Raw genomic sequence first — 56169 nt, 5'->3', positions numbered from 1 at the left:
GATTTGCCCTTGGAGAAACCAAACGATGGTCAACCATTGGACTATTCACCAATGAAGGTGCAAAACATATCTGGGAAGGCACTGACCATTTATTGTTTTTGTTGTCACTGCTGTTGCCGGGTTTGATGCTTACTATTCGCAAGCCTGATCTCAATGGCAAATTGCCTGCAAACACCCGTGATGCAGAAAAATTTGCACTCAAGGTGATCACTGCTTTCACCCTCTCGCATTCAATCACTCTCGCGTTTTCAGTTTTCGGCTGGGTTAGCCTGCCAGATAAGTTGATTGAATCCCTGATTGCACTGTCGATCATGATTTCAGCTGCGCTGAATCTACAAACCCGTTTTCACATCAGTCACTGGAAACTGGCATTTCTTTTTGGCTTGATCCACGGCATGGGATTTGCCAATGGTCTGAAAGAGCTAGGCTTATCTTCAATGTACTTTCTGGAGACCTTGTTTGCTTTCAATCTAGGCGTTGAACTCGGCCAACTCTCAGCGGTTATTGTGGTCTCCATACCCGTGCTGTTACTGGCTCGAAAAGCCGAGTCTAAACAACGAGTGTTGAAATACGGGTCTATCGGTGTTTTACTCACATCGATCGTTTGGTTGGGACAAAGATTGATGGCCTGATTTTCAGTAATCACCATTTTTATTCATGGTTCAAAAGATGCCAGTTAAACCGCAGGATTAACTGTCGCCCCACACCTCTTGCGCTGTTTCAATCACCAAACGCAACTTATTGCGCTGGTCTTCCACCGCGATATTGTTGCCGTGCACGGTGCTGGAAAAACCGCATTGTGGCGACAAGGCCAGCTGGGACAGGGGCGCATATTTGGCTGCCTCATCGATGCGCCGCTTCAAGTTGTCCTTGGTTTCCATGGCGCCAAATTTGGTGGTGACCAGACCGAGCACCACCAGTTTGTCTTTCGCCAAAAAACGCAGGGGGCGGAAGTCGCCGCTGCGGTCGTCGTCGTATTCCAGAAAATAGGCATCTATATTCATCTCTGAAAGCAAAGCTTCGGCGACAGGTTCATAGTTGCCTGCGGCGGCGTGCGTGCTTTTGAAATTGCCGCGACACAAGTGCATGGCCAGCGTCATACCTGCTGGCTTTTGTGCAACCACTTTATTGATGAACGTAGCGTAGCGGTGTGGCAATTCATTGGGATCATCGCCGCGTGCACGCGCGGCTTCGCGCATTTTGTCGTCGCACAAATAGGCCAAATTGGTGTCGTCCATTTGTACATAAGTGCAACCTGCGGCGGCGAGTGAACGCAATTCATCACCATAGGCCTTGGCTACGTCATCATAAAAAGACGGATCAAGCTCAGGGTATGCCTCCTTGCTGATACCGGCGCGACCGCCGCGAAAGTGCAGCATGGTGGGTGAAGGAATCGTCACCTTGGGTGTGCTGCCTTTGGCGACCTGTGACTTCAAATAATGGAAGTCGGCGAGTTGAATGTCTTTCACATGCCGTACTTTGTCGATCACGCGGATCACGGGCGGTGCCAATTCTTGGGTACCGTCAGGGCGTTCGATGGTGACGGGTATGTCGGTTTTCACGCCGCCCATTTGCTCCAGAAAATCGATGTGGAAATACGTGCGGCGGAATTCGCCGTCGGTGATGGATTTCAAGCCCACGTCTTCTTGGAACTTGATGACTTCAGTGATCGCTTTGTCCTCCACCAAACGCAGTTGCTCAGGCGTGATCTGTCCCTTGGCCTTTTGTTCGCGGGCTTCCAAAAGATAAGCGGGGCGTAAAAAGCTGCCAACATGGTCGAAGCGGGCGGGAATATGGGGCGTGGTCATGAAGTCTCCTTGAAGTTTCACCATGTTAAAGCCTGACTAAGTATACAGAGACCCCTGTATATTGGGTAAATGGCGGCATATACAGGCTATTTAGGGCTTCAATGTATACAATGCGTATGCATGAATACAGGCAAAACCACTTTCCCCCTGAACGCTTGGTATGCCGCAGCTTATGACGTCGAAATCGGGCGTGAGCTGCTGCCTCGCACCATTTGCAATCAAAAAATCGTTATGTACCGCCGCTTAGACGGGCAAGCTGTGGCGCTGCATGACGCCTGCTGGCACCGTTTGTTGCCGCTGTCGCAAGGCCGATTGCAAGGCGATGAATTGGTTTGCGGTTACCACGGGCTGGTCTATAACCCCGATGGCCAATGCGTGCGCATGCCAAGTTTGCAAACTCTGAACCCTGCCGCTTGTGTGCGAAGTTTTCCGCTGGTGGAGAAGCACCGCTTCATCTGGTTGTGGATGGGCGACCCGGCACTGGCCGATGCTGCACTGGTGCCTGATATGCATTGGAACGACGACCCCGCGTGGGCGGGCGACGGCAAGCTGATCACGGTCCAGTGCGATTACCGGTTGGTCGTCGATAACCTGATGGACCTGACCCACGAAACCTATGTACATGGCTCGAGCATTGGCAATGAAGCGGTGGTCGAGGCGCCATTTCATGTCACACATGACGACAAGCACGTCACCGTTACGCGCTGGATGGAGGGCATAGAAGCCCCGCCGTTTTGGGCGTCGCAAATACAGCACGCCCGTGGCTACAAAGGCGCCGTGGACCGCTGGCAAATCATCCGCTTTGAAGCACCTGCCACAGTGACCATCGATGTAGGTGTGGCACCAACCGGTAGCAGTGCGATACCAAACGATGGCCATCCAGGGGACCGCAGCCTTGGGGTGAATGGCTTTGTACTCAACACCATCACACCGCAAACCGATGGAAGTTGCCATTATTTTTGGGCGTTTGCACGCAATTACTGTCTGGGTGAACAGGCCTTGACGCACCAACTCCGTGAGGGCGTTGCTGGCATATTCCGAGAAGACGAGGCGGTATTGGAGGCGCAGCAGCAAGCCCTGTTGGATCACCCTGACTTGGGTTTTCACAATTTGAATATCGATGCTGGTGCAGTGCGCTCACGCAGGCTGATCGACAAAATGATTGAATCAGAGCAAACACCTCATAGCGTCATTCCTATTAGGGAAGTGGCCTGACCATGCCTACATCCATCCATTCGGCGACCAACGACAACCCGACGAACTCGCAAGCCGTGCGTGCGCAATTGCGATTGAGAGAAATGATTCTGGCGGCAGAACTGCCTGCCGGTGCGCGAATTGCTGAACTCACTTTGGTAGACAAACTGGGTGTCTCTCGCACGCCGATACGCACCGCACTGATGAAGTTGGAGCAAGAAGGCTTGTTGGAGTCCTTGGCCAACGGCGGTTATGCGGTACGCACCTTCACCGAGCGAGATGTCTCTGACGCTATCGAGTTGCGCGGTACGCTAGAAGGCTTGGCGGTGCGTTTGGCCGCTGAACGGGGCTTTGCGCCGGTATTGTTGACCGAGGCGCGCGCCTGTCTGGCACACATCGACCAATTGCTAGCTTCCGACAGCTTGAACGAGGAAGCCTTTGGCAGCTACGTCTCGCACAATGAAAAATTCCATGCCTTGTTGGAAGAAATGGCTGGCAGCGATGTCTTGCGTCGCGAATGGGAACGTGTGATCGGATTGCCGTTTGCCTCGCCCTCTGGCTTTGTGGTCAGTCAGGCCAACAGCCCGCAGGCACGAGACATGTTGATTGTTGCGCAAGACCAGCACCACCAAGTGTTGCAAGCCATTGAGAGACGCGAGGGCGGCAGAGCAGAAGCCATCATGCGTGAGCATTCGCGATTGGCGCAGCGCAATTTGAGCGAGGCCATGCGCAACACCGATCTCGAACAGTTGCCGGGTGTGCGTCTGATTCGTCGACGGCCGTGAATAGCAGACAAATTAAAATTGATTTTTACACATGAAACGGTCATCAGCCCTGCAACAAGGTTCTGCCCGTCACCCACTCGGTTAAGCTTCCCGCTTGTCGTTGCCTTGGAGAATTTGAATGAAAACATTTTTAAATCTGCGTGCCCTGATGTTGACTTTGGGCATGACGGCCTTGGCGGCACAAGCGCAAGAGTCATTCAAAATCGGTTTGATTTTGCCCATGACTGGACAGCAAGCCACCACTGGCAAACAAATTGAAGCTGCTGCGCGTTTGTTCATGGCGCAAAACGGCGATAAGGTGGCCGGTCGCAAGGTGGAGCTCATCATCAAGGACGATGGCGGTATTCCTGACGCGGCCAAGCGCATCGCACAAGAGTTGGTGGTGAACGACAAAGTGGGCGTGCTCGGCGGGTTTGGTTTGACACCTCTGGCACTGGCCACTGCGCCTATTGCCACCCAATCCAAAACTCCCATGGTGGTGATGGCTGCGGCCACTTCCATCATCACCGAAGCGTCGCCTTTTATTGTTCGAACGAGTTTCACTTTGGCGCAGTGTTCTGTGACCATGGGTGACTGGGCGCCTAAAAACGGTATCAAGCGCGTCGTCACGCTGGTCAGCGATTACGGCCCGGGTATTGATGCCGAAAGATTTTTCAAAGAACGCATGTTGCTCAACAGCGGCCAAGTGATTGAGAGTCTGCGTGTGCCTTTGCGCAACCCTGACTTTGCCCCGTTTTTGCAAAAAGTTCGCGATCTCAAACCTGATGCATTGTTTGTATTTGTTCCCTCTGGCGCAGGCGCGGCTGTGATGAAGCAGTTTTTAGAGCGCGGCATGGACAAGGCCGGTATCAAGTTGATCGGCACTGGCGATTTGACAGATGACGATCAACTCAACGACATGGGCGAAGGTGCTTTGGGTGTGGTAACCAGCCACCATTACTCCGCCGTGCATCCCTCGGCAGTGAACAAAAAATTTGTCGACGCATTCAAAAAGGCCAACAATGGCATGCGTCCTAACTTCATGGCCGTTGGAGGTTATGACGGTATGCGCGTCATTTACGAGGCCTTGAAAAACACCAAGGGCGGGCAGGGTGGCGGTGAAGCCTTGCTGGCAGCCATGAAAGGGCAGATTTTTGAAAGCCCACGCGGACAGATATTCATCGATGCGCAAACCCGTGACATTGTTCAAAACATTTACTTGAGGCGTGTCGAGAAAAAAGACGGCGAACTCTATAACGTTGAGTTCGATGTCATCAAGGAAGTCAAAGACCCTGGCAAGACGAAGTAAAGCGTATGCTGACCCTGCTTTTTGACGGCGTCGCCTACGGCATGTTGCTGTTTGTGCTGGCCATTGGTTTGTCCATCACGCTGGGTTTGATGAATTTCATCAACTTGGCGCACGGCGCATTCGCTATGGCCGGCGGCTACACCTTGGTGTTGTTGATGCAAAAAGCTGGTTGGCCTTTTTTGCCTTCTGTATTCATGGCTTTTGCCGTGAGTGCCTTGCTTGGTTTGGTGCTCGAGGTCACGTTGTATCGACGCATGTACCACAAGACACACCTCGAGCAGGTATTGTTTTCTATTGGCTTGACGTTCATGGCTGTGGCGTCAGTGGACTATTTGGTAGGCTCCACCCAGCAACTGGTGCAATTGCCCGAATTTCTCAAAGGCCGAACCGAGCTGTGGGACGGCGCTTTGGGCATGGGACATTACCGTTTAGCCATCATTGTGGTGTGTGCGTTGCTGGCTTGGGGCTTGCAGTGGTTGTTGGTTCACACCCGTTTTGGCGCACAGTTGCGCGCATCCGTGGATGACAGACGCGTTGCTGCTGCCATGGGCATCAATGTGAACACGATTTTCATGGCCACATTTGCGGTGGGCTCTGGGCTGGCCGGATTGGGTGGTGCGCTGGGCGCTGAGGTGCTCGGACTTGATCCGGTGTTTCCACTCAAGTTCATGATTTACTTTCTCATCGTTGTCGCTGTGGGCGGCACCAGTTCGCTGACGGGTCCGCTACTGGCGGCTTTGCTGCTAGGCATTGCCGATGTCGCAGGTAAATACTATGTACCCAAGCTAGGTGCTTTCATTGTGTATACCTTGATGGTCTTGATCCTTATGTGGCGTCCTCAAGGTTTATTCACACGGGGCAACGCATGAGTACCACCAGCATCAGTCTTGGCGCAGGCTCGCGCGCACGCTGGTGGGAATTTGCCGTGTGGATATTGCTTTTGCTTTTGCCTGTGTTGCTGCCCAAGCATTCATTGTTGGTCAGTGAAATCACCATCATTGCCTTGTTTGCCATGTCGCTGGACCTGGTACTCGGCTACAGCGGTATCGTTTCTCTAGGGCATGCCGCATTTTTTGGTACAGGTGCTTATGCGGCAGCATTGTTTGCCAAGCACATCAACCCTGACCCTTTGACCGGCCTCTTGGTTGCCACACTGGTGTCATCTGTTCTGGGTCTGGTATGCAGTCCCGGCATATTGCGCGGTTCCGACCTGACTCGTTTGATGGTGACATTGGGCATCGCCTTGATATTGCAAGAACTCGCTAACAAAATGGACCATATCACTGGCGGTGCAGATGGTTTGCAGGGCGTGCTCATGGGGCCGGTGTTGGGACGCTTTGAATTTGATTTGATGGGCCAAACCGCCGCCTATTACGCCTTAGCCGTCACCCTGCTGGTCTTTTTGCTATTGAGACGTTGGGTGCACTCGCCTTTCGGATTCAGTCTCAAAGCCATTCGCGACAACCGTTTGCGTGCCCAAGCCATTGGCATACCCGTACATACGCGATTGATGGCGGTGTACACACTGGCCGCAGCGATTGCCGGGCTGGCCGGTGGCATGCAAGCGCAGACCACTGGTTTTGCCTCATTGGATGTGTTTGGTTTTGACCGTTCCGCCGATGTGCTGTTGATGCTGGTCATTGGCGGCACGGGCTGGCTGTGGGGAGGTTTGATGGGTGCGGTGTTATTTAAAACGCTGCACAGCTTAGTGTCCGCACTGACACCACAGTACTGGACGTTTTGGATAGGTTTGTTTTTGGTGTTACTGATGCTGGTGGGCCGTGAAAAACTGCTTCGCCCATGGACTTGGGGGCGTCGTTCATGAGCGAAGACACTGTCCTTTCTTGCACTGGTTTGAGCAAAAAATTCGGTGGCATCACGGCCACCGATAACGTTAGCTTGAAATTGCAACGCGGTGCCAGACATGCGCTCATCGGTCCTAACGGGGCAGGTAAAACCACCTTGATCAACCTGTTGACTGGCATGTTGACGCCAACCGCAGGACGTATTGAATTGCTGGGGGTTGACATCAGCCGTTTAGCGCCGCATCAACGTGTGCAACGCGGGCTGGTTCGAACATTTCAAATCAATCAATTGTTTGACGGCCTCACCCCATTGCAAACTTTGGCTATGACGGTTTCTCAACAACTCGGCTTGGGTGCATCCTTGTGGTACCACCTTGGGAATGACCGTCGTGTGGCCGACCGTTGCGAACAATTGCTGAACCAATTCCACTTGAGTGAAGTGATGGACCAGCCGACCACGCAATTGGCATATGGCAAACGGCGCTTGTTGGAAATGGCGATTTCACTGGCTTGCGAACCCCGCGTGTTGTTGTTGGACGAGCCAGTCGCAGGCGTACCAGCTGGTGAGCGCGAAGAGTTGCTTCAAACAGTGGCCAACTTGCCCGCCGATGTGAGCGTGTTGTTGATTGAGCATGACATGGATTTGGTATTTAGCTTTGCCAAGCGCATGACAGTGCTTGTCAATGGCGCGGTGTTGACCGAGGGCAGCCCTGATGAAATTGCAGCAGACCCGCGTGTGCGCGAGGTCTACCTCGGTCATGGAGAAGCGCATGGGTGATATGTTGCAACTCGAAAACGTCACTGCCGGTTACGGTGAGGCTGTGGTATTGAACCAGGTCAGTTTTTCTTTGGCCGCTGGTGAAACCTTGGCACTGCTAGGTCGTAACGGTACAGGCAAGACCACGTTGATCAATACCTTGGCTGGTACGACACGACAACATGCCGGCAGCATCACCCTCAATGGTGTGGCGCTGCACGCATTGGCTTCGCATGCAAGGGCCGCAGCAGGTGTGGGTTGGGTGCCGCAAGAGCGCAATATTTTCAAATCTTTGACGGTGTTGGAAAACCTCACCGCCGTGGCCAGACCCGGCGCCTGGACTCCAACACGTGTGTTTGAGTTGTTCCCCCGATTGGCAGAGCGTCAAACCAATATGGGCAACCAATTGTCCGGCGGTGAACAGCAAATGCTGGCGGTGGGTCGCGCCTTGGTGCTAAACCCCCAAGTGCTTTTGTTGGACGAACCGCTGGAAGGTTTGGCGCCCATCATTGTGGAAGAACTGTTGCGTGCCATCCGTCGTGTCACGCGCGATGAAGGTATGTCAGCCATCATTGTCGAACAACATCCCCAAGCCATCTTAGCTATCAGCCACCAAGCTGTGGTGCTGGACCAAGGCAGGGTGATTCACCAAGGCGATGCCGCTGAATTGCTGCATCAAGCCGAATTGTTGGATCAATTGCTCGGGGTGAAAAGCCATGCTTGATATCAGCGGCTTCACTGAGATGCTTGAGTCCTCGTATTGGATCTGGCCGGCGATAGCTGCGCTGATCGGATTGCAAATCGGCAGTTTCATCAATGTATTGGTTGGGCGTCTTCCACAAATGATGCAGCGTGAATGGGAACAACAAATGGCTGAAACGCAAACGACGTCGGCGCCACCCCAAGTTGTTTTCAATTTAGCGACGCCTTCTTCGCATTGCACTTCTTGCCATACACCACTTCGTGTGCGCGACCTGGTGCCGGTGCTGAGCTTTGTCTGGTTGAAGGGCCGCTGTGCCCACTGTGGCGCCAAAGTCTCGTTGCGATATCCGTTGGTTGAAATGGCAGTGGCTTTGCTTTGGGCCTACTGCGCTTGGCGGTGGCAAGTCAGCGGGACGGCATTGGCATGGGCCTTGTTTGCCACAGTGGCATTGGCTTTGGCTTTGATTGATGCAGACACCATGCTGTTGCCAGACAGTTTGACCTTGCCTTTGATGTGGGCTGGCATGTTGTGCGCTTCGATAGGTTGGATCCATGTGAGCCTTGAGCAAAGTGTCTGGGGGGCAGCGCTTGGCTACGGGGTATTGTGGTGGGTGCAAGCGGTGTTCGGTTGGATCACTGGCAAGCAAGGCATGGGTGCAGGCGATTTCAAATTACTGGCCGCATTGGGTGCTTGGATGGGTTGGATGGCGTTGCCCGTGTTGGTCTTGATGGCTTCTGTCAGTGGCGTGGTGGTTGCTTTGGTGATGCGCGTTATCGATCGTGTGCAAGCGGGTGAACCGCTACCATTCGGACCTCATTTGGTGTTGGCCGCTGGGGTGTGGATGGTGGCGATGTCTGGTGGTTTGGCAAATATTGGGGCAATGTCATTGCAATGACGAACCTGGTGGTGCATAGTCATAAGACGTTGATGTCAAACATGGCATCCGTTGATTCAAGGTGTTGAGAGGAGTTTAAAAAATGAGTTTGATCATTGACTGTCATGGTCACTACACCACTGCGCCCAAAGCCTTAGAGGACTGGCGCAACCGTCAGATTGCAGGCATTAAAGACACGGCGAACATGCCGAAAGCCTCAGAGTTGAGTATCAGTGATGAGGATTTGCGCCACAGCATTGAAGCCAATCAACTGCGGTTGATGAAAGAGCGTGGCAGCGACATTACCTTGTTTTCACCGCGTGCTTCATTCATGGCGCACCACATTGGCGACTTCAACGTGTCCTCCACTTGGGCCGCGATTTGCAATGAACTTTGCTTTCGCGTCTCGACCTTGTTCCCAGAACATTTCGTGCCGGTGGCAATGCTGCCGCAGTCACCCGGCGTGGATCCGGCGACTTGCATTCCCGAGTTGGAAAAATGCGTCAAAGAATACGGCGCAGTCGGCATCAACTTGAACCCCGATCCTTCTGGTGGGCACTGGACCAGTCCGCCTTTGAGCGACAAACACTGGTACCCGATTTACGAAAAAATGGTCGAGCACGACTTGCCTGCCATGATCCACGTGTCCACCAGTTGCAACGCTTGTTTTCACACCACTGGCGCACATTATTTGAATGCCGACACCACGGCTTTCATGCAATGCCTGACCAGCGATTTGTTCAAGGACTTTCCGACCTTGAAATTTTTGATACCTCATGGTGGCGGCGCTGTGCCTTACCACTGGGGCCGTTTTCGCGGGCTGGCGCAAGAGTTGAAAAAGCCTTTATTGGAAGAACACCTGCTCAACAATATTTATTTCGATACCTGTGTTTACCATCAACCCGGTATCGATTTGCTCAACACTGTCATACCGGTGAAGAATGTGTTGTTTGCGTCAGAGATGATAGGCGCGGTGCGCGGTATTGATCCGCAGACTGGCCATTATTACGATGACACCAAGCGCTACATCGCCAACAGCCAACTGCTGTCGGATGCAGACCGTCATCAAATATATGAAGCCAATGCTCGACGCGTTTTTTCACGCTTGGATGCACGCTTAAAACAGAAAGGTATGTGACATGCATTACCCCTTAGGAACCGTCAAACGCCATATCTTGCGTGCGGATAAAAACGCCGCTGAAAAACTGGGACAGTTTGGCGTCGCCACGGTTCATGAAGCCTTGGGTCGACTCGGTCTGATGCACACCATCATGCGCCCCATTTACGCAGGTGCACGCGTCAGTGGAACAGCGGTCACTGTCTTGCTTCACCCAGGTGACAACTGGATGATGCACGTGGTGGCCGAGCAAATTCAACCCGGCGACATTGTGGTGGCAGCTATCACCGCACCGTGTACCGATGGTTATTTCGGTGACTTGTTGGCAACCTCGTTCATGGCACGCGGCGCAAGAGCGTTGATCATCGATGCCGGTGTGCGCGATGTGGCTGAACTCACGCAAATGGGTTTCCCGGTGTGGAGTCGCGCTATCAGCGCCAAAGGCACCATCAAAGCCACCGTGGGGTCAGTCAACATACCGGTGGTCTGCGCAGGTGCTGCTGTCCATCCTGGGGATGTCATCGTCGCAGATGATGATGGTGTCGTCGTTGTGCCGGCTTCTATGGCAATCGCTGTGGCCGATGCCGCTGCTGCGCGTGAAGGCTTAGAAGCGGAGAAACGCGCCAAGCTGGCAGCCGGTGTGTTGGGCTTGGACATGTACAAAATGCGCGAAGGTCTGGAGAAGGCCGGTTTGAAGTACATCGATTGATGCCGAGGCCATTGATGCATAAACCTACCTCCGGCGATTTCACCAAAACCACTGGCTGGATGGATTGGTACGACGGTCCAGCCAAGCCGCGTTTTGTGTTGCCCGCCGGTGCGGTCGACGCGCATTGTCATGTGTTCGGCCCGGGCGCTTCTTTCCCTTATGCGCCTGAGCGCAAGTACACGCCATGCGACGCGTCAGCCGCGCAATTGTTCGCCTTGCGCGACCATTTAGGTGTTGATAAAAACGTCATCGTGCAAGCCACATGCCACGGTGCTGACAACAGCGCCATGGTGGATGCCTTGTTACGCTCACAAGGCCGTGCACGCGGCATAGCCACTGTCCGGCGCAGCATCAGCGATGCAGACATTCAGCGTATGCATGACGCCGGTGTGCGTGGTGTTCGCTTCAACTTCGTTAAACGATTGGTGGACTTCACGCCTAAAGATGAACTCATGGAGATTGCTTCGCGCATCAAAGCCTGGGGCTGGCATGTGGTGATTTATTTTGAAGCCGTTGATTTGCCCGAGTTGTGGGATTTCTTCACCGCCTTACCGACCACGGTGGTGGTAGACCACATGGGCCGACCAGATGTATCCAAACCATTAAATGGTCCTGAGTTCAGCTTGTTCATGACATTCATGCGAGAGCATCCGAATGTGTGGAGCAAAGTGTCTTGTCCCGAGCGACTCAGTATCCATGGCCCACAAGCTTTAGATGGTGAAACTTCACCTTACACCGATGTGGTGCCGTTTGCACGTCATGTGGTCGAGAGTTTTCCTGACAGAGTGTTGTGGGGTACCGATTGGCCGCACCCCAATTTGAAAGACCATATGCCTGATGACGGGTTGCTGGTTGATTTCATCCCGCAGATTGCGGTGACGGCTGAATTGCAGCAAAAGTTGTTGGTCGACAACCCGACCCGTTTGTATTGGCCTGACCTGATTTGAAAGAAACACATGGCACTGGATAAACCTTACCTTGACGTTCCGGGTACGACGGTATTTGACATGGAGCAATCACGCAAAGGCTACGGGCTCAACCAGTTTTGCATGTCGCTGATGAAAGCAGACAACCGCGCCCGTTTCAAAGCAGATGAACGCGCTTACTTGGACGAGTGGGACATGAGTGAGGAACAAAAGCTTGCGGTGTTAGCTCGCGATTTGAACTGGTGCATACGCACTGGCGGCAATATTTATTTCTTGGCCAAGATAGGCGCCACCGATGGCAAAAGTTTTCAGCAAATGGCGGGCAGCATGACCGGTATGAGCGAAGACGAATACAGAAACATGATGATCAGCGGAGGGCGCTCTGTCGAGGGCAACCGCTATATCGGCGAAGACGGTACGGCACAAGCGCACAAACAGCCCCAAGGTAATGCAAGCAACGCAGGAGGCGCATAAACATGGCACGCATTTCTGCATCGGTCTACACCTCGCACGTGCCTGCCATTGGCGCAGCGCTTGACATGGGCAAAACGCAAGAGCCGTATTGGCAACCGGTGTTCGCAGGTTACGAATACTCCAAAGAATGGATGAAACGCAACACACCAGATGTGATTTTTTTGGTGTTCAACGACCACGCCACTGCCTTCAGTCTGGACATGATCCCGACGTTTGCCATAGGTACGGCAGCGCAATACATACCTGCTGACGAAGGCTGGGGCCCGCGCCCGGTGCCTGTGGTGCAAGGCCATCCCGAGCTCGCAGCTCACATTGCGCAGTCTGTGATTCAGCAGGACTTTGACCTGACCATCGTCAACAAAATGGACGTAGACCATGGCTTGACTGTCCCCCTGTCGCTGATGTGCGGTCAGCCGTCAGCATGGCCTTGCCCGGTGATTCCATTTGCAGTCAACGTGGTGCAATATCCCGTGCCCTCGGGACAGCGTTGTTTCAACTTGGGTAAAGCGATTGCAAACGCCGTTAAGAGTTTTGATGCCGATTTGAATGTGCAGATCTGGGGCACAGGTGGCATGAGCCACCAATTGCAAGGGCCTCGTGCGGGGCTGATTAACAAACAATTTGACCATGCGTTTTTAGACCGATTGATCGCCGACCCTCAGGGTCTGGCGCACATGCCGCATATCGACTATGTGCGTGAAGCTGGTAGCGAAGGCATAGAGTTGGTGATGTGGTTGATTGCGCGGGGGGCAATGAGCGATGTGAGTGGCGGTGCAGCGCCGCAGGTGAAGCACCGTTTTTATCACGTGCCTGCCAGTAACACGGCGGTTGGGCATTTGATTTTAGAAAATGCATAGCGTTTGTTTTTTTTAATATGCAAATCAAAACCTTATCGCTCATAGAAAGCTTTGACAGTCAGTTAAGTGTGCGAGCCTAGAAAACCTCTTTAAACTCAATCAATCGAACCAACAATAACTAAGGATTCCCATGACCATCAAAGTTGCCTTGGCCGGTGCCGGCGCATTTGGCATCAAACATTTAGACGGTATCAAGCTGATTGATGGCGTTGAAGTGGTGTCGCTGATTGGCCGTGAACTCGCCAAAACCCAAGAAGTTGCAGATCAATACGGTATTGCCCACGTCACTACCGATTTGAATGAAAGCCTGGCCATCAAAGAAGTGGATGCGGTGATTTTGTGTACGCCCACGCAAATGCACGCCTCGCAGTCCATTGCGTGTTTGAGCGCGGGCAAGCATGTACAAGTGGAAATTCCATTGTGTGATGTCTATAAAGACGGCTCGCAAGTGGTGGCCTTACAGCAGCAAACCGGTTTGGTGGCCATGTGCGGACACACGCGCCGTTTCAACCCCAGCCACCAGTTTGTGCATCAGCAGATTCAGTCGGGTCAATTCAAAATTTACCAGATGGATGTGCAAACCTATTTCTTTCGCCGCACCAACATGAACGCCTTGGGTCAAGCGCGCAGCTGGACCGACCATTTGCTGTGGCACCACGCGGCGCACACCGTGGATTTATTCGCTTACCAAGTCGGCAGTCCGGTCATTAAGGCCAATGCCCTACAAGGGCCTGTACACCCGACGCTTGGCATAGCCATGGACATGAGCATTCAACTGCAAGCGGCCAATGGTGCAATTTGTACGCTGTCACTCAGCTTTAACAACGACGGACCGTTGGGCACGTTCTTTCGCTATATCGGCGACAACGCCACTTACATCGCACGTTATGACGATTTGTTCAACGGCAAAGATGAAAAAATCGATGTGTCTAAAGTGGCCGTGTCAATGAATGGTATCGAGTTGCAGGACAGAGAATTTTTCTCAGCCATACGCGAGGGCCGCGAGCCCAACGGCAGTGTGGCGCAAGTGTTGCCTTGCTATCAAGTGCTGCACGACTTGGAACAGCAGCTAAGCGCTTAGGAAAAGTTCTACTAACCACTCACCACTTTGCCTATGGTTTTTTTCTCGCGCCTGGCGATTTCTTTGGCTGCAAACAGCACGTCGTCGTCTAGGTCTAGGGTGGTGCGCATGCTCGAATCCTCAAGATGTTTGATGATTTTTCATCAAACATCATTTCAATCAAGCTCTAAAATACAACGATGAACACACGTCAAGTAGGCCCTTTCCGCGTCAATCCCATCGGCCTGGGATGCATGAATATTTGCCCCGTATACGGGCCGCCGCCGTCTGAAGCAGATGCGCAAAAACTGCTGCTGGCTGCACTCGATGAAGGCGTGAATTTTTTCGACACTGCTGCTTTGTATGGTTTTGGTGAAAGCGAGCGCATCATCGGCAAGACCTTGTCGGCTAAGCGCAGTCAATTCACATTGGCCAGCAAATGCGGTTTGCATGGTGTTGATAAAAACGGCGATGGCAAAAAAGTACGCGTACTCGATGGCCGTCCTGAGACTCTGCGTGCGACTTGTGAAAACAGTTTGCGTAGCCTCAAAACTGATGTGATCGACTTGTACTATTTGCACAGATGGGATAAACATGTTCCCATTGAAGACAGTGTAGGCATGTTGAGTGATTTGGTGCGGCAAGGAAAAATTCGCACTATCGGCTTATCCGAAGTGTCGACAAGCACCTTACGCAAAGCACATGCGGTTCACCCCATCACAGCGCTGCAAACAGAATACTCATTGTGGACTCGAAATCCTGAGATTGCTGTGCTCGACGCCTGCCGCGAACTAGGCATCAGCTTTGTCTCGTTCAGTCCCTTGGCCAGGAAATTTTTATGCGCAGATTTGAGCGACATAAGCCAACTCTTGCCAACCGATTGGCGACACACATCGCCACGTTTTCATGCTGGCAATTACGCTAACAATTTAAAATTATTGGATGCGTATTTGGACATTGCGCACGATGTAGGTTGTACACCTGCACAACTGGCGCTGGCTTGGGTGTTACATCAAGCGCCGCACATCGTGACGATACCTGGCACTTCGCGCATAGACCACTTGAAGGACAACATGGGTGCGCTGGAAGTGAAACTCTCTGATGAAATGCTTTTGCGTCTTGACAAGGCGATCAATCACAGCAACGTGGCTGGCAACAGGTATAACGAACTTGCCAACAGCGAGGTAGATACCGAGGTGTTTTAATCACACGGTATCGGGATGCACAGGTTGCCGGTTGAGTTTAAGCATCAGCAAGCCTGCGCTGACCAGTATCCACATACCGCACCATGCCAAGAGGTTGGGTACATCTCCCCAAATGACAAAACCAACAATCACAGCTGTCAACAAACCCATATATCTAAAAGGCGCGATCACGCTCATGTCAGCCACCCGTGTCGCTTTGATCAAGAAAAAATAACCGCTACTTAAAAATACCGAAGCACTGGCAACCATCAACCAAGTGAAAGCGCTGAGGTCTACCCATTCGTGCGCCAGTGACCAGATACCAGCCAGTACGGTAGCTGACAGCGCAGTTCCCACAGTGATTACCATCGAAGGAACAGTCGGTGGAATAAATCGAACACTTAAATCGCGTAACGCATGTAAGCAGGTGCCTGCCAAAGCCACCCATGCCCATGCATTAAAGCCCTCGGCCTGAGGTTGAACCACCAGTATTACGCCCACGAAACCCAAGCCGATGATCATCCAATTGCGCAAGCTGATATGCACACCCATCAGCAGACCTGAAAATAAAGCAATCAGCAGCGGGGTAGACATATTGATGGCAGTGGCATTGCCCAGCGGCATATGAAACAGTGCGCTCAAATAAACCAGACTGGCCAAGCCATCTAGCAAGGATCTCGCCAGCACCCAGCGTTGGGTCAGATGTTGTTGCCACTCACGGTTGAATGCCTGCTTGTCTAAAACCTTTGCAAGTAACAGCAAACCCAACACCGCCATGAGGCCGCGTAAAAAAATCAGTTGAGAAGCGGGAAGGCTGTGGCTGACGAACTTGACCAAGGTGTCATTGATGACAAAACACACCATACCCACCGACATGGCGATCACGCCACGCCGGTTATGGTGCTGGGTCACAAAGTGTCAATGAAACTACGCAGTTTGTCCGAGCGGCTGGGGTGCTTGAGTTTGCGTAAAGCCTTGGCCTCTATTTGGCGTATGCGCTCGCGTGTCACATCGAACTGTTTACCGACTTCTTCCAGCGTGTGGTCGTTGTCCATCTCGATGCCGAAACGCATGCGCAGCACTTTGGCTTCGCGCGGCGTTAAACCATCGAGAATTTCTTTGACCACATCGCGTAAACCGGCTTGCATGGCGGCTTCGATAGGTGCGGTGTTTGCGCCGTCTTCAATGAAGTCGCCCAAGTGTGAATCATCATCGTCACCGATAGGCGTTTCCATGGAAATAGGCTCTTTGGCGATCTTCATGATCTTGCGGATTTTGTCTTCCGGCATTTCCATTTTTTCTGCCAGCACAGAGGCATCGGGCTCGAAACCGAATTCCTGTAAATGCTGACGGCTGATTCGGTTCATCTTGTTGATGGTTTCAATCATGTGAACCGGGATACGGATGGTGCGGGCTTGATCGGCGATAGAGCGGGTGATGGCTTGACGTATCCACCAAGTGGCATAGGTGGAGAACTTGTAACCGCGACGGTATTCAAATTTATCGACGGCTTTCATCAAGCCGATGTTGCCTTCTTGAATCAAATCAAGGAATTGCAAACCACGGTTGGTGTACTTTTTGGCGATAGAGATGACAAGACGCAAATTGGCCTCGATCATTTCTTTTTTCGCGTTGCGTGAAGCGCGTTCGCCTTCGTTCATGCGCTTGTTGATGTCTTTGAGTTCAGCCAATGGCACGACGACGCGGTTTTGGATATCCGTCAGTTTGGTTTGCAGTTCCTGAATAGCAGGAATATTGCGGGTCATGGTGACTGACCAGTTTTTACCTGCGGCTGATTGTTTTTCTACCCATTTCAGGTTCAACAAATTGGCAGGAAATTCTTTGATGAACATTTCCTGAGGCATGCCGCAACGGTCGACGATGATGCGTCGCAATTCACGTTCTTTTTTGCGTACATCATCGACTTGCGAGCGCACCAAATCACACAGCTTTTCGATGGTGCGAGCGGTAAAGCGCACGGTCATCATTTCTTCGCTGATGGATTTTTGGATCTTCATGTAGGCCGGTGTGCCGTAACCTTCTTTGTCGAAGCTCTTGCGCAGCTTGTCGAACAACACTTGAATTCGGTCTAAGCGTGTCAGCGCTTCGCTCTTGAGTTCTTCCAGTTTTTTGGTCAGCGCTTTGGAGCCGCCTTTGCCGTCGTCATCGTCCGAGTCGTCGAACTCGTCGAAGTCCTCTTCGGCCACATAGTCATCGGCTTCGTTGGCGTTGGTGAAACCATCGACGATGGTGGAGATGACAACCTTATCCTCACGGATATCGGTAGCCATTCGCAAAATTTCTGCCACCGTGGCGGGAGAAGCGCTGATGGCTTCCATCATGGCCATCAAACCGCCTTCGATGCGCTTGGCGATTTCAATCTCGCCTTCGCGTGTCAGCAACTCCACCGTGCCCATTTCACGCATGTACATGCGTACCGGGTCGGTGGTGCGACCGAATTCGCTGTCCACCGTTGACAAAGCAGCTTCGGCTTCTTCCTCGGCTTCTTCTTCACTGGCCACAGTCGGGCCGGTGTTGTTGATGATCAACATTTCGGCGTCTGGTGTTTGCTCGAACACGGCGACACCCATGTCATTCAACATGGTGATCACCACTTCTAAGGTTTCGGCGTCGACCAGTTTGTCAGGCAGGTGGTCTGATATTTCACCGTGCGTCAGGTAGCCGCGTGTTTTGCCCAACTTGATCAGCGTTTTCAAGCGCGAGCGTCGTTTGGCCAAGTCTTCTTCCGACAACACGGCTTCGTCGAGGCCAAATTCTTTCATCAAGGCACGTTCTTTGGCCTTGCTGATCTTCATTCGTAAAGGTTTGACCTTTTCACCGGTGGCGGTGGATTCTTCGGCGAATTCTGCCTCGAGGTCGACGATATCCTCATCTTCAGCAATGAGTTTTGTGGCGGCTTTGCCCTTGGCTGCAGGTTTGGCTGCGGCTTTGGGTGGTTTGGCGCGTTCGGCCGAAGCGGTGACGGGCTTGGCTGTGGATTTGGTTGCAGGCTTGGCAGCTGATTTAGCAACTGGTTTGGCAGGGGTTTTGGTCGCAGGTTTAGCTGCAGCTTTGGTTGCTGGTTTGGCAGCAGATTTCGCAGCAGGTTTGGCGGTAGCTTTTGTCACAGGTTTGGTCACGGTTTTGGAGGGTGCAGGTTTGGCAGCGGATTTGACAGCTGCAGTTTTGGCAACGGCTTTGGTGGCAGGTTTAGCAGCGGCTTTGGCTGCAGGCTTGGCAGTTTTTTTGGCAGTCATGTCAATCCTCGGGCAACAAAAAGAAAATCACGCGCAGGCGGGCTGAGCGTCAATGTGTATCAAAGAGGGCAAACAAGCTGGAGGGGCGAACATTTGGTATGCAGTCCTTGCGGAATTTGGCGGGTTGCGAGCTGTGTGTCGCGGTTGGCCGGGCCCGGAGGTATTGCTGTCGCGCTTGTGAGAGGCGGATTATACCTGAGAGACTTTTTTCAGGCCTGCTAAGCGCGCATTCAACACTTTGATGTGGGCATAGGCCTGTGTGTCGGTGGCCATGCGGCTTGTCAAATCATCAATTTGTGTGGCGATATGTGCTTTCTCTATTTCAAGCATGATGCTTTGTAATTCACTGGGGTCATGGTCAATGTCTAATGGCATTTTGTCCAGTAAGCCTGCAAGCACCGCCTCATGCTCATGCCCGCGCAAACCCTCGCGCAAAGCGGCCAAAGGCTGCAAACCGTGTTCTTGCCATTGCTGATCCAACCATGTGAACAACCGTCCGTGCGCTGATGTCAAATCCATTAACAAATGTTGCAAGGGCGAGGCCATGACCGACCATTGCTTCATGTCACTGAATAAAATTTGTAACGCCCGATCTTCACGTGAAGCCGGCTTGCTTCGTATGGGGATGGGTCGTCTGGGCTTGGCTGAGGCGGGGTTGGCTAAGCCTTTGCCCGCCAAACGACTGCGCTCTGCTGTGGGACGTTGACCTGCCGCTAGCCAGAGTCTTTGCAATTCGCGTTCACCGATACCGATCAGGTCGGCAAATTCACCCAGCAGTTGGGTTTTTAAAATACCTTCAGGCAGTGCGGTCCACAATGGTTTGGCTTGCGAGGCCAGCAAAGCGCGCCCCTCGGCGGTATCGATATCACAGCCCTCGCGCGAGACCTCGATCATGAACCGACTCAAAGGAGTGGCATCAGACACCATGCGAGCAAACGCTTGACTGCCGTGTTCCCGGATGAAACTGTCTGGGTCGTGTTCGGCTGGCAGAAACAAAAATTTCACATTGCGTACATCGGTCGCAAATGGCAATGCCCCGTCGAGCGCTTTTCGCGCCGCGCGTCGTCCGGCGGCGTCGCCGTCGAAACTGAAGACCACCGCATCGGTGAAGCGAAACATTTTTTGCACATGCTCGGTGGTGCAGGCCGTACCTAAGGTTGCCACGGCGTTGGCAAAACCCAATTGCGCCAAGGCCACCACATCCATATAGCCTTCGGTCACCAGAACATAACCTGCTTCCCTCAGCGCGTTCCTGGCTTCATACAAGCCATACAACTCGCGCCCCTTGCTGAAGACCGGCGTCTCCGGAGAGTTGAGGTATTTGGGTGTGCCCTCACCAAGGATGCGACCGCCAAAACCAATGCATTCCCCCTTGACATTGCGAATCGGAAACATGATGCGGTCGCGGAAACGGTCGTAGCGTTTTTCTTCGCTGGCTTCTTCGTTGTTGCTGATGACCAAGCCGGATTCAACCAGCAAAGCGTCCTGGTAATCGGGAAACACACTGGCCAGACTGCGCCAGCCCTCGGGCGCGTAACCCAGACCGAAGTCCTTGGCAATTTCTCCGGTCAGCCCGCGACCTTTCAAATAGTCCACAGCCTTGCTGCTGGTCTTTAAAGATTTACGGTAAGACTCGGCGGCTTTTCCCAACACTTCAGTCAAGGTGGACTGGCGCTGCCGCTGTTGTTGTGCGCGTTGACGGTCAAGTGGATCAGTGTCGTCTTCAGGTACTTGCATACCAAAGGACTGGGCCAGATCTTTCACAGCTTCGACAAAACTCATGCCGGTGTGTTCCATCAAAAAGCCGATGGCGTTGCCGTTTTTGCCACAACCAAAGCAATGAAAAAACTGCTTGCTTGGACTGACGGTGAATGAGGGTGACTTTTCGCTGTGAAATGGGCACAAGCCCATGAAGTTAGCGCCGCCTTTCTTCAGTTGCACATAACGCCCGACCACGTCAACCACGTCGGCGCGGGCGATCAGTTCCTGTATGAAAGACTGGGGGATGGCCATTGAATCAGTCGCCGCTGACTGAACCTTCTCGGCGTGGATCGGCAGCACCCAACCAACCCTCTGCATCGCGTTGTATGGCATGTAGTCCGCTGTTCAAATCAATTTGCTGCACCGTATGACCCAGGCTGCGTAGGCTGTCCATGGTCTGTGCGCTGAATTGAGATTTTTCCAGCAGCACAGGGCCTTGTGTTTGTGTGATGCCAGAGTGTGGCAGGTTGATGGCATCTTGGGCATTCAAATTGGCATGCAGCATGGCCCACAAGCTTTGGCTGGTGTAGTGAATGATCATGGCGCCGCCGGGGCTGCCCATGTTGATGAGCAAAGGACCGCGTTGTCCTTTTTCATCAAGAGCAAACACCATCAGTGGGTTCATGGAAGAGCGTGGTCGCTTGCCTGCCAATAACTTGTTGGCGACTGCAACGCCATTTTCATCACGCGGCGAAAAGCTGAAATCGGTGAGTTGATTGTTTAGAAAAAAACCACCTCTTTGACCGGTGCTGACCATGATGCGAGCGCCAAAGCCACTTTCTATCGATGTGGTCATGGACACGGCATTGCCCCACCCATCGATGATGCTGATGTGGCTGGTGCCGTACTCCATTTGCGCTGGCATCGGGGCGTGAGAAGTTGCTGAGTTGCCAGGCGAACCCGCGGCAAATTCTGGTGTTCGGTAAGCTTGGATCAGGTTTGCACGTTGTTGAAGATAGGCAGTATCTAACAAACTTTTCCAGTCATTCGCGGGCGCATTCACAAACGCTGGGTCAGCCACATACATCGCGCGGTCTGCAAAAGCCAAGCGAGCGGCTTCGTTGTAATGGTGCAGCCAATCTACGCTGCTGACAGCATTGCTGATTTGCTGTTTTTCAGACAAGACGCCAAAAATTTGTCCCATGGCAATCAAACCCGATGAGGGGGCACCGACACCACAGACCTGAACCGATTGGCTGCTGTTTGTATTGTGAGAAAAGCACAAAGCCTCGCGCACCACGGGCCTGTACTTGAACATGTCTGACATGGTCAGCAAGCCTGGGTTGTTAGGGTGCTGTTGAACTTTATTGACGATGCTTTGTGCAACTTCACCGGTATAAAAAGTTTCAGCCCCTAGGTTGGCTATAGCGCGGTAGACAGTGGCCAGACCGGGATTGGTCAACACATGCCCAACAGGCAATGGTGTGCCATCCGGATTGAAAAAATAAGCCACTGATTGCTGATCTTTGAGCAGGCTTTTTTCTGCCGCGAGCAAGGCGTGCAAACGCGGACTGATGGCAAAACCTTTGTCCGCCAATTCAATCGCAGGTTCAAACAATGCGGCCCAAGGTAAACGCCCGTGTTGTTGATGCGCCATGGCAAGCATTCGCAACAAGCCGGGCACACCGACCGCGCGACCACCCGCTACTACATCGTTAAAAGTCAGGGGCTTGCCGTTCATCATGAACAAGTCATCGGGGGCGAGTACGGGAGCAATTTCACGGCCATCAAACACCTGAAGCTGGCGACCATCGTGGTGTAGCAAAAATCCACCGCCGCCGATGCCGCTGGACTGTGGTTCCACCAAGGTCAACACCAATTGAACTGCAATCGCAGCATCCACCGCAGACCCGCCTGCTTGCAAAATACGGTATCCGGCTTCGCTGGCAAGCGGGTGGGCGGAGGCTACACCGCGCTGCTTGAAGTGCCAACCGGGTTTGGCTTGAAAGCCAGTTGACATTTCAGGTTGCGTCGCAGCTGTGGTTTGTCCTATGGCCAAAGAATGGCCTAGTAACAAAAGGCAGGATGTGTAGATGATGCGACGAATAAGCATGCTGGCAGTCTCAAAAGATAGGTTGGACGGATGGTTTGTCATGTGTTTATTTGGGTGGTAGACGAATCGCGCCGTCCAGGCGGATGACCTCACCATTGAGCATGTCGTTATCCAAAATATGCATCACCAGTTTGGCATAGTCTTGGGGTGTGCCTAAGCGCGAAGGGAAGGGTACGCCAGCAGCCAATGCTTCTTGGACTTCTTTGGGCATAGAAAACATCATCGGAGTGCCAAAAATACCCGGAGCAATCGTCATATTGCGGATACCTAGTTTGGACAGATCGCGTGCAATAGGCAAAGTCATGCCAACAATGCCGCCTTTAGAAGCCGAGTACGCGGCCTGGCCAATTTGTCCGTCATAAGCGGCCACAGACGCCGTAGAAATAAGCACGCCGCGTTCACCCGTATCCTCGGGTGTATTGGTGCTCATGGCTTGCGCCGCCAAGCGAATCATATTGAAGCTGCCAATCAGGTTGATTTGGATCGTTCGCTGAAAACCTGCCAGAACGTGCGGGCCGGATTTGCCAACTGTTCGCTCGGCTGTGGCAATACCAGCGCAGTTGATCAGGCCAGACAATTTGCCCAAGCTTTGTGCCTTGGCAACCACTGCTGCAGCTTGTTCTTCATTGGATACATCACAATGCAAAAAAACACCGCCGAGTTCAGCCGCAATCGCCGTGCCTTTGTCGTCTTGCATGTCGGCGATAACTACCTTTGCGCCGTGTTGGGCCAGCAGTCTTGCTGTACCTTCACCCAAGCCGGATGCGCCGCCGGTGACAATAAAAACATTATTTTTGATTTGCATAAAAGCCTTTCGATGAAAAAAAACGCTGCCTTGGCAGCAATTAGCGGTTTGATTATGGCAGTGAAGTCCTGCCACAATAACCAACTGGACTCTGCGGCAACCGACCATGACATTCATTAACAGATACTTTTCTATCTCTTTGGTACTCTTGCTGGCAGCTTGTGCCAGTGCTCCCCCGCCGGTCAATAAAACTGACGCCCCGCCGCTGGAAATGCCGGCCCCGGCCGCCAAAAAAAATCTCAAACTCGGCTTGGCTTTGGGCGGTGGCGCCGCGCGTGGGTTTGCGCATATCGGTGTTTTGCAAGTGCTGGAAGAAGAAGGCATCAAGCCTCAGATGGTGGTGGGGACTTCTGCTGGCAGTGTGGTGGCGGCTTTTTATGCCAGCGGCAAAACAGGCCAGCAATTGCAATGGCTGGCTGACACCATGGATGAATCGCAATTCACCGATTGGGCCAACCCGTTCACGGGGCGCGGCATGCTGCGTGGTGAGGCCTTGGGCAAATACATCAATAGCCAGTTGAATGGCATGAAAATTGAAGATATGAAATTGCCTTTGGGTATTGTGGCTACCGATTTGCGTACCGGTGACGGCGTGCTTTTCAGGCGGGGCGATGTCGCCACCGCAGTGCGCGCATCCAGTGCCGTGCCTTCAGTTTTTGAGCCGGTACGTATCGCTGGTAAGGACTATGTGGATGGCGGTCTGGTCTCGCCAGTGCCCGTGCGCTACGCCAAACAAATGGGTGCGGATTTGGTGCTGGCGATTGATATTTCCAGCCGACCTGAGGACGCTAAAACCAGCGATATGCTCAAAGTATTGCTGCAAACTTTCAGCATCATGGGCAAAAGTATCAGTCAGTTGGAGTTGGTGCAAGCCGATGTGGTGGTCAGACCTGCTTTACCGGATATTGGAAGCACGGAATTTTCAGCGCGAAAGAAAAGCATAGAGGCTGGACGTGCGGCCATGAAACAAGCTTTGCCGCAGTTAAAGGCTTTGCTGGCGCAGTAAGACATCCAAAGGGGCGGTATTCACTACAGAAGTCTAGCCCCTCAAAAAAACCCGCTTTCTAAAACTAAGCCGAGCAAAAAAAAGGCTCGCCTTGAGAGCGAGCCTTGTAAATGAATCCTAGAACAAGAGTTCGGAAGGATCCAAGGAGACAAATAGTGACAAGCAGATTAACGCTTGCGTGAAGCTGGTTTAGCAGTTGCAGTGCTGACGCTGGTGGTAGCCATTGCCTGCAAATTGGCTTCTGCTGCTTCTGTGGCTTGCTTGACTGCTTTTTGAACGCTTTCGATAGCGGTTTGGCTGGCTGCCATCGCAGTTTTCATCATGGCCATGGCGCTTTCGGAACCGGCGGGTGCATTCTTAGAAACAGAGTCCACCAAGCCATGGACAGACTTTTGGGCTTCAGCAGCTTTGACTTCAACAGCTTCAGCGAAATCCTTGCTGGTTGAAGAAGCGATTTCATAAACGTGGCGGCTAAAAGCAACTGCTTTTTCGCTCAGAGGCTGCAAATAACCGGCTTGCAATGCCATGAGTTCTTGCACATCTTTGACATTCATTGCGGCATGGGTTTGTGACTGGGTATCAGCAATCGCAGCTTTGGCAGCAGCCATATTGAGTTCCACCATTTTTTCAACACCGGCAAACGCTTTTTCGGTCAAGCCGAACAGGGTTTCCAAATTGGCTTTTTGTGCGGCGATCATTTGTTCAGCTGTCATCATGGTCATTTCCTTCAAGGTGATTTAAGAGATTTACACGGGACTGCGAGCTTTCATGTTGCGCCGCAGCATGGTTGGAAGTATAGGGTTTGTACTAGCGTAATCAAGTGATTTTTGTTGCATTGCAACATATTAGAGTTGATTGCCTAAAAGACCAATGCATGAAAATACTTCATAAGTATCAATTTAAGCCATTTTTCAGTCTTCTTTCTATGGCTCAACCCGGCAATCCCACTGTCACCAATAATCGGATATGCATATTTATTTTGCGGCCACGCACATACAGACATTGCCTGAGGGTCACCGTTTCCCAATGGCCAAATACGAGTTGCTGCGACAACGACTGGCTGATGAATTGCCTGATGTGAGATTGCAATTGGCAGAACCGGCCAGCGACGGAGAACTCGCCTTGGTCCATACACCTGCCTACATAGAGGCAGTCACCCATGGCGGCTTGAGTGCTGCGGCCCAGCGCGAGATAGGGTTTCCTTGGTCAGAGGGCATGGTCGAGCGAGCACGACGCTCTGTCGGTGCAACTGTCAGTGCGGCACGAACCGCGATGCAGCAGGGCCTTGCAGCCAATTTGGCCGGAGGCACCCACCATGCATACGCCGACAAAGGCAGCGGTTTTTGTGTGTTCAATGATGTGGCGGTGGCTGCGCGTTTACTGCAAGCAGAAGCTGCGCGGCAAAGGCGCGGGCAGTTGCAAGTGGCAGTGATTGACTTAGACGTACACCAAGGCAATGGCACAGCGAATATTTTTCGCCATGACCCGTCCGTATTTACCTTGTCCATGCATGGCGCCAACAATTTCCCTTTTCGAAAAGAGGAAAGCGATTTGGATGTCGAGTTGCCCGATGGATGTGGTGACGATGACTACATAGCGCAATTAGAACAAGCCTTAAAGCAACTGTCGCTGCGCTGTGAGCCTGAGTTGATTTTCTATCTGGCAGGGGCAGATCCGCATGAGGGTGACCGCTTGGGCCGATTGCACATCAGCTTTGCAGGACTGCAATTGCGCGACGCTATGGTGCTGGATTGGGCATGCAGTCAACGTATTCCTATCGCCATGGTTATGGCAGGCGGTTACGGAAAAGTCATAAGCGATACCGTACAAGTGCAGATAAATACTTTTACTCAGGCTTATTTGTCCTGGCAACACTGGCAAAATCAGTCTCTATGACATCCACTTACTCCCGTCCGCAGGCGCTTGGGCGCAATGCATTCAAAAGTTTCAGAACCATTTCCACCCGTTGGATGGATAACGACGCGTACGGCCATGTCAACAACGTGGTGTACTACCAGTGGTTTGATACCGCGGTGAATGCCCATTTGATTGAAAACGGTGCGCTCGATATCCACCAAGGTGAAACCATAGGCTTGGTGGTGGAGACGCATTGCAATTTTTTCGCCTCACTGGCGTTCCCGCAAAATGTGCATGCTGGTATGCGCGTAGGCCGTATCGGTACTTCCAGCGTACGCTACGAGGTCGGTATTTTTGGCCAAGACGATGAGTGGTGCGCCGCCCACGGTCATTTCATTCATGTCTATGTAGACAAACTCACGCGCAGGCCTGTGTCTGAACTGCCTGCGGCTCTTTTAAACGTTTTAGAAAAATTGACATGAGCATTGCCGCCAACGTTCAACAAGCCATTGACACCCGCATGTCGGCACGTGCCTTCACCGCACAACCAGTTTCGCGCGACATCCTGAGCGAATTGCTGGCGCAGGCTGCGCGGGCGCCCTCGGGCACTAACACGCAACCGTGGAAGGTCTATGTGTTGCAAGGCGCAAGTCGCGATACGCTGGTGGAAAAAGTCTGTGCTGCGCACGATGAGGTCAGGGCGCATCCAGAGAAGGCTGCCGATTACCGAGAGGCTTACGACTACTACCCCGATCAATGGGTCAGCCCTTATATCGACCGGCGGCGTGAAAATGGCTGGAGTTTGTATGGCTTGTTGGGCATCACCAAGGGTGACAAAGACAAAATGCACAAGCAGCACCAACGCAATTACCGTTTTTTTGATGCGCCAGTGGGGTTGATGTTCACCTTGGACAAAGTGATGGGGCGCGGTTCCTTGGTCGATTACGGTATGTTTTTGCAAACATTGATGCTGGCCGCCAGAGGCATGGGTTTGCACACCTGTCCGCAGGCGGCATGGAACGGGTTTGCCAATATCATCTTGCCGCACATAGGCGCAGGTGAGGATGAAATGCTGATTTGCGGTATGGCACTCGGATACGCGGATGACAGCGATATCGTCAATACATTTCGCACGCCGCGCGAGCCTGTGCAATCTTTCACCCGTTGGTTGGATTGATCCAGATACACCCATGATCATTACCAGTTTGCTTGACACGGATTTGTACAAATTCACCATGATGCAAGCAGTGCTGCATCAGTTTCCAGGTGCTCAGGTCTCGTACAAATTCAAATGCCGAACGCCGGGTGTGTTGCTGGCGCCTTATGCGGATGAAATTCGAAGTGAAATCAAATCGCTGTGCCAGTTGAAATTCTCAGAACAAGAACTCGCTTGGATGCGCGCGTTGCGTTTCATTAAAAGCGACTTCGTTGATTTTTTAGGCTTGTTCAGGCTGAACGAAAAATACATCACCGTCAGCCCTTTGCCCGACGGCTCGATTGATATTCAAATCAAGGGACCGTGGCTGCACACCATATTGTTTGAAATACCAGTGTTGGCCATTGTCAACGAAGTGTATTTTCGATCCACCCAACCTGTGCCCGATTACCTCGAAGGGCGCAAGCGACTCGATACCAAAATAGAACAATTGCAAGCCGTTGATTTAGGCGACTTGAAGATTGCCGACTACGGTACGCGCAGACGTTTTTCCAAGTCTTGGCATGAAGAAGTGCTGCGCGTGTTGACTGCCAAACTTGGCGCGGGTCAAGCCGGACGATTTGCGGGCACCAGCAACGCGCTGTTTGCCAAAACTCTGGGGTTGACCCCATTGGGGACGATGGCGCATGAGTATTTGCAAGCATGTCAGGCCCTAGGGCCAAGACTGCGCGACAGCCAAGTCTTCGGTTTTGAAACTTGGGCGCGCGAATACCGTGGCGACTTGGGTATCGCACTGAGTGATGTTTATGGCATTGAGCCTTTTTTGCGTGACTTCGATATGTATTTTTGCAAGCTCTTTGACGGTGCGCGCCACGACAGCGGCGACCCGTTCAGCTGGGGCGAGCGCATGATCGAGCATTACAAACAAAATCGGGTGGACCCCTTGACCAAGACGCTGATATTCAGCGATGGCCTGACCATTCCACGCACCATCGAGCTTTACCAACGCTTTCGAGGTCGTTGTCAACTGGCCTTTGGCATAGGTACCAATCTGACGAATGACCTGGGCTATGAGCCTTTGCAAATCGTCATCAAGATGGTGGAGTGCAACGGTCAGCCTGTGGCCAAGTTGTCTGATACACCGTCGAAAAATATGTGCGAGGACGCCAATTACCTTGCATATTTACGGCAAGTGTTTGGAATTACTACCGCCACTGATGAAAAAAACGCAACGGATACCCACTGAATGAACTACTTGAAATTGATGGCTTTGTTCGCCTTAGCCGCCGGAGTCAATGCGCTGTCTCCTGAGGTGCTGGCCCATATGGACAGCTTCGTGGCCGCAGAAGCCATTCTGGCGCAAACGTTGTGGTGTGTGTCTCTGATACTCGGTTTCGGTTGGGCATGTAGCAAATGGTCATCTGGCACTGTATTTCCTAGTTTCACGCTTCAGTTGTTGATGGGCATTGTGTTGCACGATGCGTTGCTGCCTTTGTCATTGCAATTGGTACTGGCTGTCGTGGTGTGCACTGCGCTGGCAGCCATTATTTTGAAATCTGGCGGCGATGAAATTGACCGACAAGCATTTCTTTCCATCGCATGGCCAACCCTGATGATTGCAGTGGTCGGTTACGGTTTGACTTTCTTTGTGATGTTCCCATTGTTACTGGCTTTAGGTATTGAAGGTCCCCAAGCTGCGTTGTTATCCGCCATCATCGGTTCAACCGATCCAGCCGCCTTGATTCCAACATTGAAGCGCCTGATGTTTAAACATGTGTACCAGCGCGTGGTCAATGTGTCGGTAGCTGAAAGCGCGATCAATGATGCGGTCGGCGCTATCTTTACCGCCGCAATTGCAGAGATGGTGCTCGCCCGCGCTGAAATGAGCAGCGTGGAGTTGCTGTCTAACCAATTGTTCAGTCCTCACAACTTGCTGAACTTAGGCCAACAATTGGTGTTTGGCTGTTTGGCGGGGCTAGTGGGTTGGTTGGTCATGCAAACCTACGGTAAGTTCCGCCAACGTGAACACTTGCGAGGCTTGGTGCATCCTGCTTACGATTTTGCGTTGTTGTTGTTCATTCCGCTGGCTACTTTTTTACTCGCGCAATTACTGCATGGCAATGGTTTTTTGGCTGCTTTTGTAGCTGGTTTACTGGCGAATTTCAATCAACAACAAGACCATTTTCATGCGGCGATCCATCACACCGAAACACATATTGAAAGTTTGGCCAAACCAGTCATCTTCATGATGGTTGGCCCGTTTGTCTCGCTGAGTATGCTGGCCGATACTGCATTGACAGGATTGTTGGTGTCTTTGATATTTATTTTTATCGCACGGCCCGTGGCGGTGTTTGCGTCTATGTTATTGACCAACATCACCTTGAAAGAAAAATTGTTTTTGTGCGTGGTGCGTGAAACCGGTGTTATTCCAGTGGTGTTGGCCGTCATCACTGTCGCGCAATTCCCCACCATGACCTTATTGATGCCCTTGACAGCTTGGGTTGTGATCTGGACGTTGACCTTGCTGCCTGCCATCACCCCATGGTGGGCAGCCAAACTGAAAATGTTGAACGAATGAAACCATCCATCATTGTTTCCAGACCGATCTATCCTGAGGTCATCGAGAAGTTAAACAAGCATTTCAACGTCACAGCGCATCAGACAGATCCTGAATGGACGCCACAGGCTTGGACGCAGGCACTCAGTGCGCATGACGGCGCACTGACCATGGGTATAGAGCCAGTCAATGCTGAAGTGTTGGCCGCATGCCCGCGCTTGCGTATGTGTGCCAATTTATCTGTGGGCTATAACAATTTCGATGTGCCTGCCATGACGCAACACAAGGTGCTGGCCACCAATGCGCCTGATGTGCTGACCGAGACTACCGCGGACTTTGGTTTTGCGTTGTTGATGGCTGCTGCACGGCGTGTCACTGAAAGCGAGCGATACATTCGCGAGGGGCATTGGCAGAAGTGGGCGCTTGAGTCATTTGCTGGTATGGCTGTGCATGGAAGCACGCTAGGCATCATAGGCATGGGTCGCATCGGTCAGGCCATTGCCAAACGTGGCGCACACGGTTTCAATATGCATGTCATCTATCACAACCGCAGCAGGCTTCATCCTTCAACCGAAGCTGAATGCAAAGCCAGTTATGCCAGCAAAAAAGAAGTGCTTGAACAGGCAGACCATGTGGTGTTGGTGCTGCCCTACAGCAAAGAATCGCATCACACCATAGGTGCGGCAGAGCTGGCGATGATGAAATCCACCGCCACATTGGTGAACATAGCGCGTGGCGGTATCGTTGACGATGCGGCTTTGGCCAGAGCTCTTGCCGCAGGGCAGATTGCAGCAGCTGGACTGGATGTGTTTGAAGGTGAACCCAAACTCCATCCTGATTTGTTAAAGCTGTCTAATGTCGTCTTGACCCCACATATTGGCAGCTCTACCCGTGCCACCCGATTGGCTATGGCCCATTTAGCTGCAGACAATTTGATTGCGTTTTTCAGCAACGGCTATGCCTTGACGCCGCTTAACCCAGAGGTATTGCAACTGCCATGAGTAACGATTGGGTACTGTTGATCATGCTCGCCGCCGGTATGGGCGGCGTTGTATTTGTGATGCGCCGTTTGGCGGGAACACCGCCTGCGCAAAACAACCATGCTATTGAGCAATTGGAAGAAAAACTCGAACGCGTCTCGCGTGACATGCGTTTTGAAATCACTGAAAACCTGCGCGGTAACCGACAGGAAATGTCCCAAAGCATGGCGCAGTTCCAGCAAACGTTAACCGAGCAAATCGGACTGATGCAAAACCAATTGAATGCGCAACTGCAGACCTTGGGGGAGGGCAACTCACGCCGCATGGCAGAGGTACGTGAAACACTGGATCGGCAATTGCAGAATTTGCAAGAAACCAATATCGCCAAGCTCGAAGAAATGCGCAAGACAGTAGACGAAAAATTGCAAACCACCTTGGAAAAGCGATTGAGTGAAAGCTTTAAACAAGTCGCTGAAAGGCTTGAGCAAGTGCACCAAGGTTTGGGTCAGATGCAATCTTTGGCGCAAGGTGTTGGTGATCTACAAAAGGTGTTGAGCAACGTCAAAACGCGCGGCATCTTCGGCGAAGTGCAGTTGCAAGTATTGCTAGACCAAGTGCTGACTATTGAGCAATACGGCAAGCAAGTAGAAACCAAGCCGCGCAGCAACCAACGGGTGGACTTTGCCATCAAATTGCCCGGACGCAGCGACGACGGCGCCAGCGTGTGGCTTCCGATTGACGCCAAGTTTCCACGTGAAGACTACGAACGTTTGCTGGAAGCGCAAAACCGTTCTGACGCGACGGGTGCGGAAAACGCTGCCAAAGCCATGGAAGCGCGCATACGGCTAGAGGCAAAAACCATTGCCGAAAGTTATCTGGCGCCACCGCACACCACCGACTTCGCCATTTTGTTTTTACCAGTCGAAGGTTTGTACGCAGAGGTATTGCGCCGACCCGGCTTGATGGACGCACTGCAACGCGAATACCGTGTCACCTTGGCAGGACCGACGACGCTGCTGGCGATTTTGAACAGCTTGCACATGGGTTTTAGAACGCTGGCGCTGGAGAAGCAAGCATCCGAAGTGTGGAAAGTGCTGGGCGCTGTCAAAACCGAGTTTGAACGCTATGGCGAATGGGTGGCCAAGGTGCGCGAGCAAGTCCAAAAGGCGGCAGATACCTTAGACAAAGCAGACACGCGCAGCAAGCAAATGCGTCGCGCCTTGAAAGTTGTCGAAGCTTTACCTGAGACCGAAGCGCTGGCGCGGTTGCCATTGCAAATGGACGATATGTCAGATGTGATAGACCCGAATGAGCCTGATTAAGCGGCGCCTAGCCATTTTGTTTTGAAGAAAAATCTGATCAAACTGATTGCAGGCCAAGCTTGTTTGCACGCCTGTATGACAGGCATGCGCATGGCCGCACCCTTATTGGCATTGCGCCAAGGCTCTAGCGCCGCGATGGTCGGTGTGTTGCTCGCGCTGTTCGCCCTGACCCAAGTGTTTCTGGCTTTGCCTGCAGGCCGCTATGCTGACAAGCATGGTTTGAAAAGACCCGTCATGCTAAGTGTGTTGTCATCCAGCTTGGGTGCTGTGATGGCAGCGATCTGGCCGGTGTTTCCTGTCTTGTGTGTCAGCGCCTTGCTCAGTGGCGGCGCCACCGGTGTGGCCATCATTGCGTTGCAACGACATGTAGGAAGACTGTCCCGCGATGTGAATGAGATGCGCCTGTCCTACAGTTGGCTGGCCATCGGGCCTGCCATCTCCAACTTTTTCGGCCCACTGGCTGCTGGTGTCGTGATTGATGTCTCGGGCTTTTCCGCAGCCTTCGCATTACTGGCGGTGTTTCCGTGGTTTGCTTGGTTTGCGGTTCGCCGCGAATTGCCCATGCCTGCTTCAGAACAAGCAGTCCAAGATCCAGCCAAACGCGCGTGGGATTTGCTGGGAAAACCTGGCTTCAGGCGCTTACTCATTGTGAATTGGTTTTTATCTGCCAGTTGGGACATGCATACTTTTGTGGTTCCACTGCTGGGGCACGAGCGCGGCTTGACTGCTTCTGCCATTGGCGCCATATTGGGAGGCTTTGCTTTGTGCGCTGCGCTTATTCGCGTGGTACTGCCCTGGCTGACAAAGCGTTGGCAAGAATGGCAAGTGATCACTTTGGCCATGCTGTTCACATGCTTGTTGCTGGCGCTGTACCCGATGGCGCAAGCGGCTTGGGCCATGGGCATGATGTCAGCGCTGCTCGGCTTGTCTCTGGGTAGTGTGCAACCGATGGTCATGAGCAGTTTGCATCAGTTGTTGCCGCCAGACCGCCAAGGCGAGGGTTTGGGTTTGCGGTTGATGCTGATCAATGCCTCCAGCGTGGCCATGCCCTTGGTGTTTGGCAGCCTAGGTGCTTGGTTGGGCGTGGCTGCGGTGTTCTGGTGCGGCGCGGCGACAGTGGGGGCTGGAAGTCGCTTGGCTTGGGGGTTGAGGAGGGGTTAAGTGCTTCACCGTCCTTGAAGTGGCTCTGAAGCTTAATGTCTTGCTATCGAACCTTAACCAGATTCTCAAAGGCAGCAGTGGGTGCCACCGGCCTTGCAAGCACGCAATAAAAAACCGCCTGCAGCATACCCACAGGCGGTTTGGATTCAGCGAAACCGGTTCAAACGCGTTTGCGGTATTCAGCGGTGCGGGTATCAATTTCCACTTTGTCACCTTGCGCCACAAAAATAGGCACGTTGATGTCAAAACCTGTGGCGATTTTGGCGGGCTTGAGCACCTTGCCTGAGGTATCGCCTTTGACGGCGGGTTCGGTCCATGTGATTTCGCGTACCACGCTGGTGGGCAGTTCAACCGAGATGGCCTTGCCGTCATAAAACACCACTTCGGCGGTCATGCCGTCTTCGAGGTAATTGAGCGAGTCGCCCATGTTTTCGTTTTCTACTTCGTATTGGTTGAAGTCGGTGTCCATCCAAACATACATGGGGTCGGCGAAATAGGAATACGTGCATTCCTTTTTGTCCAGCACGATTTGGTCCATTTTGTCGTCGGCCTTGAACACGACCTCGGTGTTGAAGTTGGCGATCAGGCTTTTGAGCTTCATGCGCACGGTGGCAGAGTTGCGGCCACCACGGCTGTATTCGGTTTTCAAAACAACCATCGGGTCTTTGCCGTGCATGATGACGTTACCGGCGCGAATTTCTTGAGCTATTTTCATAAAAGGGGTGTGTGTCTGGACAAAGGGGCTATTTTAGCCTTTGGCCGCGACGAAGCCCATCAGACGCTGTGTGAGGCCGGTTTCTCTTTCCAAGACAGTTTGCAAATGCCTTGCCCAATCGGCCCATTCGGTCAGCAAATCCGGCGTCAAGTCGGACAATTCCTGGGGTTCAGACGCATTCCACGCCAGGTGAGCTTGCACGACCGACGAAGGCGCTTGGGTCTGAGCCAAAAAAGCTTGCAGCTTGGGGATATGTGCGCCATCGTGCTGGGGATAGATGTGCCACAAAAAAGGCTTGCCTGCACACATGGCGCGTACCAAGGAGTCCTCGCCACGCACCAAATTCAAGTCCATGCGTGACAGCAAATTGTCGTAATCAGCTTGGCTCAGATAGTCTAAAAAATCTACGGATATGGTGGACATGTGGACAGCGCTGATGGCCGACCTGACCGCCCGTGTGGCGCGTCCGGCCGTCACGTGCAATTGCACCCTGCGCGGCAGTCTTGAGAGTTGTTTGAGCCATAAAACCAATCCTGCTGGCTCATAACAAAACACGCTGATATGCAAGGGTGGGGCATCAGAAGTCACCGCATCATCTAAGTCTAAGTGCACTGATGTTTGCCGCCTAAAGTCAGTCAGCAAACCGCCACTGTGTTGGCCCCAGCCAGGGTAATAAAACCATTTGGTCAAGCCTTGGGCCGGACCGCTGAGTACTGGCGAGGGCAAGCCGTGGTTACGCTGAGCGCTGGCTTCTAAACTGAAATATTCCAGATTGATCCAGACTGGCGCAACAGGGCAGGAAGCCATCGCGGCTTGGTAGCAAGCTGGCAATTCGCAGCCAAATGCCTCGATCACCACGCCCGCTACCTGAGAGGACACAAAGACATCGTCGACAGCGGGCCATGGCTGTACCTTGACACCTGCACAGCCCATTGGCGCCATCCAGCGCAGCGAACTGTCGTCATCTGTATATAAAACCACGGTCAATCCTCGTTCAGCCAGTTGGGTGGCCAGTCGCCAGCACACACCCAAGTCGCCATGGTTGTCGATAACCCGGCAAAAAAGTGCCCAATCAGCACTAAGGATTACCCGTGTCATAGCGTCATCTCACTTGCCAGTTTGAGGTGAGGTTCATACGATGTAGAGGGGTATCTCATAAGGGGTATTTCAACTCAATTGAAAAAGGACTGTTCAATGACTAACCAACGTCGTCAATACTTGAAAGCTGCTGGTGCCATCGGCGCCATGGCACTTTTTCCAAGCATGCCAAACGCATGGGCCAAGGAGAGCAAGCTTAAAGCCAGCGCAGATGCGATTTGTCAAAGCGCTGCCGTTGTTTTATGACTTCGAAACAGCGGTATACAAATCCATGGGCTAGTCCTGTTTGCGACTCTAGAGGCCGGGCCAGCGTGCCCGGTTTTTTTTGAACGTCTACACTTTACGTTTATTGAAAAAAATACCAGGAGAAAGCCGTGCCCAAAGCCTACCTCATCAGCGCATACCAAGAAATTCACAATCAGGACGCGTTGGCCGCTTATGCCAAGCTCGCATTGCCCTCACTCACGGCTGCAGGCGGTACGTTTTTGGTACGCGGCATGCCGGCAGCTGTCAAAGAGCACGGCAAGATGCAACGCACGGTTTTGATTCAGTTTGACAGTTTGCAAGCTGCATTGGCTGCTTATGACAGCGCGGGTTACCAAGCGGCGATGAAAGAATTGGGCGACAACGCTGTGGTGCGTGACATTCGCATCATCGAAGGGGTATAAATCATGACGCAGTTGAGTCAACGTGCCCTGGGGCTTGGCACAGAAAACGCTTTTGTGGTGCTAGCCGAAGTGAATAAGCTGATCCGTGAAGGCCACGACATCATTTCCTTTTGTATCGGGCAGCCTGACTTTCCTACGCCTTCGAACATACAGCAAGCTGGCATCAACGCTATCACACAGGGCAAGCACGGCTACACGCCATCGGCAGGTATTCCAGAGTTGCGCCAAGCGGCAGCAGCTTACTTTGCGCGAACCCGAGGCATACACGTGGACGCGGACGATGTGGTGGTAGGTGCAGGCGCTAAGCCGTTCATCGGCTACACCATTCAGTCGGTGACTGATTTCGGCGCGGGCGACGAAGTGATTTATCCGGTGCCGGGTTTTCCTATTTACGAATCACAAATCAAGGCCAACGGCGCGGTCGGTGTGCCGATTTATTTGCGTGAAGACCGCAACTTCAGCTTCGACCCGCAGGAATTGGCAAACAAGATCACGCCGCGCACCAAGCTGTTGATATTGAATTCACCGCAAAACCCCACTGGTGGCATTCTCACCAAAAACGATTTGCAGGCCATTGCGGACATATTGCAACTTCATCCGCAAATCTGGGTGTTCGCCGATGAAATCTACGGGCAGTTGGTGTATGACGGTGAATTCAACTCCATCGCCGCGTTTCCTGGCATGCAAGAGAGAACCATTCTGTCAGACGGTTGCTCCAAAACCTGGGCCATGACCGGCTGGCGCCTAGGCTTTTGTGCCAACAAAAAGTTGGCACCGTATTTCACTAACTGGATCACCAACACCGAGTCTTGTGCGTCGCACATCACCCAATGGGCGGGCGTCGAAGCCTTGAATGGTCCGCAGGACGACGCCAACCACATGCGCGATGTGTTCTTGAGTCGGCGCAACCTGATTGTCGGCTTGTTGAACCAACTGCCCGGCGTCAGTTGCAAAACCCCGGGCGGCGCGTTTTACGCCTGGCCGAATGTGACCGAGGCTTGCCGCCTGACCGGTTGCGCGGACTCAGAAGAATTCCGTAAGCGTTTGCTGCTCGAAGCAGGGGTGGCGGTGTTGGCCGATATCCACTTTGGGCAGCGTGTGGAGGGCGATGGCCAACACATACGCTTTAGCTACGCCGCATCTGATGAAGCCATCAAGGGCGGTTTGAAACGCATGGCGGATTTCATTCAGAAAAATACCAAGTAATTTTTTCCGCCTCGGCGCAAACCCGCTGGTGAGAACTGGCGGGTTTTTTTTGTTCTCTTCGCCTAGCTTCAGCGGCCTGAGTGGCAGCAGTCGCAGCTTCAAAGGCTGTGGCTTGACGGTATCAGCCCATCCGTTTTTAAATAGGGTGCGACTCAAGTTTTCGCTGCTTGCGTCCGATACCAGTGCATGACAGACAAGTTCGTCTGCTTACTGAAAGTGCATATGAGCCATATTCTTGCTTTTGTACTCGGCATGCTGGTCGCTACCTATGGGGTGGCAGAAACAGTGGCTCAGTTGGACAAAGCGTTTCAAACCGTCAAAGTCGTGATGAAAGACAGCGGCAGCCTGTCGCAGTCACATTAGGTTTTCACGCTTTTGGACAAATGTTCCAAAACAAAAGTAGTGATGTTTTTCTCCAGTGACAAGCGCCACCAATCTTGGTCTCTGAGCTCGGTCAACTCAATCAGGCTACCCATGGCCAAACACACCAGCATGCCAGATATCAGCCCGAAAACCGCGCCCAATGAACGGTGCGCAGGTTGAACACCGTTGTGGGTAAATATGTGTTTGTGTAACCTGACGCCCAAATGCGCTACATACAAAGTCACCAGCAAAGCCAATAAAGCGCCCACATCATCACGAAAAGGTTCGCCTGGGCCACTCAGTGGCAAGTGTCTGGCTATCCAGGGCCCGACATAAATCACACCCAAGAAAGCCACAAAAAAACCAAGCATGGATAAGGCCTGCGGTAACCAACCTCTGTAGGCGCCGATGCCCATGGCCAGTACCAATGTAAATCCGAACACCCAATTCAAATTTGTCATACCTTTTTTTCAGGATTTGTGGTCATCATCAAAAAAATACAAATAAATCAATAATTTATTCTATATTAAACATTTTCATTAAATATTTAATAAATTCGAACAAATTTATAAATATCAAAAATCATTGGGTTCGACCCATTGTTCTGTACATCCAAATAGCTAGACAACTCTTGTTTCTTTTCGCCTGTGTGTCAGCGGCAACTTCTGTGCTGACTCTTGCATACGTCTCACACCGTGCGGGCTTGGCTGTCGTTGGCGGCCTTGGTGTTCGTCGATCAGCCCAATAACGGTGTGTGAAAATGAAATCTCTTTTTCCCCGCATAGTGGTGGACAGACCCGCCCACTTGTTTTCATCCATTCATCTCCTCACCGCCATGACACCCAGACCTGCTGACCAGTTCATTCAAGTGGCCAACCACCGCATCCGTTATTGGGCGCAGGGCAATGCAAGTTCAACCGTGTTGCTGATTCATGGCATCAGTTGTTCAGTGCTCGAATGGGAACACACTATCCATGCACTGTCGCAGCAGCACCGTGTCATCGCACTGGACTTGCTCGGTTCAGGCTTGAGTGACCTGCCAGTAGATGCCGCCTATGACATGCAATCGCAAGCCACTTTTGTGTTTGCGTTCATGGACGCTATGGGATTGGACAAGGTGCACATGGTGGGCAATTCCATGGGCGGTCGTATTGCGCTGGAGTGCGCCGCCATGCATCCCGAGCGTGTGGTTTCATTGGTTTTATCCGCGCCTGCGGGCGTGGGGCAATCCACATTGTTCAATTTCCGCTTGGCCAGTTTGCCCAAGCTGGGTGAATGGTTGACACGGCCAAGTCATTTTGGCTTGGGGATGATTTGGAAACTGGCATTCCACGACAGCGGATTCGTGACACGCGAGTTGGTGGCTGAAAAAGTGGCATTGGCCAGACGCCCGAATGCGCAAGCTGTCTTTTTGAAAACCCTGCGCGTCATGTTGGGGTTCAGTGGTTTTCCGCAAAAACCCAGAGAAGAATTTTTAAAAAGAGTGGACACCATACGTTGTCCCGCTTTGGTTATCTGGGGCCGCCATGACAAATTTTTACCCGTGGACCATGTCGACATCTTGAAGCAGCATTTACCGTATGCCCATTATGAAATCATTGAAGCCTGCGGTCATGTGCCTATGATTGAAATTGCAGACCGCTTCAACCGCATGACCCAAGCTTTTTTGACGCAACAAGCGCCCACACTTTGACGACCAACCATGAGTAACACCGCCCAAGCCATTGTTTTCGACGCGCCACAACAACTGTCGATACAAACCTTAGAGGTCAAGGCTTTTGAAGCCAGCGACATAGAAGTGGACGTCACGTTCAGCGGCATCAGCACTGGCACCGAACGCCTGTTGTGGGACGGCAGCATGCCGCCATTTCCTGGTTTGGGTTATCCCTTGGTGCCAGGCTATGAAACCGTGGGTGTGGTCAGCAAAGTCAACGAAGGTGCATCGTTGCAAGTCGGCGACCATGTGTTTGTTCCCGGTTCTTACACGTTTCAGGGCGTACGAAATATTTTTGGTGGAGCCGGCTCTCGTCTCATCGTGTCACACGACCGGGCAGTCAAGGTGCACCCAGACCTCGGCCCCCAAGCGGTGCTGCTGGCGCTGGCAGCCACTTGTTACCACGCGATAGCCTTGGGTGGCGAGCGCAACCCCATGATCCTGCCTGATCTCATCGTTGGCCATGGTGTCATGGGCCGCTTGCTGGCGCGTATCACTGTCGCCTTGGGCGGGGCGGCGCCTACGGTGTGGGAAACCCAAGCAGTTCGACAAAGCGGTGCCGAGGGTTACACCGTCATGCATCCGAATGACGATACACGCAAAGACTACAAAGCTGTGTATGACGTGAGTGGCGACAGCAGCTTGCTGAACCAACTGATCATGCGATTGGCGCCTGGCGGCGAGGTGGTACTGGCTGGTTTTTACAAAGAGGATTTAAGTTTCGCGTTCGCGCCCGCATTCATGCGTGAAGCACATATTCGTGCCGCTGCTCAATGGAAAAAACACGATTTACTGGCGGTGACCCGCATGGTGGAGACAGGGCAGTTATCGCTGGAGGGCATGATCACCCATACCTATAAACTCGGACAAGCGGTGCAAGCCTATCAGGTGGCATTTGCCGATCCGCAGTGCTTGAAGATGATGCTAGATTGGAAATCTTGAACTAAAGAAAGAAGTCAAACCATGAACACAACCTTTGAAGAATTTACCGCAACGTCTGTCGAAGAAGGATTTGACGAAGTGCTGGTGCGCGAATGGGAACCGAACCGCGTGGTCGATACGCATACCCATCCGTTTGATGTCAGCGCACTGGTGGTACGCGGTGAATTCAAGTTAACCGTCGACGACAAGGTCATCCTGCTTAAAGCCGGAGACCCGTTCCGTTTGGCGCGAAATATCCCTCATATTGAAAACTACGGCGCTGAGGGTGCCACGGTCTGGGTGGCAAGGGCGAACTGACAGAGACTTTATTAGGATAAATCAGTAAAAAATGGCATGAATCCCTCATTTTTTACTGGTTTTTACGGGTGTGTTTCCACATTATTCTTCTAATAATCATTTCATTTTTATTTGAGGCCTTATGTTCATCAAATGGGGAGGTGTACAAGCTTGGTCAATAAAATATGCGCTATCTCCCTGGCAGGCATTGCGCGCCTGTAGACAACTTTACGGACTGTACTTTTTCTTGGGCGGTAGTTTCAAATTGATGATAGGTTTGCTTTGGTCCGATGCGTTAAAAGGCATGTTTATTGAACGCTTGGCAGATTTGCCGCCGGATTCCATAGGCAGCATGTACCTCACCCATTTTGCTATTCCCCGGGCTTTCCTTATCGCTTATGTGTTGACGTTGGGAGAGTTGCTGGTGGGTTATTTATTTATGAAAAATATAGCCGTTAAGTTCGGTGCACTGCTTTCTATATTCATCACAGTCAACATCGGTGTGGGTGGTTTTTTCAGTTGGATTTTGATGGGATTCATACTGTTCCCTTTTTTACTTCTGAAAGACGTCGAGCCTGAATCGGTGATCGAACAAGAACAGATAAACAACGTTACTTAAGGGACTCATAATGATTGAAGCTGAACGAGATGTTTTGAGCAGATTTTTGCGTGACCTTCAACAGACCCGGTTGGCGTCGCAAGACGAACAGGCCACGGCCATGATAAGTGAAACAGTGCGAAATCACCCGCAAGGTTCTTATCTGTTGGCTTTAAGGTGCGTGCTTCTTGAGCAGCAGTTGGCCAGTTTTCAGGCAGGAGATGTTCAGTCAACAGACGCTTTTTTGCAAATGAATTCGCAGGATTGGCGTGTCAATGCACAACCGATCAGGCAACCATTTATTGCAGGTTCTCAAAGTGATAAAGCCAATACACCAGCCCATTTGTTGATGGAGGAAAAAGCCATCAATTTTCTAGGAAATAACGCCATGGCCGTGTGGGCATTTATTCTTGTCGTCACCGCCGCGGTTGTTTATTTCAAACGCTGATTGAACCCGCCTGCCTCAAACAAGCTTGAAACTGCCTGGTTTCAAACTGGGTGAAGGCATTTTCAATTTCATGTTTTCCACAGTAGCGACAAGCAGTTCGGCCAAAAACCGGTTTCTGTCTGATTTGTCGTCTGCTGGAATGATGTACCAAGGAGACTCTTTGGTACTGGTGGCTGACAGTGTTTGCTGGTAAGCGCGCATGAATGTAGGCCACAGTTTGCGGTCTTCAAAATCGGAGGCTTGCAATTTCCATTGTTTTTGCGGATCTTCCATTCGGGCTTGTAAACGTTTTTTCTGTTCCGCTTTGGAGATATGTAAAAAACATTTCAGCACCGTGATATTTTCATCATGCAGCATGGCTTCGAAGTTGCGTATGTGTGCCAAGCGCTTTTCAATGGCTGCTGGTTTGAGCCAACCCCTGACTTGAGGCACCAATACATCTTCATAGTGGCTTCGGTTGAATATCACCAACTCGCCCTTGGCTGGTAGCTTGCTGTGTATGCGCCATAAAAAATCGTGGTGCTTTTCTTCTTCGGATGGGGCAGCAAAGGCTTGTGCCCGAACACCTAGCGGACTGATATGCGTGAATACATGACGAATCACGCCGTCTTTACCGGCGGTGTCCATGCCTTGCAATACCAGCAATACACCATGGGTTTTGGCTGCATACAAAGTGTTTTGCATTTTGTTGAGCCGCTCAAACAATGTCTTGAGTCCTTTGCTTTCGTCGATTTCTTTTTTGTTCACCGGCAGTCGGGTAGATATGTCCGACAGCTCGAAACGGTCATCGGCTTGGATTTTCCAAGGGGCAAATTTTTTCAGAGTCATGGCTTTGAAGTCTTACGGTTAACAGCAAACATCAATGTTCAATCAGATATGAAAAAAGCCCCGCCGGTAAAGACGAGGCTTGGTTCATCATAAGCCGCATGCGGCTGGCATGCAAACATCAAAGATTTTTGCAATTTTTCTTGATATCTTCTTCAGACATTAACTCAATTTCATAGGCGCGGTGTTCGCTGATCCATTGGCGCTGAACCATCATTTTCAAAATGGCTTCGCGAGTGGCAGGGGTGGTATTGTCATCCGTGAGGCTTTCTCCAAACAGCAGCACCATGATGGTTTTACCGACGATATTCAACAAAATACCAAACAGTACCAAGCCCATCAACATGGTCATAGAGGCAATCACCCGCCCGCCGAAAGTCAGCGGAAACATGTCGCCGTAACCAGTAGTTGTCAGGGTCACCATGCACCACCACATGGCAGTAGGGATAGATGTGAAAAAACGTTTGTCTTCGGGAATCGAGTTACCACTGATGGGGTCGACAGGCATGAATTTTTCAGCGCCAGGGGGGGCGTTTTCTGGCAGAGGTGTGATTTTCAGTTGCGCATCAAAAGCAGCCTGACCTGCGGCCATGGCTTCAGGCGAGTACAAATTCCCCTCAACGTAGTACATCAGTGTGCTGGAGATCATCACCACCGAAAACAAAGCGATGAAATAGATTTTCAGGTTGGTCAAAATGGGGTTGGAAGTCTCCACTTTGTGTTCCAGCGCTTGTAACGCGATACGTGCCATTTTCAGCACCCGCAACACCCGCACCACACGCAATACGCGGAACACCTTACTGCCTTGCAAGGCGGTCAGGTTCATCAACATGAGATAGCTGGGCAAAATAGAAATCAAATCGACCAAACCCCAGAAGCTGAAGAAATACTTGACGCGATCCTTGGCGAAATACAGATTGCCTAGGTAGTCGATGGTGAAGAAGAAAACAGCGAAATATTCAATCAGTAAGAAATATTTAGCATGTTCGGAGGCATAGGGTTCAACCGTTTCCCCCGCCAGTGACAAGCAGGAGATCAGAATCCAAAAATTGATCACGGCCACCCAACGGGTGAAGGCCTTGCTGGTGGGAACTGTGAATATGTTTCGCATCAAACCAGTGTCGGCATGTGCATGAGGATTGACTGAATTCATGGGTTGGTACCTTTGAAATAAATTTGTTAAATCAAATTAATTTGATAATTTAATCATAACAAAATGAAATTTTGAAGAATCTAACAAAATCTTTATAGTAAAAACCCTGAGATATTTGGAGAAGCTTCAGCTGAAAGGTTTAGGCTTGCCAGACGCCATATCCCGCTTGTCTGAGCCTGATACCCAGATCGACTTCCATGTATTGCGCATCTCCATAAGGCATAGGGTTGAGGTGCTCAAACAACTCGGTCATCAACCGCAATCCATACTTTTGAACAAACACATTGCCTTTGATGCCTGCTTTGTGGTTATCAAACCGTGTGTCTGGATCAAGCCCGGTCATGCCTACATAAACAAATGGTTGACCTGAGACGTAGTCAGGGTTGCTGCGTTTGAATTTCGGTTCAAACCATACATCCGGATGCAGCTCCACCACATAGACATGATGCGAATTGCGAACCGCCATGTGTCATTTCTGGCAAAGAGATTGGGAAATTTTTTCGTAAGCACTGCCGGGTTGGGGAAATATTTTCATGGTCCCTGGCGAAGTGTTTCGCAATATAGAGCCCCGCGCCATTTGATCGTTGAATACCACCAATGACTTTTCACGCAACCAGCCTTCCTGACAATCAGTCTCCAACCAGGTTTTGACCGAGCGCACACCAAAAGCACCTACGGGAGTTTTGTGATCGAACAAAGTCCAAATACGTGGTTGTGCATCGGCGCTGCGGCTGGCGAGATCTACATACCATGTGCCGTCTTCCATTTCCATGAACAGGGTCCACTCGGCGTGGCAGTTCAAGCCGACGCACAGCAAAGCCATACAACAAAATTTTTTCATATCCAGCGATTCAAAGTGATGGTCCATTCTCTGCGATTTGTTGGCAGGCAGGGTTTCTTGTGCAAAACCTATAAACTGAAGACAAGATAAAAAATCCAACCGATACATGTTTTTTCAGTTTGAGTGTCTCGTACGCTTTGTGATCCCAAGCCAACGGAGTTTCCATGCCCACTTCCTCATACCAAGCCTTGACAGAGCAACTTTTGCCAGCATGGCAGCAGAAAAGGCAATTAGCCACACCCGATAACTCGCTGCCGCAGCCAACTGACAGGGCGCAAGGCTACGCCGCACAAAAGGCATTGTTTGAAGCCACGGGTGAATCGGCCATGGGCTGGAAAATTGCGGCCACCAGCATTGCCGGTCAACAGCACATCGGTGTCACCGGCCCACTGGCCGGGCGATTGTTGACTTCACGTTGTTTGAAACCGGGCGCGAGCATCAGCTTGACACACAATCTCATGCGCGTGATGGAGCCCGAATTTGCTTTTCGCATAGGTAGGGATGTGCTGGCGAACTCCCCACTTGCGTTGACGACTGAAGAAGTCATGTCCCATGTGCAGGACTTGCATTTGGCGATTGAAATTCCAGACTCACGCTGGCAGGACTTTGTTCACATCGGCGAAGCCATGTTGCTGGCAGACTTTGCTTGCGCCAACCAATTGGTGTTGGGTGAGGCGGTCAGTTATCCCTGGCGTGATCTGGACTTGAGTCAGCACGCAGTACAAGTTTTGAAACAAGGTGTGGTTCAAGCGCAGGGCAGTGGCGCCAATGTGCTGGGAGACCCGCGCAAGGCATTGGCTTGGTTGGCCAACGAATTGTTGAGTCATGGCATGCATTTGCGCCAAGGCGACACGGTTATCACGGGTACCTGCGTGGTGCCAGTGGTGTTGAATGCGGGCGATGATGTGCTGGCTGACTTTGGCGTGTTCGGTACGCTAGGTATTCAAGTGGCGTAATGCGCTTCGTGTTATTCAGACCATCCCTAAAGTGACGGTTCCTGCCAATGCAGAAAGGGCCAACACACGCCATACCGGCCATTTGAATCTCAGCAAAGCCAGCGCACAAGCCAAGGTCAGTACAGCGGACAACCCTTCAAAACGACCAGACATGCCTTGAGGCCACAGCACGTGATAGGCAAAGAACAACGCCAGGTTCAACATCACGCCGACCACCGCCGCCGTGATGGCGGTCAAAGGGGCTGTCAACCGCAACTGGTTTTGCGTGCTTTCCACCAACGGCCCGCCTGCGAGTATGAAGATGAACGAAGGCAAAAAAGTAAACCACGTGGCCACGATGGCGCCCAAACAGGCAGACACAAACAGCGGGTCATCGGTTGCAACCGGATGCGCATAACCACCCAGAAAACCCACGAAGGACACGACCATGATCAATGGTCCGGGCGTAGATTCACCGAGCGCCAAGCCATCCATCATTTGTTGCGGCGAAAGCCATTGAAAAGTCTCTACCGCACCTTGATACACATAGGGCAAAACCGCGTATGCACCGCCAAAAGTCATCAGTGCCGCTTTGCTGAAAAACCAACCCATGCGGGTCAAGGTGTTGTCGTCGCCATACATCCATTGCAAAACCCACATCGGGAGCAACCACAACACCACCCCAGCGCCTACAACCCAGCCTAAGCGGCTCCATTTAAATTGGGCGTGCGCAGGGCTAGGTGTGTCATCATCAATCACGGCAGGGCGAGCAGGCAATGCAGCAGCACTGGCATGCTGCGCCGCTGAAGAAAATTGCGCGGGTGCCACTGCCCCAAGAACCGCGCCCGCCAAAGCCGCGCCCAGCACTGTCCAAGGAAATGGAACCTGCCACAGCCCTATGGCAGCAAAACTCAAACCGGCAATCGCCCACAGGCTGACATTGCGCAATGTTCGAGCGCCTATGCGGTGAACCGCTTGCAAGACGATGGCGATAACAGCGGGTTTGATACCGAAAAAAAGCGCAGCCACCCAAGGTACATCGCCGTAACTGACATATACCCAAGACAAGCCCATGAGCATAAACAGCGAGGGCAGCACAAACAACAGGCCAGCCAATACGCCGCCCCATGTTTTGTGCATCAACCAACCCAGGTAGGTGGCGAGTTGCTGTGCCTCTGGGCCAGGCAGCAACATGCAGTAATTGAGCGCATGTAAAAAACGTTTGTCAGAAATCCAAGCGCGTTCCACGACCAAGGCTTGGTGCATGATGCCTATTTGACCAGCGGGCCCGCCGAAACTGATAAAGCCCAGTTTGAGCCAGAACCACAGCGCCTGTCTGAAAGAAATAGTTGAAGTGTGCGCCGTGGGCAGTGAATCGCTCATCTGCCAATGATACGGGTGCAGTAGCTTGGCCCTGCCTGAGTTTTAAAACCTGCTGATTTCCAATTGAGCCGCCAGCAGGGCGGCTTTGGCTTGTGCATCGTTGACTTCAATTTGCATGTGTAGCAATTGGGCCGCGATGGTTTTGCCCAGATTGTCACTGCGCAAACTGGAAGCCGCACCGCCATTGAGTGCGCCGCGCAACACGAATTTCAAAGCCAGCAGGTTGGGCAAATCAAACCTTTCTACATAGGGCAATGCAGCGTCCCGTTGCTCATTCGTCTGCGGCCAAAGGTGTGCAAAATAGGTTTGCACTCGCTCTGCACTGATATGTTGTGCCAGTAGGGCGTAGCCCAGCGGTTCCCATGCAAACAAACCGATGTCTGCGTTGTCGGCCTTGTCGCCGCTGCGTGCATGGGCAATGTCTGACAAGCGCAGCTTCATCAGAATGCATCCTTGAAATATGAATCCATCGGCAACTGGACAGCAAAGAATGTCACACAGTCTCCATCAAGCTGATGCGAACTTTGGCTTCTACCGCACTGCGGTCAATCAGCGCAGGCCAAAGTCCCAGTAACTCGTGGGCTGCTGGCATGCCATGAAAGCCTCCCATGAAAGGTGGCCCCGACAAGGCCAGCCAAGGAAACAAGCGGGGAAACATATCAGCGTGTTTTTTCTCGCGGGTTCGTATGGCCATTCGCAGCCAGATTTCGTTCATGTCATCGTCTTGGGGTTGATGCGCGTGAGGTCCGAGAAAGCTGTTGTGCCCCAACCATTCCACACACAGCTCTTCGTAGGGCAAATGTTTTTCCTGCATTTGCAGTTGTACGGCTTGAGACACGGCCAGCGCTTTGGCCCGTGCGTCAGGCCAGCAAAATCCAGTGACAGCGTGGCCCATCCAGCCATTGTGAAAACCTGCCACGAGTTTCCATTGCGTCGGTGCAGGATGACCTATAGCGCCGCGCACTTGCACCTTGTCAACCCCAATTTCATGCAGCGTCAACTCGCCCATGTCCAACACCACATCGGGGGTGATGTAGCAGCGCGGGTTGTGCACCTCGTAAAGCAATTGTTGTCGAACGGTGTGGTAGTTGATGCGGCCACCGCTGCCTTGTGCTTTGGTGATGAAGACCTCGCCGTCGGCAGACACCTCGGCGATGGGAAAACCGATGTGAGACAAATCAGGAATACGTTGCCAGACACCAGACGCACCAAAATTGCCGCCTGCCCCTTGACCTGAGCATTCGAGCAAATGGCCTACCGCGATACCTTGAGCCAGTTTGTCCCAGTCGTCGCTGGCCCAACCAAACGAATGTATCAGCGGGCCTAAAAACAAAGCCGCGTCCGCTACCCGTCCTGTGATCACAATGTCTGCACCTTGTGCCAGCGCTTGCGCTATCGGTTGTGCGCCTAGGTATACATTGGCGAACACCAGCGCATCACGCACACTGTCAATACTTGCGCCGCTGTCCATGTGAGCCAGCGTTTCTCCGTTGGCTTGCAATTCGTCTATGTGATCGAGCACGTTGTCGCCAGTGACCACGGCAATGCGGGCGTGCCAAGCTTTCGCTTTAAACAATTGTTGTAAGGCACTGGCTGCACCATGGGGGTTCAAGCCACCGGCGTTCAATACAAACTTGACGCCCCGCTTGGAAGCGGCAGGCCACAACTGGGTGAGCATGGGCAAGAGGTCGCGGGCGAAACCCGCAGCGGGGTCTTTTTGACGGTCTTTTTGCAAAATCGCTAACGTCAATTCAGCCAAATGGTCAGAACAGACGTACTGGACGTCACCATGCTCGATGGCGGACAACACGGGCGACCAGTTATCGCCGTAAAAACCCAGACCGGAAGTGAGTCGAACACGCGTCATATGGTTTTGAAGTCAGGGAGCTATGAAAATACCCATTCACACACAACCCCATGATAGGCCATACGACAACCAGACAGACGAAGATGACGTCGCTGGTTGTCTTGTTCTATGGCGTGTTCGCTGTTGAAGCAGGGCTGAACGGTCAGGCGATCAGAATCAAGTTGTTTTTCAAAATAGTTGGATCAGTTGATGAAATCGTGACACCTTCGAGCCAAATAGTTTGAGTGGTAGTTCCAGAGCCAGCGCCATCAATATCAATCGTGATTTTTGTGCTGTTGGTGGTGGTGCCGCCTGGTGCAATTTGCGCTGTGGCGATAGTGACCCACTGGCTGAGTGTGGAGCTGGAACTGTTGTAGCCGTTGGTCAGTAGCTTGCTAATGTCCAGCTTATCGCCTCTTGTTCCATTCCATGCGCTGAAGTCTTTGATCACGTCAACACTGTTAACGACTGCGTCCCCCGCATTCCATACAAAGGTATCGTTGTCGAACAGTAAATCATATTTGCCCCCAATGTCAGCGACTGGCCCAGTAGTGGAATAAGTGAAAGAGACCGCTGGAGGGCCGCCGCTAGCTACACCCACTGTTGCAATTGACCCTGAAGAGAAACCTGTGGTAACACTACCGGAACTGGTGAAACCTGAGATATTAGGCGTTGCACCACTTGCCAGATTCTGAAAAGCCGCTGCAACTGCGGTTGCCGTTGCATCTTGTGTTGCGGTTAGAGTTACGCCTGCAATTGTGACCGATTCAGTGGTTTTTAATACTTAACAACCATTTTTACACAATAATTAGTTAAATTTAATGATTTAAATGCATTAAATGAATCTTTTGCCACTAATTTAAGGGTGGTTTGTGGCTTTTTCGAAATAGCCCAATCCATGCACATCATTTCGACATGACAAGCGGGGCAGATGTCAATGCTGGCATATGCCTAGCCAGCTTGCATTCGGCATGATCCACAATGTGAAAGGCTGTCTCTTTATGGATCAACCCTCCTATTTCCAATGCAAGCACTTCAAGTCATTTTGAGCGGCGTCGCCCAAGGCTGTATTTACGGTTTGATAGCCCTTGGCTTTGTGCTTATCTACAAAGCGACTGAAACGGTCACTTTTGCGCAGGGCGAACTGATGATGCTGGGTGCATTCACAGGATTGGCCTGTGTCAACTATTTGGGTTGGCCCTTTGGGGTATCCGTCGTCGTGTCCATGCTAATCATGGCTGGCATGGGTTGGTTGATTGAGCGTGTGGTGATCAATCCCGTGCTGGGCGAGCCAGCTTTTGCAATTGTCATGCTCACCATTGGCGTGGGTTATGTGGCGCGAGGTCTGGTCACCATGATTCCAGACATAGGAACAGAAACCCACAGTCTGGCCGTGCCGTATGCAGACATCAACTACAAGCTGGGTAGTTTGGTGTTGGGTACGACCCAGTTGGTGGTGATGGCTACCACCGCCGTGTTGTGCGGTTTGCTTTTTTTCATGTTCAAGTATTCGCGCATAGGCATTGCCATGCAAGCAAGTTCACAAAACCAACTCGCAGCTTATTACATGGGCATACCTGTCAAGCGACTCAATGGCTTGGTGTGGGCTTTGGCCGCTGTGGTTGCCACCATCGCAGGTTTGTTGCTGGCACCGATTACTTTTGTGCATGCCAATATGGGCTTCATTGGTTTAAAAGCCTTTCCTGCGGCAGTGGTTGGCGGTTTCGGCAGTTTGCCAGGCGCGATTGTGGGAGGCATCATCATTGGGGTGGTCGAATCGCTGGCCGGTTTTTGGCTACCCGAGGGATTCAAAGACGTGGCCGCCTACGTCGTGGTGTTGCTGATGTTGGTGTTCAAGCCCAATGGCTTGTTCGGCGATAACTTGCGCAAAAAGGTCTGAGCCATGCGCTTTATTTTCAAAACTTCTTACAACCAAGACATTGATTTGGCCAAACACGGCGGTCACTTGTTTTGGTACACCTTATTGATGCTGGCTTTGGTATCGGCACCTTGGTTGTTACAAGAATACTGGTTGGCACAACTGACATTTGTGATGATTTACAGCATCATGGGCCTGGGTTTGATGTTGTTGGCTGGCTTCACCGGATTGTTCTCCATCGGTAACGCGGCATTCATGGGCGTAGGTGCTTATGTGGCCGCGGTACTGTCTGCACATGGCACTGCGTTTCCTGTGACCGTGGCTGTCAGCGCCGGATTGTCTGCATTGGTGGGCGCTGTGGTCGGCTTGCCAGCTTTACGGGTCAAAGGTATTTTTCTAGGTATTGCCACCTTGTCCTTCGGATTCATTGTCGAAGAAGTGCTGGCTCGGTGGGAAAGTCTGACTGGCGGCAATGCGGGTATGCATGTGAAGACGCTGGTTATCGGCAGTTGGAAAGCCGACAGTGGCGACAAGTTTTATGCGGTCTGCTTGGTGGTCACGGTGTTGTGCACATTGGCGGTACTCAACTTGTTGCGAAGTTCTACAGGCCGTGCGTTCGTGGCGATAAGAGATTCTGAAATATCCGCGCAAAGCATGGGCATTCATCTGGCCTATTACAAAACCTTGTCATTCATGATGTCCGCCGCATTGGCAGGTATTGGCGGCGCTTTGTATGCCCACAAAATGCAGTTCATCAGCCCTGATCAATTTGGTATTTTGCAGTCTATCGATTTGCTGTTGATGGTGGTCATCGGTGGCTTAGGCTCGGTGCACGGTGCTTTTTTGGGCGCGATTTTTTTGATTACCATGCCGCAGTTCATCACCTTGGGTAAAGATTTACTGCCTAGCGCCATTGGCCAAGCGCCTGGCTTGCAAGCGGTGGTGTATGGTTTGGTGCTGATAGCGTTCGTCATGTTTGAGCCTATGGGCTTGTATGGGCGTTGGTTGAAGATCCGCACTTGGTTCCAACTGTTTCCCTTTTACCGCAAGGGTATGTTCAAGCGTCAAAAAAGTTTCCAAAAATCGGACCGACTCAAATGAGCGATATTCTTCTCAGTGCGCATGATTTGACTGTACGCTTCGGCGGCGTGCTGGCGGTCAACCAAGTCAGCTTTGAGGTGCGACAGGGCGAAGTGTTTACTTTGATAGGACCTAATGGCGCGGGAAAAACCACGGTGTTCAACCTGATCAGTCGCATCTACACACCTACTTCAGGGTTTTTGAATTACGCAGGCCAACGCTTGAGTGACATGCCTGCCCATGCAGTGGCTGCCGCAGGTATTGCACGTACGTTTCAAAATATCGAATTATTCGAACACGCTTCTGTGCTTCACAATTTGTTGATTGGCCGTCATGTGCATAACCGCACGGGGTTTTGGCAACAGATGTTGTTCACCCCGAGTGTGCGCCGTGCGGAAATCGCAACCCGTCGCAAAGTGGAAGAAATCATCGATTTTCTAGACTTGCAAAAGTACCGTGACACCATGGTGGCAGGCCTGCCTTATGGCATACGCAAGGTGGTCGAGCTCGCGCGTGCCTTATGCACCGAGCCCACATTATTGTTATTGGACGAACCCTCCTCGGGCTTGAACGTAGAAGAAACCGCTGACATGGCTTTTTGGATTCAAGACATTCAAAAAGATCTGGGCATCACCGTGTTGATGGTGGAGCACGACATGAGTTTGGTGTCCAAGGTCAGCGACAGGGTATTGGCGATGAATCAAGGTGAGGTGCTTGCCATGGGAACACCTGCCCACGTACAGTCAAATCCTGCTGTCATCGAGGCCTACTTGGGCGGCACATTTGATGCAACCACTTTCAAGCGGAATTCACAGGTGGCTGCATGAGTAACGTCTTGCTGCAACTCAACAATGTCGAGAGCGCCTACGGCCCAGTGCGGGCTATTCGTGGCGTCAGTCTTTCGGTGCTGCGCGGTCAAATTGCCACTGTGCTGGGCTCTAATGGTGCCGGCAAAACCACCGTACTGAAAACCATCTCCGGCATCATCGATCCACGCAAAGGCACGGTGCAATTTGACGGCGACAACATCACCGCCATGGACCCAGCCCACATCGTGCAGCGCGGTTTGGTTCACGTTCCCGAAGGTCGCGAAGTGTTCCCTTTGTTGTCAGTACGTGACAATTTGTTGATGGGTGCATACACCCGAAGCGACAAAGATGCGATTGCGAAGGACATTGAAACCGCGTTTGCTTATTTTCCTATTTTGCGTGAGCGAGCCACCCAGCCTGCGGGTTTGCTGTCGGGTGGACAGCAACAAATGTTGGCTATTGCACGCGCGCTTTTAAGCAATCCTGAGATGATTTTGTTGGATGAACCCAGTCTGGGTTTGTCGCCCAAATTGACCCAAGAAATTTTTGAGATTGTGCTGCGTATCAATCGTGAACGAGGCACTACCATGTTGTTGGTTGAGCAAAACGCAAACATGGCGCTGAATGTCGCGGACTATGGCTTTGTGTTGGAGTCGGGTCGCATAGTCATGGAAGACACCTGCGAGCGTCTGCTGCAAAAAGATGACATCAAGGAGTTTTACCTTGGTCTCAAAGAAGCCGGTGCACGCGACGAGCGGCGCTGGAAAAAGAAGAAAACCTGGAGATAGCACATGAGTGTTTTATGGGATACCGCCAGGCTCAAAGGTTCGACGGACATTGTGATACCGGGTGAAACCATCACCGGTATTTTTTGGAATGGCGTAGCGGCTCGATCTTCTCAGTTGATGATGCGCGAAAAAAAGTTCGGCATATGGCAGAGCTGGAGTTGGCTGCAAGCAGGACAGGCCGTGCGTGAGATCACCATGGGCTTGGCCGCCCATGGTTTCGCTGTGGGTGACTGCGCCTCTATTTTGTCCAATACCCGATTGGAATGGGTGTTGGCTGATATGGCCGTATTGTCAGCAGGCGGTATATCCAATGGTATTTACCCGACCGACTCGCTGTCTCAGGTGAAGTATTTGTGTGAAGACTCGCGCACTTGCGTTTTGTTTGTTGAAGACGAGGAGCAATTGGACAAAGCTTTGATGGCCCGCGATCAATTGCCCTTGCTCAAACTGATTGTGGTCATTGATACTGAAGGCTTGACTAGGTTTGCCGACCCCATGGTCATCAGTCTGCAAGCACTTCAGGAGCAGGGTGCGGCCTATGACAAATTGCATGCCAACGAGTTTGAGCTGCGTCGCCACAGCCGTCAGCCCTCAGACTTGGCTATATTGATTTACACCTCAGGCACCACAGGCAAGCCCAAGGGCGCCATGCACAGTCATGCCGGCATGGTTTATGTCATGCGTGGCTACAGCCAATACCTGGGGCAAAATGAAAAAGATGAGCGCATGTTGTTTTTACCCTTGTGCCATATTGCCGAAAGACTTGGAGGCATGTACTCGTGTATTTACAGCGGTGCAATTTTGAATTTTGTCGAAAACCCTGACACCGTGCCTGAGAATGTGCGTGAGATAGCTCCCACACTTTTCTTTGCGGTGCCACGCGTCTGGGAGAAGTTTTATTCAGCAGTCACTATCGCTATCGCTGAAGCGGGCGCCATTCAACAATTTATTTACCACATGAGTTTGGTTGTGGGTAATACAGTGGCAGCGCGGGTGTTGCAGCGCCAGCGCGTACCGATATGGCTCAAATGTTCTTTCTATTTGGCGCGTCTACTGACATTGAACAATGTACGACGCATGATGGGTATTGAGCGTGCCCGATTTTTAGGTACGGGTGCTGCGCCCATATCACCTGATTTGGTGCGCTGGTATCTCGCCTTGGGCATTCCTATGCTGGAGGTTTGGGGACAAACCGAATCTGGTGGTGCATCAACATTCATGCCGTATGACCATATTGTGCCTGGCTCTATTGGCAAGGCGTGTGACTACAACGAGGTCAAGGTCGACCCTGTGACGCAAGAGTTGCTGGTACGCGGCCCGAATGTGTTCATGGGTTATTTGAACCAGCCAGATAAAACCGCTGAAACTATTGATGCAGACGGTTGGTTACATACAGGAGATGTGGGTAGCGTGGATGCGGATGGTTTTTTCAAAATCACCGATCGCATGAAAGACATCATCATCACCGCGGGTGGCAAAAATATCACGCCCAGCGAATGGGAAAACGAATTGAAGTTTTCGCCGTATGTGACTGACGCAGTGGTGATCGGCGACAAACGCCCCTACCTGTCAGTCATCATCATGATTGATCTGGATAACGTGGAAAAATATGCCCAAGATCATGATGTGCCTTTTTCCAATTACGCGAGTCTGACCCGAACAGCTGAAGTACAGTCCTTGATACAAGCTGAAATAGACAAGGTGAACACCAAGTTTGCACGTGTAGAGCAAATCAAGCATTTTCGACTGCTCGACACCCAGCTGACCGCAGAAGATGATGAACTGACCCCGACCATGAAGCTCAAGCGAAAATTTGTAGAAAAGAAATACAGTGACTTGATTGAAGCCATGTACACCACTTAAACCTGTGACAAATGAATTGAAGGAGACTGAACCATGAAAAAACAAATCTTGATGGGAATGCTTGTACTGTGTTTTGGACAAGCGTGGGCGCAACAACAAGGTGTGACCAAAGACGAAATTTTGATAGGCACAATTCAGGACATGTCAGGTCCGCTGGCAGGGTATGGCAAAGCCGTTCGCAATGGCATGCAGTTGCGCATAGATGAACTCAATGAACAAGGCGCGATCCACGGGCGCAAACTGCGCTTGGTCAGCGAAGACTCCGGTTATGACCCTAAGCGTGCAGTATTGGCAGCTCAAAAACTGGTGAACCAAGACAAAATTTTCATCATGGCAGCCCATATTGGAACGGCACAAAACAATGCCGCCATGCCAGTGCAATTTGAAAAAAATATCATCAATTTTTTGCCAGTGACAGCGGCGCGTGAAATGTATGAGCCGTTCAACAGGTTGAAATATGCTGCGTTTGCTACTTACTTTGATCAAATGCGTGCCGCAGTACCTAGTCTGGTGAAAGAGAAAAAACTCACCAAGGTATGTGCTATCCATCAAGACGACGAATTTGGTTTGGAAGTCCTGCGTGGCGCAGAGGCTGGCCTGAAGTCGGTCAATATGGAGTTCACCGAGAAGACGTCGTATAAACGTGGCGCGACCGATTTTTCCTCGCAAGTGGCGCGCATGAAGTCTGCAGGTTGTGAGCTGGTGGTGTTGGGCACCATCATTCGTGAAACGGTAGGCACTATCGCCGAATCGCGCAAAACGGGTTTTAATCCGTTGTTCATTGGTTCCAGTGCTGCTTACACCGATTTGATTCACAAATTGGGCGGTAAGGCGATGGACGGTATGTATGCCACTATGACCGTGCCACACCCCTACTTGGACGAAGCTTCCAAGCCTATTGCTTTTTGGGCCAACAAATACAAAACAAAATTTGGTGATGACCCCACCGTGTTCTCTGTCTATGGATACATCATTGTTGACGCTTTCATACGTGGTGCGCAAAAAGTAGGCCCCAATTTAACGACAGATAATTTCATCAAGGCCATGGACAACATGACCATTCCTTCCGATATATTTGGTGGTCCTGAGGGTAAATTCACACCGACTCAACATTTGAGTTCTAACCGTTCGCGTTTGTCGCAGATCCAAGACGGTAAATGGAAAATCATTTCTGACTATTACAAGTTGGACTGAACGGTTAATTGTTAGAAATTGGGGTCAGACTCCGAAATTGGGAAATTGGGAAATTGGGGTCAGACTCCGAAATTGGGAAATTGGGAAAT

The 56169-nt window shown here is 51.8% G+C and carries 59 protein-coding genes (1 of these 59 only partly in view); 41 read left to right on the top strand and 18 right to left on the bottom strand.

Features of this window, described 5'->3' with window-relative positions:
• Positions 1 to 632 carry the 3' portion of a HupE/UreJ family protein gene (locus AC9UG7_RS03120; protein WP_509583979.1) on the top strand. Its footprint begins 526 nt before the window's first position, so only the last 632 of its 1158 coding nucleotides appear in the window; its start codon lies off the left edge, out of view; it ends in the stop codon at positions 630 to 632.
• Positions 633 to 689: 57 nt separating this feature from the next.
• On the opposite strand, the gene AC9UG7_RS03115 is transcribed toward AC9UG7_RS03120, so the two are convergent.
• Positions 690 to 1808, bottom strand: a complete 1119-nt coding sequence (locus AC9UG7_RS03115) for a 5-methyltetrahydropteroyltriglutamate--homocysteine S-methyltransferase (protein ID WP_509583977.1) — start codon at positions 1806 to 1808, stop codon at positions 690 to 692.
• 120 nt (positions 1809 to 1928) lie between these two features.
• On the opposite strand from AC9UG7_RS03115, the gene AC9UG7_RS03110 reads away from it, so the two are divergent.
• From AC9UG7_RS03110 to AC9UG7_RS03040, 15 genes are all read left to right on the top strand, one after another.
• Positions 1929 to 3023, top strand: a complete 1095-nt coding sequence (locus tag AC9UG7_RS03110; protein ID WP_509583975.1) for an aromatic ring-hydroxylating dioxygenase subunit alpha — start codon at positions 1929 to 1931, stop codon at positions 3021 to 3023.
• Between the two features lie 2 nt (positions 3024 to 3025).
• Positions 3026 to 3787: a GntR family transcriptional regulator gene (locus tag AC9UG7_RS03105; protein ID WP_509583973.1), complete on the top strand. Its 762-nt coding sequence runs from the start codon at positions 3026 to 3028 to the stop codon at positions 3785 to 3787.
• Between the two features lie 118 nt (positions 3788 to 3905).
• Entirely contained in the window at positions 3906 to 5075 is a 1170-nt protein-coding gene (locus tag AC9UG7_RS03100; protein WP_509583971.1) for an ABC transporter substrate-binding protein, read from the top strand.
• Positions 5076 to 5080: 5 nt separating this feature from the next.
• Complete coding sequence (locus AC9UG7_RS03095) at positions 5081 to 5944, top strand: branched-chain amino acid ABC transporter permease (protein WP_509583969.1); 864 nt, start codon at positions 5081 to 5083, stop codon at positions 5942 to 5944.
• Positions 5941 to 6900: a branched-chain amino acid ABC transporter permease gene (locus tag AC9UG7_RS03090; protein ID WP_509583967.1), complete on the top strand. Its 960-nt coding sequence runs from the start codon at positions 5941 to 5943 to the stop codon at positions 6898 to 6900. Before AC9UG7_RS03095 ends, AC9UG7_RS03090 begins: the two co-directional genes overlap by 4 nt.
• Positions 6897 to 7658, top strand: coding sequence for an ABC transporter ATP-binding protein (locus AC9UG7_RS03085; protein ID WP_509583966.1), 762 nt, complete (start codon positions 6897 to 6899; stop codon positions 7656 to 7658). The genes AC9UG7_RS03090 and AC9UG7_RS03085 overlap by 4 nt, the downstream gene beginning before the upstream one ends.
• On the top strand, positions 7651 to 8361 hold the full coding sequence (locus tag AC9UG7_RS03080) for an ABC transporter ATP-binding protein (protein WP_509583964.1): 711 nt from the start codon (positions 7651 to 7653) through the stop codon (positions 8359 to 8361). Before AC9UG7_RS03085 ends, AC9UG7_RS03080 begins: the two co-directional genes overlap by 8 nt.
• Complete coding sequence (locus tag AC9UG7_RS03075; RefSeq protein ID WP_509583962.1) at positions 8354 to 9235, top strand: prepilin peptidase; 882 nt, start codon at positions 8354 to 8356, stop codon at positions 9233 to 9235. Before AC9UG7_RS03080 ends, AC9UG7_RS03075 begins: the two co-directional genes overlap by 8 nt.
• Before the next feature lie 82 nt (positions 9236 to 9317).
• Positions 9318 to 10352, top strand: coding sequence for an amidohydrolase family protein (locus AC9UG7_RS03070; protein ID WP_509583961.1), 1035 nt, complete (start codon positions 9318 to 9320; stop codon positions 10350 to 10352).
• A 1-nt stretch (position 10353) separates the two neighbouring features.
• On the top strand, positions 10354 to 11040 hold the full coding sequence (gene ligK / locus AC9UG7_RS03065) for a 4-carboxy-4-hydroxy-2-oxoadipate aldolase/oxaloacetate decarboxylase (protein WP_509583960.1): 687 nt from the start codon (positions 10354 to 10356) through the stop codon (positions 11038 to 11040).
• A gap of 14 nt (positions 11041 to 11054) precedes the next feature.
• Entirely contained in the window at positions 11055 to 11987 is a 933-nt protein-coding gene (locus AC9UG7_RS03060) for an amidohydrolase family protein (RefSeq protein ID WP_509583958.1), read from the top strand.
• A gap of 9 nt (positions 11988 to 11996) precedes the next feature.
• Entirely contained in the window at positions 11997 to 12440 is a 444-nt protein-coding gene (gene ligA, locus AC9UG7_RS03055; protein WP_509583956.1) for a protocatechuate 4,5-dioxygenase subunit alpha, read from the top strand.
• 2 nt (positions 12441 to 12442) lie between these two features.
• The gene (locus tag AC9UG7_RS03050; protein ID WP_509583954.1) at positions 12443 to 13297 is read left to right on the top strand and encodes a class III extradiol dioxygenase subunit beta; all 855 of its coding nucleotides are present in this window, start codon (positions 12443 to 12445) and stop codon (positions 13295 to 13297) included.
• A 130-nt stretch (positions 13298 to 13427) separates the two neighbouring features.
• Positions 13428 to 14378 carry a Gfo/Idh/MocA family oxidoreductase gene (locus AC9UG7_RS03045; RefSeq protein WP_509583953.1) on the top strand — a complete coding sequence of 317 codons (951 nt, stop codon included), beginning with the start codon at positions 13428 to 13430 and terminating at the stop codon, positions 14376 to 14378.
• A 179-nt stretch (positions 14379 to 14557) separates the two neighbouring features.
• On the top strand, positions 14558 to 15562 hold the full coding sequence (locus tag AC9UG7_RS03040; RefSeq protein ID WP_509583951.1) for an aldo/keto reductase: 1005 nt from the start codon (positions 14558 to 14560) through the stop codon (positions 15560 to 15562).
• Here AC9UG7_RS03040 and AC9UG7_RS03035 read toward each other — a convergent pair whose 3' ends face one another.
• From AC9UG7_RS03035 to AC9UG7_RS03015, 5 genes are all read right to left on the bottom strand, one after another.
• Positions 15563 to 16453 (bottom strand): DMT family transporter, encoded by an 891-nt coding sequence (locus AC9UG7_RS03035; protein ID WP_509583949.1) that lies wholly within the window; start codon positions 16451 to 16453, stop codon positions 15563 to 15565. It lies immediately after the preceding gene.
• Positions 16450 to 18798 (bottom strand): RNA polymerase sigma factor RpoD, encoded by a 2349-nt coding sequence (gene rpoD, locus AC9UG7_RS03030; RefSeq protein WP_509583947.1) that lies wholly within the window; start codon positions 18796 to 18798, stop codon positions 16450 to 16452. Before rpoD ends, AC9UG7_RS03035 begins: the two co-directional genes overlap by 4 nt.
• Positions 18799 to 18987: 189 nt before the next feature.
• Positions 18988 to 20811, bottom strand: a complete 1824-nt coding sequence (gene dnaG / locus AC9UG7_RS03025; protein ID WP_509583945.1) for a DNA primase — start codon at positions 20809 to 20811, stop codon at positions 18988 to 18990.
• A 4-nt stretch (positions 20812 to 20815) separates the two neighbouring features.
• A complete protein-coding gene (locus AC9UG7_RS03020) occupies positions 20816 to 22654 on the bottom strand; it encodes a gamma-glutamyltransferase family protein (RefSeq protein ID WP_509583943.1) in 1839 nt (612 codons plus the stop codon).
• 4 nt (positions 22655 to 22658) lie between these two features.
• On the bottom strand, positions 22659 to 23417 hold the full coding sequence (locus AC9UG7_RS03015) for a 3-hydroxyacyl-CoA dehydrogenase (protein WP_509583942.1): 759 nt from the start codon (positions 23415 to 23417) through the stop codon (positions 22659 to 22661).
• A gap of 106 nt (positions 23418 to 23523) precedes the next feature.
• Here AC9UG7_RS03015 and AC9UG7_RS03010 point away from each other — a divergent pair, with 106 nt between their 5' ends.
• A complete protein-coding gene (locus AC9UG7_RS03010; protein ID WP_509583940.1) occupies positions 23524 to 24423 on the top strand; it encodes a patatin-like phospholipase family protein in 900 nt (299 codons plus the stop codon).
• 167 nt (positions 24424 to 24590) lie between these two features.
• Here the strand turns inward: AC9UG7_RS03010 and AC9UG7_RS03005 are convergent, their stop codons facing one another.
• Positions 24591 to 25139 carry a phasin family protein gene (locus AC9UG7_RS03005; protein ID WP_509583939.1) on the bottom strand — a complete coding sequence of 183 codons (549 nt, stop codon included), beginning with the start codon at positions 25137 to 25139 and terminating at the stop codon, positions 24591 to 24593.
• Between the two features lie 250 nt (positions 25140 to 25389).
• Here AC9UG7_RS03005 and AC9UG7_RS03000 point away from each other — a divergent pair, with 250 nt between their 5' ends.
• Genes AC9UG7_RS03000 through AC9UG7_RS02965 form a run of 8 tightly spaced genes read left to right on the top strand, consistent with a single transcriptional unit; the run spans position 25390 to position 33456 of the window.
• The gene (locus AC9UG7_RS03000) at positions 25390 to 26319 is read left to right on the top strand and encodes a histone deacetylase family protein (RefSeq protein WP_509583937.1); all 930 of its coding nucleotides are present in this window, start codon (positions 25390 to 25392) and stop codon (positions 26317 to 26319) included.
• Positions 26316 to 26762, top strand: coding sequence for an acyl-CoA thioesterase (locus AC9UG7_RS02995; protein ID WP_509583935.1), 447 nt, complete (start codon positions 26316 to 26318; stop codon positions 26760 to 26762). The genes AC9UG7_RS03000 and AC9UG7_RS02995 overlap by 4 nt, the downstream gene beginning before the upstream one ends.
• A complete protein-coding gene (locus tag AC9UG7_RS02990; protein WP_509583933.1) occupies positions 26759 to 27457 on the top strand; it encodes a nitroreductase in 699 nt (232 codons plus the stop codon). Before AC9UG7_RS02995 ends, AC9UG7_RS02990 begins: the two co-directional genes overlap by 4 nt.
• Positions 27458 to 27470: 13 nt before the next feature.
• The gene (pncB, locus tag AC9UG7_RS02985) at positions 27471 to 28682 is read left to right on the top strand and encodes a nicotinate phosphoribosyltransferase (protein WP_509583931.1); all 1212 of its coding nucleotides are present in this window, start codon (positions 27471 to 27473) and stop codon (positions 28680 to 28682) included.
• The gene (locus AC9UG7_RS02980) at positions 28683 to 30014 is read left to right on the top strand and encodes a cation:proton antiporter domain-containing protein (protein ID WP_509583930.1); all 1332 of its coding nucleotides are present in this window, start codon (positions 28683 to 28685) and stop codon (positions 30012 to 30014) included.
• Positions 30011 to 30994 carry a 2-hydroxyacid dehydrogenase gene (locus AC9UG7_RS02975; RefSeq protein WP_509583928.1) on the top strand — a complete coding sequence of 328 codons (984 nt, stop codon included), beginning with the start codon at positions 30011 to 30013 and terminating at the stop codon, positions 30992 to 30994. Before AC9UG7_RS02980 ends, AC9UG7_RS02975 begins: the two co-directional genes overlap by 4 nt.
• A complete protein-coding gene (locus AC9UG7_RS02970; RefSeq protein ID WP_509583926.1) occupies positions 30991 to 32295 on the top strand; it encodes a DNA recombination protein RmuC in 1305 nt (434 codons plus the stop codon). The genes AC9UG7_RS02975 and AC9UG7_RS02970 overlap by 4 nt, the downstream gene beginning before the upstream one ends.
• A gap of 21 nt (positions 32296 to 32316) precedes the next feature.
• Positions 32317 to 33456, top strand: coding sequence for an MFS transporter (locus AC9UG7_RS02965; protein WP_509583924.1), 1140 nt, complete (start codon positions 32317 to 32319; stop codon positions 33454 to 33456).
• 160 nt (positions 33457 to 33616) lie between these two features.
• Here the strand turns inward: AC9UG7_RS02965 and efp are convergent, their stop codons facing one another.
• Positions 33617 to 34171 carry an elongation factor P gene (gene efp, locus AC9UG7_RS02960; protein WP_509583922.1) on the bottom strand — a complete coding sequence of 185 codons (555 nt, stop codon included), beginning with the start codon at positions 34169 to 34171 and terminating at the stop codon, positions 33617 to 33619.
• A gap of 33 nt (positions 34172 to 34204) precedes the next feature.
• The gene (locus AC9UG7_RS02955; RefSeq protein WP_509583920.1) at positions 34205 to 35269 is read right to left on the bottom strand and encodes an elongation factor P maturation arginine rhamnosyltransferase EarP; all 1065 of its coding nucleotides are present in this window, start codon (positions 35267 to 35269) and stop codon (positions 34205 to 34207) included.
• Between the two features lie 96 nt (positions 35270 to 35365).
• Between AC9UG7_RS02955 and AC9UG7_RS02950 the strand changes: the two genes are divergently transcribed.
• The 4 genes from AC9UG7_RS02950 (at position 35366) to AC9UG7_RS02935 (ending at position 37506) form a co-directional block, all read left to right on the top strand.
• A complete protein-coding gene (locus AC9UG7_RS02950) occupies positions 35366 to 35515 on the top strand; it encodes a hypothetical protein (protein ID WP_509583918.1) in 150 nt (49 codons plus the stop codon).
• 128 nt (positions 35516 to 35643) lie between these two features.
• Positions 35644 to 35937 carry a DUF1330 domain-containing protein gene (locus tag AC9UG7_RS02945; protein ID WP_509583916.1) on the top strand — a complete coding sequence of 98 codons (294 nt, stop codon included), beginning with the start codon at positions 35644 to 35646 and terminating at the stop codon, positions 35935 to 35937.
• A gap of 3 nt (positions 35938 to 35940) precedes the next feature.
• The gene (locus tag AC9UG7_RS02940) at positions 35941 to 37143 is read left to right on the top strand and encodes a pyridoxal phosphate-dependent aminotransferase (RefSeq protein WP_509583915.1); all 1203 of its coding nucleotides are present in this window, start codon (positions 35941 to 35943) and stop codon (positions 37141 to 37143) included.
• Positions 37144 to 37365: 222 nt separating this feature from the next.
• Positions 37366 to 37506 (top strand): hypothetical protein, encoded by a 141-nt coding sequence (locus tag AC9UG7_RS02935; protein ID WP_509583913.1) that lies wholly within the window; start codon positions 37366 to 37368, stop codon positions 37504 to 37506.
• On the opposite strand, the gene AC9UG7_RS02930 is transcribed toward AC9UG7_RS02935, so the two are convergent.
• On the bottom strand, positions 37503 to 37967 hold the full coding sequence (locus tag AC9UG7_RS02930) for a CvpA family protein (RefSeq protein WP_509583911.1): 465 nt from the start codon (positions 37965 to 37967) through the stop codon (positions 37503 to 37505). The genes AC9UG7_RS02935 and AC9UG7_RS02930 overlap by 4 nt on opposite strands.
• Positions 37968 to 38266: 299 nt before the next feature.
• On the opposite strand from AC9UG7_RS02930, the gene AC9UG7_RS02925 reads away from it, so the two are divergent.
• From AC9UG7_RS02925 to AC9UG7_RS02905, 5 genes are all read left to right on the top strand, one after another.
• Positions 38267 to 39199, top strand: a complete 933-nt coding sequence (locus tag AC9UG7_RS02925; protein WP_509583909.1) for an alpha/beta fold hydrolase — start codon at positions 38267 to 38269, stop codon at positions 39197 to 39199.
• A 9-nt stretch (positions 39200 to 39208) separates the two neighbouring features.
• Positions 39209 to 40162 (top strand): chlorophyll synthesis pathway protein BchC, encoded by a 954-nt coding sequence (bchC, locus tag AC9UG7_RS02920; protein WP_509583907.1) that lies wholly within the window; start codon positions 39209 to 39211, stop codon positions 40160 to 40162.
• A 21-nt stretch (positions 40163 to 40183) separates the two neighbouring features.
• Positions 40184 to 40459 (top strand): cupin domain-containing protein, encoded by a 276-nt coding sequence (locus tag AC9UG7_RS02915; RefSeq protein ID WP_509583905.1) that lies wholly within the window; start codon positions 40184 to 40186, stop codon positions 40457 to 40459.
• 121 nt (positions 40460 to 40580) lie between these two features.
• Positions 40581 to 41057: a hypothetical protein gene (locus AC9UG7_RS02910; protein ID WP_509583904.1), complete on the top strand. Its 477-nt coding sequence runs from the start codon at positions 40581 to 40583 to the stop codon at positions 41055 to 41057.
• Positions 41058 to 41067: 10 nt separating this feature from the next.
• The gene (locus tag AC9UG7_RS02905; RefSeq protein ID WP_509583902.1) at positions 41068 to 41484 is read left to right on the top strand and encodes a DUF2076 family protein; all 417 of its coding nucleotides are present in this window, start codon (positions 41068 to 41070) and stop codon (positions 41482 to 41484) included.
• A gap of 15 nt (positions 41485 to 41499) precedes the next feature.
• Here AC9UG7_RS02905 and AC9UG7_RS02900 read toward each other — a convergent pair whose 3' ends face one another.
• From AC9UG7_RS02900 to AC9UG7_RS02885, 4 genes are all read right to left on the bottom strand, one after another.
• Positions 41500 to 42312: a PPK2 family polyphosphate kinase gene (locus AC9UG7_RS02900; protein WP_509583900.1), complete on the bottom strand. Its 813-nt coding sequence runs from the start codon at positions 42310 to 42312 to the stop codon at positions 41500 to 41502.
• A gap of 118 nt (positions 42313 to 42430) precedes the next feature.
• Positions 42431 to 43462, bottom strand: coding sequence for a potassium channel family protein (locus AC9UG7_RS02895; RefSeq protein ID WP_509583898.1), 1032 nt, complete (start codon positions 43460 to 43462; stop codon positions 42431 to 42433).
• 139 nt (positions 43463 to 43601) lie between these two features.
• Positions 43602 to 43928: a hypothetical protein gene (locus AC9UG7_RS02890; protein ID WP_509583896.1), complete on the bottom strand. Its 327-nt coding sequence runs from the start codon at positions 43926 to 43928 to the stop codon at positions 43602 to 43604.
• Between the two features lie 3 nt (positions 43929 to 43931).
• Positions 43932 to 44330, bottom strand: coding sequence for a surface-adhesin E family protein (locus AC9UG7_RS02885; protein ID WP_509583894.1), 399 nt, complete (start codon positions 44328 to 44330; stop codon positions 43932 to 43934).
• Positions 44331 to 44467: 137 nt separating this feature from the next.
• On the opposite strand from AC9UG7_RS02885, the gene AC9UG7_RS02880 reads away from it, so the two are divergent.
• A complete protein-coding gene (locus tag AC9UG7_RS02880; RefSeq protein ID WP_509583893.1) occupies positions 44468 to 45259 on the top strand; it encodes a 2-keto-4-pentenoate hydratase in 792 nt (263 codons plus the stop codon).
• 15 nt (positions 45260 to 45274) lie between these two features.
• Here AC9UG7_RS02880 and chrA read toward each other — a convergent pair whose 3' ends face one another.
• From chrA to AC9UG7_RS02860, 4 genes are all read right to left on the bottom strand, one after another.
• Positions 45275 to 46621: a chromate efflux transporter gene (gene chrA / locus AC9UG7_RS02875; RefSeq protein ID WP_509583891.1), complete on the bottom strand. Its 1347-nt coding sequence runs from the start codon at positions 46619 to 46621 to the stop codon at positions 45275 to 45277.
• Between the two features lie 42 nt (positions 46622 to 46663).
• Entirely contained in the window at positions 46664 to 47062 is a 399-nt protein-coding gene (locus tag AC9UG7_RS02870) for an AtuA-related protein (protein ID WP_509583889.1), read from the bottom strand.
• A 52-nt stretch (positions 47063 to 47114) separates the two neighbouring features.
• Positions 47115 to 48488 (bottom strand): acyclic terpene utilization AtuA family protein, encoded by a 1374-nt coding sequence (locus AC9UG7_RS02865; RefSeq protein ID WP_509583888.1) that lies wholly within the window; start codon positions 48486 to 48488, stop codon positions 47115 to 47117.
• A 142-nt stretch (positions 48489 to 48630) separates the two neighbouring features.
• Positions 48631 to 49068, bottom strand: a complete 438-nt coding sequence (locus AC9UG7_RS02860; RefSeq protein WP_509583886.1) for a type I secretion C-terminal target domain-containing protein — start codon at positions 49066 to 49068, stop codon at positions 48631 to 48633.
• A 423-nt stretch (positions 49069 to 49491) separates the two neighbouring features.
• Here AC9UG7_RS02860 and AC9UG7_RS02855 point away from each other — a divergent pair, with 423 nt between their 5' ends.
• The 6 genes from AC9UG7_RS02855 to AC9UG7_RS02830 are packed head-to-tail and all read left to right on the top strand — an operon-like array spanning position 49492 to position 56080.
• Entirely contained in the window at positions 49492 to 50367 is an 876-nt protein-coding gene (locus tag AC9UG7_RS02855; RefSeq protein ID WP_509583884.1) for a branched-chain amino acid ABC transporter permease, read from the top strand.
• A 3-nt stretch (positions 50368 to 50370) separates the two neighbouring features.
• Entirely contained in the window at positions 50371 to 51447 is a 1077-nt protein-coding gene (locus tag AC9UG7_RS02850) for a branched-chain amino acid ABC transporter permease (protein WP_509583881.1), read from the top strand.
• Positions 51444 to 52253, top strand: a complete 810-nt coding sequence (locus tag AC9UG7_RS02845) for an ABC transporter ATP-binding protein (RefSeq protein WP_509583879.1) — start codon at positions 51444 to 51446, stop codon at positions 52251 to 52253. Before AC9UG7_RS02850 ends, AC9UG7_RS02845 begins: the two co-directional genes overlap by 4 nt.
• Complete coding sequence (locus tag AC9UG7_RS02840; protein WP_509583877.1) at positions 52250 to 53023, top strand: ABC transporter ATP-binding protein; 774 nt, start codon at positions 52250 to 52252, stop codon at positions 53021 to 53023. Before AC9UG7_RS02845 ends, AC9UG7_RS02840 begins: the two co-directional genes overlap by 4 nt.
• A 3-nt stretch (positions 53024 to 53026) precedes the next feature.
• The gene (locus AC9UG7_RS02835) at positions 53027 to 54886 is read left to right on the top strand and encodes an AMP-dependent synthetase/ligase (protein WP_509583875.1); all 1860 of its coding nucleotides are present in this window, start codon (positions 53027 to 53029) and stop codon (positions 54884 to 54886) included.
• A 33-nt stretch (positions 54887 to 54919) separates the two neighbouring features.
• Entirely contained in the window at positions 54920 to 56080 is a 1161-nt protein-coding gene (locus AC9UG7_RS02830) for an ABC transporter substrate-binding protein (protein ID WP_509583873.1), read from the top strand.
• Positions 56081 to 56169 lie beyond the last annotated feature (89 nt).

Origin of the sequence: Limnohabitans sp., assembly GCF_046052765.1 — a bacterium.
In the GTDB taxonomy this organism is placed as follows: domain Bacteria; phylum Pseudomonadota; class Gammaproteobacteria; order Burkholderiales; family Burkholderiaceae_C; genus Limnohabitans.
Note: the sequence above shows the minus strand (reverse complement) of the source record. Positions and strands in the feature narration are given on the sequence as shown.

Coding starts and splice junctions, on each gene's coding strand:
- AC9UG7_RS02995 (WP_509583935.1), top strand. CDS start 26,316: ATGACATCCACTTACTCCCGTCCGCAGGCGCTTGGGCGCAATGCATTC.
- AC9UG7_RS02980 (WP_509583930.1), top strand. CDS start 28,683: ATGAACTACTTGAAATTGATGGCTTTGTTCGCCTTAGCCGCCGGAGTC.
- AC9UG7_RS03085 (WP_509583966.1), top strand. CDS start 6,897: ATGAGCGAAGACACTGTCCTTTCTTGCACTGGTTTGAGCAAAAAATTC.
- AC9UG7_RS02925 (WP_509583909.1), top strand. CDS start 38,267: ATGAAATCTCTTTTTCCCCGCATAGTGGTGGACAGACCCGCCCACTTG.
- AC9UG7_RS02895 (WP_509583898.1), bottom strand. CDS start 43,462: ATGAATTCAGTCAATCCTCATGCACATGCCGACACTGGTTTGATGCGA.
- AC9UG7_RS02840 (WP_509583877.1), top strand. CDS start 52,250: ATGAGTAACGTCTTGCTGCAACTCAACAATGTCGAGAGCGCCTACGGC.
- AC9UG7_RS02955 (WP_509583920.1), bottom strand. CDS start 35,269: ATGACACGGGTAATCCTTAGTGCTGATTGGGCACTTTTTTGCCGGGTT.
- ligK (WP_509583960.1), top strand. CDS start 10,354: ATGCATTACCCCTTAGGAACCGTCAAACGCCATATCTTGCGTGCGGAT.
- AC9UG7_RS02890 (WP_509583896.1), bottom strand. CDS start 43,928: ATGGCGGTTCGCAATTCGCATCATGTCTATGTGGTGGAGCTGCATCCG.
- AC9UG7_RS03110 (WP_509583975.1), top strand. CDS start 1,929: ATGAATACAGGCAAAACCACTTTCCCCCTGAACGCTTGGTATGCCGCA.
- ligA (WP_509583956.1), top strand. CDS start 11,997: ATGGCACTGGATAAACCTTACCTTGACGTTCCGGGTACGACGGTATTT.
- AC9UG7_RS02975 (WP_509583928.1), top strand. CDS start 30,011: ATGAAACCATCCATCATTGTTTCCAGACCGATCTATCCTGAGGTCATC.
- AC9UG7_RS03020 (WP_509583943.1), bottom strand. CDS start 22,654: ATGACAAACCATCCGTCCAACCTATCTTTTGAGACTGCCAGCATGCTT.
- AC9UG7_RS02865 (WP_509583888.1), bottom strand. CDS start 48,488: ATGACGCGTGTTCGACTCACTTCCGGTCTGGGTTTTTACGGCGATAAC.
- AC9UG7_RS02870 (WP_509583889.1), bottom strand. CDS start 47,062: ATGAAGCTGCGCTTGTCAGACATTGCCCATGCACGCAGCGGCGACAAG.
- AC9UG7_RS03100 (WP_509583971.1), top strand. CDS start 3,906: ATGAAAACATTTTTAAATCTGCGTGCCCTGATGTTGACTTTGGGCATG.
- AC9UG7_RS03050 (WP_509583954.1), top strand. CDS start 12,443: ATGGCACGCATTTCTGCATCGGTCTACACCTCGCACGTGCCTGCCATT.
- AC9UG7_RS02930 (WP_509583911.1), bottom strand. CDS start 37,967: ATGACAAATTTGAATTGGGTGTTCGGATTTACATTGGTACTGGCCATG.
- AC9UG7_RS03090 (WP_509583967.1), top strand. CDS start 5,941: ATGAGTACCACCAGCATCAGTCTTGGCGCAGGCTCGCGCGCACGCTGG.
- chrA (WP_509583891.1), bottom strand. CDS start 46,621: ATGAGCGATTCACTGCCCACGGCGCACACTTCAACTATTTCTTTCAGA.
- AC9UG7_RS03080 (WP_509583964.1), top strand. CDS start 7,651: ATGGGTGATATGTTGCAACTCGAAAACGTCACTGCCGGTTACGGTGAG.
- AC9UG7_RS03040 (WP_509583951.1), top strand. CDS start 14,558: ATGAACACACGTCAAGTAGGCCCTTTCCGCGTCAATCCCATCGGCCTG.
- AC9UG7_RS02915 (WP_509583905.1), top strand. CDS start 40,184: ATGAACACAACCTTTGAAGAATTTACCGCAACGTCTGTCGAAGAAGGA.
- AC9UG7_RS02950 (WP_509583918.1), top strand. CDS start 35,366: ATGACTAACCAACGTCGTCAATACTTGAAAGCTGCTGGTGCCATCGGC.
- AC9UG7_RS03010 (WP_509583940.1), top strand. CDS start 23,524: ATGACATTCATTAACAGATACTTTTCTATCTCTTTGGTACTCTTGCTG.
- AC9UG7_RS02850 (WP_509583881.1), top strand. CDS start 50,371: ATGCGCTTTATTTTCAAAACTTCTTACAACCAAGACATTGATTTGGCC.
- AC9UG7_RS03105 (WP_509583973.1), top strand. CDS start 3,026: ATGCCTACATCCATCCATTCGGCGACCAACGACAACCCGACGAACTCG.
- bchC (WP_509583907.1), top strand. CDS start 39,209: ATGAGTAACACCGCCCAAGCCATTGTTTTCGACGCGCCACAACAACTG.
- AC9UG7_RS03095 (WP_509583969.1), top strand. CDS start 5,081: ATGCTGACCCTGCTTTTTGACGGCGTCGCCTACGGCATGTTGCTGTTT.
- AC9UG7_RS03060 (WP_509583958.1), top strand. CDS start 11,055: ATGCATAAACCTACCTCCGGCGATTTCACCAAAACCACTGGCTGGATG.
- rpoD (WP_509583947.1), bottom strand. CDS start 18,798: ATGACTGCCAAAAAAACTGCCAAGCCTGCAGCCAAAGCCGCTGCTAAA.
- AC9UG7_RS03000 (WP_509583937.1), top strand. CDS start 25,390: ATGCATATTTATTTTGCGGCCACGCACATACAGACATTGCCTGAGGGT.
- AC9UG7_RS03045 (WP_509583953.1), top strand. CDS start 13,428: ATGACCATCAAAGTTGCCTTGGCCGGTGCCGGCGCATTTGGCATCAAA.
- AC9UG7_RS02990 (WP_509583933.1), top strand. CDS start 26,759: ATGAGCATTGCCGCCAACGTTCAACAAGCCATTGACACCCGCATGTCG.
- AC9UG7_RS02855 (WP_509583884.1), top strand. CDS start 49,492: ATGCAAGCACTTCAAGTCATTTTGAGCGGCGTCGCCCAAGGCTGTATT.
- AC9UG7_RS02910 (WP_509583904.1), top strand. CDS start 40,581: ATGTTCATCAAATGGGGAGGTGTACAAGCTTGGTCAATAAAATATGCG.
- AC9UG7_RS02970 (WP_509583926.1), top strand. CDS start 30,991: ATGAGTAACGATTGGGTACTGTTGATCATGCTCGCCGCCGGTATGGGC.
- efp (WP_509583922.1), bottom strand. CDS start 34,171: ATGAAAATAGCTCAAGAAATTCGCGCCGGTAACGTCATCATGCACGGC.
- AC9UG7_RS02900 (WP_509583900.1), bottom strand. CDS start 42,312: ATGACTCTGAAAAAATTTGCCCCTTGGAAAATCCAAGCCGATGACCGT.
- AC9UG7_RS03115 (WP_509583977.1), bottom strand. CDS start 1,808: ATGACCACGCCCCATATTCCCGCCCGCTTCGACCATGTTGGCAGCTTT.
- AC9UG7_RS02940 (WP_509583915.1), top strand. CDS start 35,941: ATGACGCAGTTGAGTCAACGTGCCCTGGGGCTTGGCACAGAAAACGCT.
- AC9UG7_RS02905 (WP_509583902.1), top strand. CDS start 41,068: ATGATTGAAGCTGAACGAGATGTTTTGAGCAGATTTTTGCGTGACCTT.
- AC9UG7_RS03005 (WP_509583939.1), bottom strand. CDS start 25,139: ATGATGACAGCTGAACAAATGATCGCCGCACAAAAAGCCAATTTGGAA.
- AC9UG7_RS02835 (WP_509583875.1), top strand. CDS start 53,027: ATGAGTGTTTTATGGGATACCGCCAGGCTCAAAGGTTCGACGGACATT.
- AC9UG7_RS03015 (WP_509583942.1), bottom strand. CDS start 23,417: ATGCAAATCAAAAATAATGTTTTTATTGTCACCGGCGGCGCATCCGGC.
- AC9UG7_RS02880 (WP_509583893.1), top strand. CDS start 44,468: ATGCCCACTTCCTCATACCAAGCCTTGACAGAGCAACTTTTGCCAGCA.
- AC9UG7_RS03075 (WP_509583962.1), top strand. CDS start 8,354: ATGCTTGATATCAGCGGCTTCACTGAGATGCTTGAGTCCTCGTATTGG.
- AC9UG7_RS02845 (WP_509583879.1), top strand. CDS start 51,444: ATGAGCGATATTCTTCTCAGTGCGCATGATTTGACTGTACGCTTCGGC.
- AC9UG7_RS02830 (WP_509583873.1), top strand. CDS start 54,920: ATGAAAAAACAAATCTTGATGGGAATGCTTGTACTGTGTTTTGGACAA.
- AC9UG7_RS03070 (WP_509583961.1), top strand. CDS start 9,318: ATGAGTTTGATCATTGACTGTCATGGTCACTACACCACTGCGCCCAAA.
- dnaG (WP_509583945.1), bottom strand. CDS start 20,811: ATGGCCATCCCCCAGTCTTTCATACAGGAACTGATCGCCCGCGCCGAC.
- pncB (WP_509583931.1), top strand. CDS start 27,471: ATGATCATTACCAGTTTGCTTGACACGGATTTGTACAAATTCACCATG.
- AC9UG7_RS02935 (WP_509583913.1), top strand. CDS start 37,366: ATGAGCCATATTCTTGCTTTTGTACTCGGCATGCTGGTCGCTACCTAT.
- AC9UG7_RS02885 (WP_509583894.1), bottom strand. CDS start 44,330: ATGGACCATCACTTTGAATCGCTGGATATGAAAAAATTTTGTTGTATG.